Below are 57,671 nucleotides of genomic sequence, written 5' to 3' on the forward strand. Positions count from 1 at the left end.
GGTTCTCCTGCGCGCACGGTGAGCGATGCATTCAGCATCAGCACACCCTGTTCGGCCCATTTGGTGAGCGTGCCATGATTGGGGATCGGCAATCCCAGATCACTGTGCATCTCCTTGAAAATATTCACCAGCGATGGCGGTGGTTTGATGCCCGGCGCTACCGAAAAGCAGAGCCCGTGCGCCTGTCCGGCACCGTGATAGGGATCCTGCCCGAGTATCACTACTTTAACCTTTTCAAATGGCGTAAGGTTGAATGCATTGAAGATCTGCCCACCCGGCGGATAGATGGTTTTGCCTGTCATCTTCTCGGTACGGAGAAAAGTAGCGATCTCCAGAAAATAAGTTTTCGTAAACTCATTTTTGAGCACATCCTTCCAGCTGTCGTCTATCTTAACATCCATTGCGGATTGTTTTTTGATTGAAAATATTGGATCATGCGGCTTTTCAGCCGGCAAGGATTGCATAGATACGCATTTTATCGGAGATGATGCATCAACGTCTCGTGAGCTTCGGCAGATTCACGGGTGTTACCACCACCGGATATTTTTCTACGGTTACGTTGCTGGGATCGAGTCCGAAATTCACTTCTTCCTTCACACTCAGCATACGGAGATTGAAATAACTCTTCATGATGAAATTCTTCCCGAAGGTCATATCATTCTCGAACGAGAGAAAACTATCCATCACCAGAAAACGGAGATCGCCGATTTGACTTTCCTGATAGCTCTGCTCGTATCTTTCAGACACATCTATTTCCTTATTCTTCACCATATCTTCCACCACCTGTTTGAAGTAGTAGTCGATGCGCGGATCGATGCGGAATCCGAGATTGAATTCAACAAAATACACATCGTTGCGGGCCAGTGTGTCTACGTGATAGTTCATCGCATAGGGCTCATCGAGCACATTCACATGCACAAACCAGTAGATATCCGCACGCTTGGGAAAACCGGAGAGTATGGAATCCACCGCTGTCTTCTCGATCTTTCTCGAAGTACCCGATGCCGTGAGGTAAACCAGATTGGTAGCGTATTTCGGAATATGTTCATCCGTACTCAGCTTCTGCAGCAGGGTTACATAATTTTCGATAGGTACCAGTTTCATCAGCGAGCGTTTGATCAGTCTACCCTTATGCCATACGAACATGATGGTAAAGAGCACTGCGCCGATCACCAGTGTTATCCATCCGCCTTCTTTGATCTTTTGCAGATTGGCCAGTAAGAAAGAGGTTTCTATTACGAGGAAGATGGTGGTAAGCAGTGCTACCCAAATGAATGGAACACGTTTGGCATGCAGGTAGAAATTGATCAGCACCGTACTCATGATCATGGTGAGCGTTACACTCAATCCGAATGCCGCTTCCATTTTGGTGGATTCTTTAAAGTACAGCACCATGCCGATGCATCCTGCCATCAGAAACCAGTTGATGAATGGTATGTAGAGTTGCCCCTTGATATTTCCGGGAAACAACACGCGGTGTCTTGGCCATATATCGAGACGGATGGCTTCGTTGATGAGTGTAAAACATCCGCTGATCAGTGCCTGGCTTGCAATGATGGTGGCCATCGTTGCAATGATCAATGCCGGTATGTAAATGCTGTCTGGTACGATATGGAAAAACGGACTCAGCTCTCCGGTGGTTTCGCCCACGTGGTTGAGCAGCCAGGCTGTTTGTCCGGCATACGCGAGTATCAGCATCACTTTGATATAGATCCAGCTCACGCGGATATTGTTTCTGCCGCAGTGTCCCATATCGCTGTACAATGCTTCTGCTCCCGTGGTACAGAGGAAAATGCTGCCGAGCAGCCAGAACCCTCCGGGTACTTCGCGCAGCATAACATAGGCGTAGTAAGGGTTCAGGGCTTTCAGTACAGATGGATACTGCGCCATCGCCATTACACCGAGCACACCGATGAAGGTGAACCACACTGTCATAACCGGACCGAAGATCTTACCGATCTTATCCGTTCCGAACTGCTGAAATGCAAACAATCCAACCAGTATGGCAATGATGATGGGAACCGTATTGATATCGGGATTTACTTTCTGCAATCCTTCCACCGCCGAAGCCACGGAGATAGGAGGGGTGATAATGCCGTCGGCAATCAGAAAGGCGCCGCCTGCCATGGCAGGTATCAGCAGCCACTTGCCCCAGTATCTTCTGATGAGTGCATATAAAGAAAAGATGCCGCCTTCGCCCTTGTTGTCGGCCTGCAGCGTGATGATCACATATTTGAGGGTTGTTTGAAAAGTGAGCGTCCAGAAGATGGCGCTCAGCGCGCCCAGTGCAACGTCTTCAGTAATCACTCTGCCATGAAAAACGGCATTGAGCGTGTACAGTGGCGATGTGCCGATATCTCCGAATACAATACCTGCTGCAATGAGAACGCCGGCAGCTGTTACGCGTTTATGAAACGATGCCGTGGAAGTTGAGTTCATTGAAATTCATCATTAAGTGAATCATTGGTCGTAAATGAGCGACCAAGGTTACAAAATAATGATATAAAACTCAATAATTATTTATTGATCGCTCAGCCTCTTTGTGGTAAACACTATGTGCGCCGGGATGTTTCCTGCAAGGGTACGCCATTTCAGTTTTCCCTGCGGACTGAAGCAAAGCACTTCGCCCGATGTAACATAATTCTTTGCATCCGTTACATAGATCTCACGTGTTTCGGGATTCACCGCAATGCCGTAAGGGATCTTGATACTCTTCTCCGTTCCATCTGTAATGAAATTGCGCGATACCACTTTTTTTGTTCTGGTGTCAACAATGGCATAGCTGATCTCATTTTTCTGTGTTACATGGCTCCATTCTGTGCTGTACACGTATGCCGAATCTCCGCAGATGGTGATATTGCTGGCTGGCAGATCCAAAACATCCGATATCTGATCGTTGGCATCGAGGATGAAAGTATTGGAATGAACGCTTTTGTAATCGCCGCGCGATGTAACGTAGATATTGTTTTTGTTATCCAGCTCCAGCCGGTGCAGATTGATGGCTACCGGTATCTTTTTGGTTTCTTTGAATGTGTTGAGATCGATCACGGAAACCGTGTTGTCGTAATTCGGAAAACGATAACCACCCGAATTGGCCACGTAGAGTTTTTTATCTCTGATCACCATTTCTTCCGGCTGATAACCCACCACACAGGTATCGATCACTTTGAGGTTGGTGGTATCGAATCTTGCCACATAACCCAGGCGGGCATTGGGATCGAGCTGAACCGGACCTGCATAGGAACTCACATAGGCCATCCCTTCGCTGAACGTAATGTACCGGCAGTTGGGAATGGAAATGGTAGCTATATGTTTGGCCGTGTTCACATCCATCACTTCCACCAGATGGCTTACGTTGATCACTGCATAGAGTTTATTGCCGTATATCTGGATATCATTGCCTACATCTCCAAGCTCGCGCGAAACCGTAGGATTTCGGCTGGGGAAGAGATTCAGACGATAGACACCCGTTTCGTAATCGAAATAATCGATGCTCGATTTGTTGCTGCCCATATTGGCTTCGTTCAGCAAAAAGAAACCTTTGATATGGGTATTGGGACCCATACCATCCGTTACACCCTTGGGTTTTTCCTTGAGGATGGGCTCGTCTTTCCGGCAGCCACCCAGCAACAGTAAAAAAGAACAGGCGGCAATGAATGTATATTTCATGATTCTGATTTCGTTTGTTGGTTATAGTGAAATGCTGGCAGTAAGTCTGTAGCTGATGCCGGGCATTGGATAATTCAGCACCACATCGTACTGCTGATTGAAAACATTGTTGAGCTCCGCGCCAAGTCTGATGATTTTCTTCTTCAGCTCCAGTGTTCTGATCACTGCCACATCACTGGTGTACCAGGATCTGACGTAGTTCACATCGTTGTTCTCACCCGGTTCCCAGCGCTCGCCCGTATAGAGGAAACTGTAATTGAAGTTCCATTGCTTGTGTACAAAACTGAGAATGGCCGATCCGCTATGCTCAGGTGCATAGGGGAGAAGATGACCATAATTGATCTCGGTTTTGTCTGTGTAATCGACGGCGCGCTGCCAGGTATAGCTGAGCCTTGCATTGAGGCCGAGCTGTTCGGCCAGCTGCCATCCTGTTTGAACGGACATATCCAGTCCGTGGATCTTTACATAACCATAGTTCATCATCATCCAACGGTACAGATTTCCGTTAGGCATGGCAACAATCTTATTGTTCACTTCATTGTAATAGCCATCAGCCTGCAGTTCGATACTGCGGAATGCGCTGGTAGACTTACGATGCGCAAACGTGAAACCGAGGTTATATTGGGTGGTATATTCAGGCAACAGTTTTGCATTGCCGATGAAAGTATAATACAGATCATTCATCGTTGGCATTCTGAATATGCGCTTGTAGAATGCACGCAGGTGGAAATCCTGCTGTTTCCAGGGCTGATAAGAAAGAATCAGTGATGGCGTGAATTCTTCTTTGTTCTTTGCAGAGCTGAGAGGCAGCTTCGTGTCTTCATTTACAAAAGTACCCAGCATGGATGCCTGAAATTTCAATCTGTTCCATTGTATGGAACTGGCCAGGGCTGCGAGTGTGGTGAGTCTGCGGGGATACACGAAATTAATGAGGTTCGCATCCAGCTTATTGTACAGCAGGTCTGCCGATGCATTCACACTCCACCAGTTTGTTAGCGTAAACAGGTTGGCTGCGGAAAAATAGCCTTCCTGCTGTTTGAATGTATTGCTGACGTACATGGTGGTTACATCTACTCTGGGATCGGATGTATAGTGCATGTAATCGTAAGCATATTTGCCGTTCAGCTGAAGGCTGTAGAATTTGCTGAAGTTTTTGCGAAAGCCGGTCTGAAAGAAAAAGTTGTTATCCAGCTGCCTGTCCTGATGATAGAACTTGCCCGGTTCTTCTCTCACCGAAGCGCCGGGATATCCGCGTTCCGAGTTGTACCAGTACAATTTTGCTTTCCATTCTCCGTCCTTTATTTTTCCGAAGAGTCCGGTTTCGATGCGCACCGAATACAGGTCGCCGTTATATCTTCGTTGTGTGGTATCGTACCCGTCTTTCTTTGCCATCCGGAATTTGTAATTGCCGTCTGTGCGCATGTATTCTGCATTGAAAGAAGTGCTGATCTTGTCACTGAGCTGATGTTCCCAAAGCAACGCAGGGTTGATGGTACCGAATGATCCGCCCCGAATCCTGAACGTATAATTATTTTTGCTGTCTTCTGTGAACTCCGGAATGCGGCTGGTGAGATATACCGAGCTTGCCGATGCGAAGTCTTTCGCCGGTTGAAAGATATTGCTTTTCTGACCGTTGTACAGCGATACCGATACCATATTGTCCAGTGAAAACCTGCCCAGATCTACTGTTCCGTTCTGTGCATTGCCCAGTTCGATGCCGTCGTAGAATACGCCTACATGCTGTGTGCCCAGATTGCGCACGTTCACTGTTTTCAATCCGCCGATACCACCATAATCCTTTACCTGCACGCCTGCAAAATAACGTGTGGCATCTGCCACCGACAACACACTGAGATTTTTCAGCGCAGCACCGGACAGTGTTTGTACCGGAATAATCTCTTTCCTGATTTTTTCAGCAGTCACGATCACTGAATCAAGATTGCGCACTGCACTGGTATCCTGCTGTGCCGACACAGTTGTTGCTGCTGCAAGCAATAGCCATACAGCTGCGGCATATTGAAGAATGGTTTTCATTTGCGCATTTAATTGGTGCGTAGCGGAAGGGAAGAAAATATCAACGAAGAAGTTTAAACATGCAGATGCGCATGTTTTCGTCCTTACACCTTTCACCCGAAAGCTACGACTAATGCAGTTGGCAGGTCTTCTGACTTATTCCGGTTTTTCCTGCCTTCCCATTTCGCGGAGAACGAAAACAGTGGCTTTGTCTGGAAAACTTTGTGTGGAATTTACAGCTACGGGGATAGTCCCGGATTTACACCGGGTTCCCATTTTAATTCTCTTCCTGTTGGGTTGAGAAACCAAATGCGGGGCGAAGGTAGGCAATTATTCAATGCGCTAAGGCCCTCATTACGGCTGGCTTGAATTGCCGGCCTATCGGGAGTTCCAGCGCGCCAAGTTCGATGGTGGTATGATTGAATGCAGTAATGCGATCGATGGCAATGATGTACGAACGATGAATTCTTAGGAACTTTTCGTCGGGCAGTTTCTCTTCCAGCGAAGTGATCCGCTGCCAGGTGATGATCTCCTTCTCCGTTGTTTTTACACGGATATAATCTTTGAGGCTTTCGATATAGAGTATGTCTTTCAGAAACACCTTTACCATCTTTTTCTCTGCTTTCAGATAGATGAACGGCGCGTCTGAGTGAGTAGGTACAAGCAGCGATGGCAGGGCAGCATGTACATCTGATGTTGAATGATATTTGTTCACGGCCGCCAGAAAACGTTCAAACGAAACGGGTTTCAGCAGATAATCCAGTGCATTCAGTTCAAACCCCTCCACTGCATGGTCGCGATGCGCCGTTGTGAAAATCACTTTGGGTTTTGCAGGCAACACTTTCAGCAGATCGAGGCCGTTCAGTTTCGGCATCTGAATATCGAGGAACAACAGATCTGCTTTGTTCTTTTGCAGAAAGGCCATTGCTTCCAGCGCATTCTCACAGCGGCCTGCCAGTTGCAGGGTTTCCACCTGTGCAATGTATCCGCTCAGCACATCGAGCGCAAGCGGTTCATCGTCCACAATCAAACACCTGATCTTACTCATGTTGTGCGATTAAATTATTTTTATTTTCATGTACACCGAATATCGCCCCGGTTCCTTTTTCTTTATCAGTTCGTGCTGATTGCTGTAAAGCAACGATAACCGTTTCTCTACATTCTGCAATCCTATTCCATTTCTGTACTCCTTGTTGGGCACCGGCTGCTCTTCATAACTGTTCTCTACAATCACTGTGAGCCAGTCGGACTTTACTTTTACATCGATGGTTACCCATACATTATCGGTATGATTGCTCACGCCATGTTTGAAAGCATTTTCCACCAACGGAATCAGCAACAGCGGTGCAATGCGGCATTGTGCGGTTTCGCCCGATACATTCAGTGATACATCCAGCCTTTTACTGTACCGGATCTTCTCCAGTTCCAGATAATTGCTGATATGTTCGATCTCTTTAGTGAGTGGCACTGTGGCCTGTTGCGCATCATACAACATATAACTCATCAGCTCCGATAATTTCAGCACTACTTTCGGCGCTGAAGGCGAAGCCTGTAATGTAAGCGCATAGAGATTGTTCAGTGTGTTGAAGAAAAAATGCGGATGCACCTGCGCTTTCAGATAATTCAGTTCTGCATGCAGTTTCTCGCGGGAGAGCGCCTGGTGCTGCTGCTCCTGCGCATACGATCGCTGAAAAATTCTCAACGCAAGGGTGAACAATAAAACCGGACTGAGAAACCACAACATCCCCTTGAAAATATAATACCAGATAAACACCTGTTCGTAGGGTGTGGTGGTTCCTTTCTGAAACAAAGGCTCTGTAAAATATTCAATGAAAACCCTGTTCAGCAGGGAGGATGCAAACAGCAGCAATACCGCTGATACAACATATTGCCAGTATTTTTTTGTTGCGAAGAAACCCGGATAGAGCAGATACAGATTTACATACGCAACCAGCATAGCTGAGGGCAGTCGCTCCAGTTCTCCGATGAAGTAAACGCGCATGCCATCTTCTCCTTCGGCGTGCATGCCTGTGTACGTCAACAGGTAGGCAATCCAGAACAACACGTGTGTGAGCAGACGGTTATTGGCGATATAGAAGTTCTTCATCATCAGAATAGAATAGGTGCACTGCATTAAAAGTAACCAAATATTGCAGCAGGTAAAATGGCTTTCTGCCAACGGCAGGTTTTGTTCCGTTTCCGGCAAATAGCAACCGGTTTTCGGCAGTGGACTATAAAGGGAAGTTATATGCGGAAGAAGGGGAGATGCCTGCCGAAATTCAATACAGGTGCGGACTTTTGTTTGTTGTTTGCAACAAACTTCCTGCATATGCTCCCGCCCATTTCCATAGACCATCCTGAAAAAATAATACATCCCTTATTGGTTTTCATACTGATGCTGCTTTTGCTGTTCGGTGATGTTGCTGCGCAGGATACAGCAATGAATTCCAAAAAGAACACCCTCCAGACGGTGACTGTCACCGGCAGAAAAGCAGCCATCGAAAGAAGACCCGACAGAACCATACTGAATGTGGAAGCATTCCTCAGCAATGCCGGAAGCAACGCGCTCGAACTGCTGGAGCGCGCACCGGGCGTGCTGGTGATCAATGATATCATCAGCATCAAAGGCCGTTCGCAGGCAGCAGTGTATATAGATGACAAACCCCTGTATTTGCAAGGTTCTGCGCTGGCAGATTACCTGAAATCTTTACCAGCTGCATCGATAGCAAGCATAGAAATACTGCCCAACCCACCTGCACAATACGATGCTGCGGGAGCAGGCGGCATTATTGTATTCAGAATGAAACGCAGCAATGCCAGAGGTTTCAGCGGCAATATCGTTTCGGAAAATATCCGGGGAAGAAAAACCCGTTTGATGCAAACAATGAACCTCAGCTGGAGGAGCAACAAATTGTACCTCTACACCAATGCCAGCAATTACGATGGAGCAGGTTTTTCGCAAATAAGATGGCAGCGGGAGTTCATTCCCGGAAAAACAGACTGGCCGATACTTTCCTTCAATCAGAACAGTTACCGGTTAGCTGAAATTCATGAGCCCTATTTAAAACTGGGAATGGAATGGCAGGCAACTCCAAAGAATTTTTTCTCATTCGCTGCAAGCGGCTCTCTTCGCAGGAACAACAATCATACACAAACGGATGCACGGAAAAACTTTATCCGGCCCGAAGAAGACAGCATCATTGCTGCCAGCAGCAGCAACAGGCGAAGGGTCAGCAATTTGCTGGTGCATGCAGGTTTGCGGCATCTCTTCGATACTGCCGGTCATGAGTTGATATTGGATGTGGACTATATCAGGTTCAACACTGCATTCAATGTGTTCAACACGGCAGAGACCAGCAATGCCCGCTACGAAAAAATTTCATGGGATCAGTTGAATGGAGATCTTCCTTCAGACATCCGCATCTGGAGTTTCAGGGCAGACTACAAATATCCGCTTTCAGCAAAGAGCAGTATCGAAGCCGGCGTGAAATCGGCAGGCACCACAGTGGAAACGGCTGCTACTTACGACATAATGCTCAATGCAGATCATCAGCATCTGAACCGTACCGGATTCAATTACCGGGAATGGATACACGCAGCGTATGTAAACAGTAAAACAAGATTCGGGAAATTCAGTGTGCAGGCGGGTTTGCGGGCCGAATACACCAACACTTCACTCAGAAAATACACCAATTTATTTCCTTCTGTATTCCTTGGCTGGAAACCCACTGTGTTATCGAAGCACCAGTTCCAGCTCAGCTGGAGCAACAGGATCAGCAGACCCGATTATGCAGATCTGAATCCTGCTGCTGCTCCCTACGACAGGTTTCAATACAGAATCGGCAATCCATTACTGCAACCCCGGCTGGCAGATAATATCGAGCTGGGATACACTTTCAACAATGCATATTCCCTTTCTGTATTCTACAACCGAAGCCGCAGGGATATGGACGAACTGAGGTATATTAAAAATGATATTTACTACTCTATGCCAGTTAATGCCGGCAAAAAACAGTCAGCAGGATTTACAATCGATGCCACTACTGAATTTTGCAAATGGTACACCAGCATCAGCAATATTTTGTACACGCATTCCAACGGCATTACAATTTTGCCGGATCAAACCCTGCATGTACGCGGAGGAACCTGGAACTTCACTACTACCCATCAGTTCAGATTTTCAAAAGGATGGAGCGGTGAGATCACAGGCAATTATGTTTCTTCCCAACCAGCGTTGCAATACATTCAGCAGCCATCCTGGTACGTTCATGCCGGTATAGGAAAAAAGATATTGCAGGATAAAGGAGCCATCAAACTGAATTTCCGTGATATATTTTATACAAGGGTAGATCAGCAGCAAATGCTGAATTATTCTTACATGCATATAAATGTAAACCGCAGGTGGGACACGAGGAGTGTTACCCTATTATTCAGTTATCGTTTCGGTAAAGAAACAAAAGCAGACAGGCGGAAGGAGCGGAGCGCTCCGGAAGAGCGAAACAGGCTGCCGGGAGAGCAGTGATATTTGTGCAACGATTACTTTTTGGAGATCAGCGAAACTTTATTGCCTTCAGAATCGATGAAGGTGGCGATATAACCTACTATCTTAGATACGAATGTTTTTGGTGTAATAATTACCCCACCTTCTTTTTCAACACGGGCAAGTTCCTGGTCAATATCCTGTTCGCGCGAATTCAGGAACACCAGAATATCACCGGTTTTGTCTTTATCCGACTGGTGAATAAGCGCCCCACCTGAGCCGGTTTGCTCCATAGTTTCAGGGAAACAGGCCATTTCTACATTGCCGGTAGGATATTTAATCTCCTGTCTGGCCAGCTTGATATTGAATACGCTCTCATAAAACCGGATAGCCCTTTCCATAATTTTTACAGGGATCTCAAACAGAAAATTCAGGTTCTCTTTCATGCGCGTGAAACTTTTTATCAACATTGCAAATGCGGTGCCAGGGGCTGCTTTGCCGTATTTGTGCTTTAATCCGACGCATATTAAAAAACTTAATAATTTTGAACTGATACGGGTATATTTCCACTTGTATTTTAAAGTACCTTTAACATGATAGCGATAATTGTATCAACTCTCCCTGTCCTGATACGCAGTTACTTTTAGTTAATTCCCCAACCAAACAAAGCTCTGTTCCTCGGCTCTCGATTAGTGTAATGAGGTGTTATCCTTATTACCGGTATTGCTATTTGTCTAAATCCCTCAGGTCTGATTGAATCTTTTTCTGTGAACTCATTGTTGTTCGCGTGCGACAGCAATTGTGTTTTCGGTTGTTAGTATCTGTTATTACTCATTGTTAACTAAACAACGTACATATGAGAATGCGAACCTTTACAAAACTTGCCATGCTCATTGTTACTGTTCTGTTTGCCGGTTATTTGCCTGCGCAATATAACGGCCCTCAGTTCAATGTGCATGCGGCTCCTGCACCTCCGGCCAAAGGCAATTCACTCCTCACTAAAGAGTTGCCCGAAGGCATTTCGCAGGATTGGTTTTCGTCCACAGTTGAGAACCTCAAAAAGATGGAGTACAACTTCAGGCCCGGCAGCCAGAAGACTGTACAGGTTGTAAACACTGCCAACCGTGTTGGATTCGATGTTCAGCACGATGCCCTCACGGTGAACAATGTGCTTTATTCACCCAAAGATGTTAAGTGGTCTTCTACCTTCGCTATCCAGGGTATCGGCCGCGAAAAATTTGATCTCCTCAAATCCTTGTCTTACACAAAAGAGATCAATGGAAGCGAAATGGTGTACAAGTATGCCAATTTCGATATCCAGTACCTCAATGATGAAAAAGGATTGCGTCAGAATTTTATTGTGAAAAATGCACCTGCAGGCGAAGGCCAGCTGAAAGTGCATATGAGCATCAAAGGCGATCTGCAACCCGAATTGCAATCAGCCAACAAACTGGTGCTTCAGACGAAGAACAGGAAACAGGAAACTAAATTCATTTATGATGGACTGAAAGTATGGGATGCCAATCAGCAATTGCTTGCAGCTCATATGGAACTCGATCAGCATTCAAACGCACTCACCATTGTTGTAGACGACAAGAATGCAGTGTATCCTGTAACCATCGATCCGCTCACCCATACTCCGGACTGGGCTACTTCTGCAGATGGCGTACTGCCTGGTATCCTCACCAGCCTGCAACTGCAGGTTGATGCTGCTTATGGATATGGTGTTGCAGGTCTCGGTGACCTCAACGGCGATGGATTCGATGATATCGCTGTTTATTCTCCTACCTGTATCGATGTTATCGGACCCACTAATTTCGCCAGTGCCGGTGCTGTATTCGTATATCTCGGATCAGCAACAGGCCTGCCATTGGTCCCTTCAAAAGTACTCCGCTCACAAACTCCCATTGCAGGCGCCCTCTTCGGATGGAGCGTTGCAGCTGGTGATGTAACCGGTGATGGCCGTCCCGATGTAATCGTAGGTGCACCACTCGATATGGTGTCTATCGATTTCGGAGGTCCTCTTGGCATCCTTTCAGGAACTGTTGGTGCAGTGCACGTGTTCAACGGGGCAACTATTACCACAGCTCCTAATCCGCTTGCCAGAATTACTTTCAACACAACTACCATCACCAACCTCGGAATCGCCAAGAATCAACTCTTCGGTTTCTCTGTAGGTTATGTGAATGATATCAATGCTGACGGTAAAGGTGAGATCATCACCGGTACACCGGTATATGAAGGTGTAAGCCTTACAACCGGTGCCAAGATCGGTGGTGCATTCATCTACCTCAGTAATCCTGGCAATACCTTCACCAATGTGGTTTCGCTGAAACCGCCAACCGGTACTCAGCTGGGATTGTCAGCTGCCGTACAGGCCATACTGGTTCCGGTTATCGGAAACGTATTATGGACAACGGTAGTTGCACCGCTGGTTAACCCTATTCTGAATGCACAGCAAATCGATGGTGTGCTCTACGGATGGGCTGTTGATGGTACCGGCGACTATAACAACGACGGTATTCCCGATGTGGTTGTAGGCGCTCCCGGTGGCGGCTCTGTAACAGCGCTTCTCGGTGCTGTACTCGGTAGCCTCAGTGGTGCAGTTCAGGGTGCCTTGAGCGGACAGGTACTCGGTGGACAAGCTTATATCTACAAAGGTCTTGGTACCGCTGCTGGCGCCGACCCTGATTATATTGCACGCCTGCAGGCGAGCTCTTCGGGTCTGCTCAGCAATGCAGCCAACTTCTTCGGCTTTAAAGTGCTCGGTGCACGCAATGGTGCCGGTGTAAGAACAGGTGCTGTACTTGTTGGAGCTCCGCTGGGTGGTACATTAACCAATGTGCTTTCACTCGGTCTCAAAGCCGGTAATATCCATGTGTTCAAGAAAAGTGTTGGCGCTATTCCTACACCTGTGGTGTCTGATCAGCGTCTCGAAACTCCAAGAAATACAAGTATCCTTACACTGCTTTCTTCACTCGCCATCAAACCTAGCATCCTCTATGGTACTGCTATGGATAATATGTACGACGTGAACAAAGATGGTATCGGTGACCTCATCGTAGGTGAACCACTCTCTACCGGCGTAGACGTTGCCGCACTGAGTGCAGATGCATTAGGTGGTATGGCACACGTTTATCTCGGTAAAGCAGATGGTACTTACTATCCATATCCTGTATGGAGCGTAGGCGCCAGAAACGATGGTATACTTTCTCTGAATGCCGCATCTATGCTGGGCTTCAGCGTAGCAGGCGCAGGCCATGTACGTGGCGCACTGGCACGTCCGAGAGCACTCGTTGGTGCACCCGGCCGCGCACTCGATTTCTCTTCTCTGTTGAATATTCCCGGTTCGCTTGGCACACTGCTCGGTTTTGCAGCAGGTGGCAATGGCCTGGGTAAAGCATATACATTCGATCTCGGTTCCGTACTCGATCACGATGATGATGGTGTAACAGACTCCGTAGATGTGGATGATGACAATGATGGTATTGCTGACCGTTATGAATTCGGTACCAGCTTCAATGCCTTCTTTACTCCAACCAACGATCCTGCAAAGGATGATGATGGTGATGGCATTCCTAACTACATGGATCCAAACAACCCGCAAGGTGGTGGCCTCAATGCTGCCGGTATCTGCGTTAACTACGATACTGATGGCGACGGCGTTCCAAACAACTTCGATCTCGACAGCGACAACGATGGCGTTGCCGACGTAATTGAAGCAGGTGCAGTGGATGCCGATGGCAACGGACGCATCGATTGTGTCGGTGGATGTGACGCCGATGTAGATGGTCTGCTGAATTCCGTGGATGTTGCTCCGGCTACACCGGCCACTTATGCAGGTGCCGTTTCTAAAATGTCCAACGGAACCGTACCAGGTTCGGTGAACAACCGCATTCTCGATACCGATGGTGACGGTGTTCCGGACTTCATCGATATCGACAGCGACAACGACGCCATCTTCGATATCATCGAGCTCGGCGGCGCTGACTTCGATGGTAATGGCAGGGTAGACTTCGTTGGCGCATTCATCAACAGCGATCCTGATGAAGATGGTTGGATCAACCTCTACGATGCTGATACTGATAACGACGGACTGCTCACAGGCCCAGGCGAAGGAACTGCCAAAGCCCTCGTGATCTCTACCGATGCCAATACCGACGGTATTGCTGATGGTTGGAGTGATGGCCCGGGTACCAATACATTCCAGGTTGATTTCGATAACGATCTCCGCATCAACAGCCGCGATCTCGACAGCGACAACGATGGCATCAACGATGTTCTCGAAGCCGGTGGCGCTGATCCCGACGGAAACGGTCTTATCAATACTGGCACACCAACTGTTGGAGCTTCAGGTTATGTAACCGGATTAACCAATCCGCTGATCATTACCACACCTGATTCTGATGGAGATGGTCGTCCGAATGATAATCCTGATCCAAACATTTCAGATTACCAATCCGGAAATCCTGCTCCGTTCAGCTTCCGTCCTGATCAGGATGGCGATACAAGGCCAAACTTCCTCGATCTCGACAGTGACAACGATGGCATCGACGACCTCACCGAAGGTGGTGTAGACAGAGATGGCAACGGTGTTGGCGATGCTGAAACACAGGATGCCAATAAGGATGGAATGATCGATAACCTTGCAGACGCTGACTTCGACGGTATCGCAGATGCTGTTGATTTCAACGATGCAGCATACGGCGATGGAAAAGCTCCAACCGGAACATCAGATCCAAGAAATACAGATGGTGTTGATCCTAATCCAACATTGCCAGATTCTGACAACGTGCCGGATTACATGGATCTGGATAGCGATAACGACGGCGCATACGATGTCTATGAAGGTGGTAACCCATCTACCGATGCAGTACACGATGGTATTGTAGACTGCGCAGGCGGTAATGCAGCTTGTGATACTGACGAAGATGGTATCAGCACACCTGTAGATGCTGCACCTGCTTCCATCGGCGATGGTTCCGGACCAACACTGCCTGATACAGACGGTGACGGTACGCCAAACTACCGCGACCTCGACAGCGATAACGATGGTATGCTCGACGAAAACGAGTACCTGCTTACAGACATCGACCTCGATAACGACGGCCGTGTTGATGGAGTAGATCTCGATGGAGACGGTCTTATCAACGTACTCAATGTAGATGCGAACACAGTATTCGGTGGTAGTCCACAACTGCTTTCGCCGCTGCCAATTACACTCACTGAGTTCAAAGGAACTGCCAACAACAAAGCTGTATTGCTGAACTGGTCAGCCAGCCTCGAATTGAACGCAGACCGTTATGAACTGCAGAGAAGCAATGATGGCAATACATTCGAGAATATTGCATCAGTGCCTGCGAAGAATTCTTCTGTTGGTAATGATTATGCTTACACAGACTGGACAGCTTCCAGCGGCAATAATTATTACAGACTGAGAATGGTAGATAAAGATGGTACTTACAAATTCTCAAACATAGTGGTGATCAAGTTTACCGGTAACCTCAGTGCCAATATCGAAGTGGCTCCGAATCCGGTTCAGACTCAGTTCATCATCCGCTTTGCAGGACTTGAAAAAGGCATCTATCGCATGCGTCTCTTCAACCAGCTTGGTCAGGAAACATTTGCTCAGGAAATTTACCTCAACAGCAATGTACAGACACAAACGATCGCTCGTCCGTCTGCACTGCCTTCCGGTACATACTGGCTGAGCATTACTGATAAGAACAACAATCGCGTTAAATCAATGAAACTGCAATTCAGATAAAAGAACTGCAGATCAATTAAGATGTACTAAAGAAGCGGCCGCCTGAAAAGGTGGCCGCTTCCTTTTTTATGCGGCAACAACTGCTTTGCATATTTTATTCAAATAGCATTTACTTTGCAGGCTTACAATAAAGCCCATGGCAGCACCTCCCGAACTACAGCATATCGAAAGACCTGGTTACTCCATCGATCTGTTTATTCCCGATGCAGCAGAAGTTCAGCAGACTTACCTGTTGCAGAAAGAAGCAGGAGAGAAGCCTCATTTTCCATACTGGGCTAAACTATGGCCAGCTGCAATTGCAATGAGCGATTACATTCACCAGCATCCCGAAACTGTACAAAACAAAACAGTGCTCGAACTCGCTGCCGGATTAGGCATGCCCGGCCTGCTGGCTGCACGTTATGCGAAATCTGTTTGCTGCAGCGATTACCTGCAACCCGCAGTGGACGTTATGGCTGCATCAGCCGCTCACTCAGGGCTTTCCAATATATCCTGCGCACTGCTCGATTGGAACAATCTTCCCCCAGCTATCGAAACAGATGTACTGCTGATGAGTGATGTTAACTACGACACTGCTGAATTCGATCAGTTGTACAAAGTGTTGCTTTCTTTCCTCACTCGCGGAACAAGCATTCTTCTTACTACACCGCAACGGCTCATGGCCAAACCTTTTATTGAAAGCCTGTTGCCATTCTGCACGCAGCAAACTGAAATGGTAGTGGACTATCAGGAACAGCAAATTGCCATCAGCATTCTTCAATTGCAACAGTTTCGATAGGCATAATTTGAGTATGTTGATCAACGTTATGATACTGATTTCCATTAATGGGAGATTATTCGGTTGTATTTAACTGTGTGCGGTTACAGTTATTCCATTTCTGAATACTATCCATAACCGCAAATAAAAAACCGTGAAAAAATCCTTTTGTTATATCTCATAAATATGTAGGTTAGCATCACATCAGTGAAACACTTGCATTCAATGCAATCCCTGTAAAATGTTTTCAACTGATGCTTTCAAGTCTCCGGTAAGATTCTGATTATTGCATTCCGATTTTTTATTACGACTCTCCATCATAAACCATGTTCAGGTTTTCGAAACGGGATAACATGAACATGCGCCAACTCCTCCGTACTTACTGATTTGTCAGGTTATCTCAATAGCCTGAATGCAGAACACTGCAGCATATTGCGCACGCAATGGGCAGGGAAATGTTTTGCCAAAACATATAATCATTAAAACCTGAATATGATAACACTAAAAAGTGGTAACAGTACTTTTTTGAGTATCTCCATTTGCCTTACCGGATTCAGTGAAATCGAGTTGCTGAGTACCGGCAAGCTGGATACCTATTTCAATGTTATGCTCGATCAAAGCAATCTGGCAGTTGCAGAATCATTTCTTAACGAAGCTGCCGCATTGCTGAAAAAGTACAAAGATGATCCTGATACACTGCAGGATGAAATCAACACCAATCTGATGCCCGATTCGATGTATGGAGGGATCGCCAAAAACATTATCAGAATGTGGTACCTGGGCTGCTGGGGCAATACAGTGATTGCCCCTCAAACCTACACTCAGGGCCTAATCTGGGGCGTTGTGGGAACTCATCCTCCCGGTGCCAAACAACCCGGCTATGCTTCCTGGAGCCAGGCTCCCTTTGAATCCACTATCAAATAACCAGTAAACAATATCGTATATGAAAAGCAAAGTTTACGATGTAGTGATTGTAGGATCCGGCATCGCAGGTTCCGTAATGGCTAAAACACTTTCGCAGGCAGGCAAATCTGTTTTGCTGCTCGAAGCAGGGCTTACTGCCGGACTTAACACCGACAAGAACGGCGTCTATTATAACTACATGGATTACCTGAACACATTTTACAAAGCGGGAGCCAAAACGCCCAACTCTCCGTATCCCAAAATCAAAGATGCACCCAATCCCGATGTACTGGATGTTCAGGCGATCACCGCTACCAATAGTCCCAGTACAACTGGTTACCTGGTTCAGGCAGGCCCGCTGCCTTTTGCCAGCGATTGCCTGCGTGGCCCCGGCGGAACAACGCTTCACTGGCTGGGATCCACTCCAAGAATGCTGCCCAACGATTTTAAAATGAAAACACTCTATGGTCAGGCAGTCGACTGGCCTTTCACATACGACGATCTCAAACCATATTACGAAATGGCCGAATTCGAGATCGGCGTTTCCGGAGATGTGGATGGTCTCGAATGGCCCAATACTCCACCAGACAAACAGGCTGCTAAAACAAAACAGGCCTACGGAAAGGATTATGTTTTTCCGATGCAGAAAATCCCTCAGAGTTTTCTCGATGCACAGGTGATGAAAATTGTTGACGTGGTAAACAAAAAGAAACCTGTTGAGATGGGAGGGAAAACCTATCAGATCGAATTCGCTGTAACACCACAGGGGCGGAATTCCATTCCCAATCCTGCTTATCCGTTTGTAGAAGTTGTTTGGGATAAGAAGCAAAAGAAACTGCTGTTGCAAAAAGATATGTGGTGGAATGTAGAAGAAAATAAACTGGAAGTGCTGAAGGATAAAAGCAAATACGAATACCTGCCGGTTGGTGCAGTATGGGATCCGCATACCGGCCGCCGTTGCGAAGGAAATGCAAGCTGCGTACCTATCTGTCCGGTTCAGGCAAAATACAATGCACTGAAATCGTTGTACAAATCGAACAAGAACAAGATCACCATCAAAACGCAATCTGTTGCATCGCGGGTTCTGTATGAAGATAAAACCGGAAAGGTCACCGGTATCGAATACAAGACCTACGCCATGGGCGATTCTCTCACCTATGAAACCAATATCGCCAAAGGCAAGATCTATGTGCTGGCAGCAAGTGCCATCGAGAATGCAAAGATCCTGCTTGCTTCCAACGCCGCCAATTCGAGCGATCAGTTAGGCAGAAACCTGATGGACCATATGTGCCTGCTCACATGGGGACTGCTTCCGGTGAAAGCTTATCCGTTCAGAGGTCCGGGGTCTACTACCAATATCTCCAGTTTCAGAGACGGACCTTTCAGAAAGGAGCATGCCGCCTGCATTTGCCCGGTAGACAACTGGGGATGGGGATGGCCCACATTCGCTCCCGGTTCCGATCTCGAAAATGCACTTACACAAAATATCTCAGGCAAAGCATTGCGCAACAGACTGGCCGATACGGTGCCTCGTCAGATTTTGCTGCATTACGAGTGCGAACAATTGCCGGAACCTGATAACCGCGTAACCATCGATCCCAATTACAGAGATCAGTTGGGTAATTATCGTCCCGTGATCCATTACGATGCATCGGAGTACATGAAAAAAGCATTTGCCTCTTACAAGCATGTAAACGATCAGTTGTTTGCAGCAGCCAATATTCAGGATTTCACCGGCTATGGAGCAAATGTAAATCCCGACTTCGTTGGCTACAAAGGCAATCCATACAATTTCTGGGGAGCCGGCCATATTGTTGGCACACACCGAATGGGAGCTACAAAAAAAGATTCAGTGGTGAACAAAGACTGCCGCACATGGGATCACGAGAATCTCTATCTCGCGGGTTGCGGCAATATGCCAACATTGGGTACATCCAATCCAACACTCACCACCACAGCACTCACCTTCAAAGCTGCAGAAGCTATTCTTAAACATTTAGAAAAATAATTTATGCCTACAGGAAAACTCGAACAGAACGAAACCGATTCAAAACGTCAGTTGCTGATACCGGATAACTGGGATGCGCCACCTGAACCCGGACAAACTGAAATGGCTGCGTACTACAGTGATTCTCCAGCCATGGAGCCGATCGGCAATGATAATTTTAAAGTGAAGCTGGAAGAATTGAAAGATCAGTTGCAGACTGCACTGGAACTGGAGCACTCTACCATTCCACCTTACCTCTGCGCACTTTATTCCATCAAAGCGGGCACTAATCTGATGGCAGTTGAAATAATCAAAAGTGTGGTGCTCGAAGAAATGCTGCACATGATTATGGTGGCCAACCTGCTGAATTCCGTTGGTGGCAGTCCGCAGATCGGGGAGAAGGAGCTCGATAAGAAGAATAAATTCATTCCCGCTTATCCTACCAGCCTTCCCGGAAATGTAGATCCCACGCTGGTTGTAGGGCTTGAACCCTTTTCGAAGCACAGCATCAAAACATTCTGGAAAATAGAACACCCTTTGGGAGGTTATCAGCTTCCTGTACAAATTGATACCGATGGAATAACCTATCCGAGTATTGGTGCATTCTATGAAGCGCTGGTTCATAACCTAAAAGAACTGGAAGCTGTTGCGCAGAAAAAAGGTAAAACCATCTTCACCGGCAAGAAAGAAAAACAGGTAGGTCCCGAACATTACTATGGTTCCGGTGGCAAATTGTTTACGGTTGAAAATCTTGAGGATGCATTGAATGTGATCAAGGAAATAGTAGGACAGGGAGAAGGAACCCTCGGTTCCATATTCACAGAACCATTCAGGGATGGAAATGAAGACTATCTCATTTTCGGATCCGATGTGGAAGACTTCGCGCATTACTTCCGCTTCAAAGAAGTTTACTACGGACGATTTTATGCCACCACCGACTCTGCCCACAAAAAGAGCAAGAACAAAGGACTTCCTACCGGCGAAGAGTTTGCTGTGGACTGGGATGCAGTGTACAACATGAAGCCCAACATAAAAATGAAAGACGTTGCAAAGGGGCCTCTGTACGATAAGATGGTTGATTTCAACAAAACCTATTCAGCGCTGCTCGATAATATCAATGCAGCCTGCAACGGTAATCCTGCTATTCTTCAGGAAGGCATCATGCTGATGTATCAGCTGAAATACAAAGCAGTTGAATTGATGAACATTCCTATCGGCGACGGATACATGGCAGGGCCAAGCTTCGAGTACATCACCACAAAAAAATAGCTTATGTCGAACAACGGAAAGAATCCGCTGGACCTGCTCAATATTGCAGGCCAGCGGCAACTGGAAAGTATCATCGATCTGGAAGAAAACAAAGCGCCTGGAATAACAGGCGCACAGGAAACAGTACCTACAACAGCCACATTGGGGTTTCTGCAGAATTTACCGGGCACATGGGTAGGTACAGGTTTCAATCTGATTGAACTGCCCAATATGAATCAGATACAGCCCGGGCCTCCGCCACCTGAAAAGTTCAAGGTGATGATGAATGCCACTTCAGAAACATTGGTCATTTCAAAGATCGCGGGAGAGATCATCAACCGGGGAAATGCACAGGGAGATATTGGGTTTATGGGGCTCCACTACCTGCAACAGATAAATGATGTGAATCTGCCACAGGGCCAGAATGGCATCCATCTCGAAACCGGCCTCTGGCTGAATGTTCCAGCCTCTACTTCTCCGAATGTGCAGGCAACCGTTGCCCGTCTCGGATCGATCCCACATGGTGATTCTTTGCTCGCAACGGGTTTGGCCCTCTTCGGCCTGGGAGGGCCTTCAATTCCCGATATAGATTCAACTCCCTTTACAGTTGATCCGAATTATAATTCCCGGGTCAACGATCCGCATCCCACCTATCTTTCCATCCTTCAAAATGCAGTTCCTCCACCAGGCATTCCCAAAGAAGCGATCATGAATCCCAACATCATCCTTAAAAATGCCATCGAGGGTCAAACCATCATTGATACCACTACCATTTTTCTGGATGCCAATTTTATTCTTGGAGTGGGAAATGTATTCGAACCTGCCAGTCAGACCGGCAATATCGTCAACATTCCATTTGTTGACACCAATGCAAATGCCATGAGCTTCACCGCCATCTTCTGGATCGAAACTGTGCAGGGACCCAATAACACCACCTTCCTTCAGTTGCAATATTCACAGCAGGTGATCCTTGATTTCCCTGTGTTCGGTAGTGATGGTAAAACAGTAACAGATCTGAAATGGCCGCATATTTCCGTGGCAACACTCAGGTTACAACCATAAAAACATTGCAGATCACTGCTCCATTAAATCAATATTCTATGTCACCACAAGCACCTATGCTGCTGCATAGCACCTACTTCAATCTGGGTATCAACAATACGCCCGATATTCAGGAAGCCTACATGGCAGAAGCGCTCGAATATCTTTCCACTTCCAAAGGAATGATCTCTTTCTGGATCGGCATCAGAGCCAAAGACATGAACCGCTCCGAAAACGATATCAATTACGATATCGCCATGCATCAGTTGTTCATCAACGAAGCTGCTTTCAATATCTACAACAGCGACGATACACAGCACTCGCAATTTGTTACGGATGTAAACAGATGGGCGCCCAGCACCACCAGAAGAGTGATGGACAGCTATCTCACCAATCTCATCATCGGCGGCAATGGCAGCACTGCACAATCCATCGGCGCAGATGGAAATATGCCACAGAGCATGTATCACAGTCTTTACTTTGCGCTGGTTGATAAATCTCCCGGCAACATTCAGAAGTTTACTGACATCTGCCTGAAGTATCTTTCGCATCATCCCGGCATTCAGCAATTCAGTGTTGGTGGACTCACCGATATCAAACGCGATGTTTCCGTGCGCAACTTCGATGTGAACGTAGATATCATTTACGAAAGCAAACAGGCCTACGACGATTATCTGCAAAGTCAGGATCACCATGATTTCTTTCCTGCAACACAAGGCATGATCAGCAATACCTACATCTTCGATTCCTACCTCAAATACCAGTCGAAAGTCTACTCCTTAACACGATAATCATTTCAAATAAAAATTATTCTTATGCTGTCTAACGCAATCAGAGAACTGGCCAGCCAGTTAAGCGGATATATATTGCAACCAGGTGATCCTGCTTATGAGAAAGCCATCCAGATCGATAATGGAAGAATACAGTTCAGGCCGCGACTGATCATATTTCCGGCAGTGGTGAATGATGTGAAACTTGGACTGAAATTCGCCATCGCACATCATCTTCCGCTCTCCATAAAAGGAGGCGGACACAGTGCCGCCGGATACTGCATGAATATCGATGGGGTAGTGATTGCCATGAAAGACCTCAACAAAATCACCTTCGATAAAAAGAAACAGGCCGTTACTGCCGAGATGGGAGTGATATGGTACGATATCTACAAATTCATGCAGAATACAGGAACAGGTTTGGTGCCAATTGGTGGAGGATGCCCTACAGTAGCGCCGCCCGGATTCATGCTCGGAGGCGGATACAGTTTTGTTTCGCGTTCCTATGGCATGAGCATCGACAACCTCATCAGTCTGAAGATCATCACGCCCGATGGAGAGTTGCGGCATATCGGCCTGCACAGCACCCATAAAGATGATGTAGATCTTTTCTGGGCCTGCCGCGGAGGCGGTGGTGGAAACTTTGGAATTGTGGTGGAAATGGAAATGAAAGTGCAGAAACCACATGCTTCAACCATGCTGGTAGGACAAATACATTATCCGCTCGAAAAAGCAGAAGAAGTGCTGGGAGTTTATAACGAGTGGGTGGAAAAAGTTCCCAACAGCATGGCTGTTTACGGATACATGGGCAATCAGAAAGACCTGGTAGATCAAACTACCAATGTAAAAGTACTGGGCCTCACACCTGTCTTCAATGGTGAATATGCGGAAGGCATCGATTGGCTGAGCGGATTGCTGAAACTGAAACCTATCAGCACAAGCCTTTTCAATATGACGCTGCCCAACTGGGAATTTTATAATGGCAATTTCACCAAAGTTGCAGGCAGGGCTTCTTATATCCGTTCCACTGTTCTTCCCAAAGGAGGCATGAACAACAAAGTAGCCAAAGTAATTATCGATGCCATGAACGACGCGCCATCTCCCGAAAGTTTTGCTGTATGGACACATACCGGAGGCGAAATGGAAAAAGTAGCGCCGGATGCAACCGCATATGTGCATCGTCATTCACGGTTCGTTCCCGAAATAAAAGCAATCTGGGATCTGCAGAAACCTGAGGACACATTGAAGAACGTTCAATGGGCGCACAGCTTCTTTGAAAGTTTTGCCGAAGCAGGCAAAGCAACAGGTGCTTACGTGAACTACATCGATCCGCTGCAACACGACTGGCCGAAAATGTACTACGGAAGCAACTACAAAAGATTGCAGGAGATAAAGAAGAAGGTAGATCCTCATAACTACTTCAACTTTCAGCAGGGGATCGGTTCTGAGTTCAATCCTCCGAAAGGACAGGTAACCGATCTGAGCCCGTTGAACAGAACGCAATACGATCCTCCTAAAAAATAAAACTTCAACCTATGGATGCAAAGACAATCATCGACTGGTTCGGAATGCAGCCGAATACAGCAGAAGGCGGTTACTATGCCCCGGTATACACTTCAAAATTTACCGTCAGCAATAAAGAGCTGCCTGGTTTCAAACCAGTAAAACCAGACCGTCCCATTTGCAGTGCGATCTATTACCTGATCGATGCTGAAAGTTTTTCAGCGATGCATAGAGTTACCGGCAATATGCTTTATCATTTTTACAGTGGCGATCCGGTTCAGGTGCTGTTGCTGTATCCCGAAGGCTCTCCCAATCGCTGGGAAATATTCACTTTCAGCAATGATGTGGCAGCAGGCGGCTGTCCAATGAAAGTGATCCCCGGCGGAACCTGGATGGGATCGAGGATGATAGCAGGAGGAAATTACGCATTGATGGGCGTGTCGATGGATTCTGGTTTCAATCCGGCTGATTACACCATTGCCAAACGGAAAGAACTGATCAAAGAATATCCCGAACAAAAAGACCTGATCACTGCGCTGACGAGAAGCTAAAGGGTTTTCATGATGTGGTGTTTTTGAATAGTGTGTGGCCTGATGAACGGTTTCAATTTTAGCCGTCGTCAGGCCATCATTTTATTGTTCTCACCCAACAGAAAATGAAGCTGTACAATCCGGGAAAGGGAATTGTTTTTCATTATTAGAAGTATCTTGCTGATTCAACAACAAGCTCCCTTTTATGGCTGACATCAAAGACGTGTACAGCAAAGAATTCTATCAGCGATTTGCAAAAATCATATCACCGGTAGTTCCGGGTTTCGATGAAAAACAATTCATGCGGCAGGTTCTTCCCAAAAACTTCGTGAGCATGGAATGGAAAGAAAGGATGATCCACACTGCCGATACCTTGGCAACCTTTCTCCCGGAATCTTTCAGCAAAGCCGCTCCAATGCTGCTGAAAATTCAAAAAGCACTGGTGGATGCAGGGGAGGAGACGCGCAGTTTTCCGTACATATTTCTTCCGGAAATGGTGTCGAGAGCCGGACTTGAGCATTTTGACCTTTCAGTGAAAACCATGGAGTCGCTTACACAACTGATCTCAGCTGAATTTGCAGTAAGACCATTTTTGTTGAAGTATGAGGGAGCAATGATCAAAGAAATGATGGCCTGGTCTACCCATCGCAACGCCGCTGTGCGAAGACTGGCCAGTGAAGGTAGCAGGCCGAGGCTTCCGTGGGGATTGGCCATTCCTTTTCTGAAGAAAGACCCTGCACCTATATTGCCGATTCTCGAAAACCTGAAACAGGATCCCAATGAAATTGTACGCAGAAGTGTGGCCAATAATCTGAATGATATATCCAAAGACAATCCGGCAGTAGTGCTGAAAATAGCTGCACAATGGAAGGGGATCAGCGCGGAAACGGATGCCATCATTAAACATGGCAGCAGAACTTTGCTGAAGCAGGGACATACAGATATTCTTTCGCACTATGGTTTAAGATCTGCACATTTTGAAGTGACCGGTCTGAAAGTAACAACGCCGGTTGTAAAGATGGGCGATCATCTTTCTTTTGTATTCGATATAACTAACAAGGATAATCGAAAACAAACCGTTAGGTTGGAATATGGAATCCATTATCTCAAAGCAAACGGTACCTTATCCCGAAAGGTATTTAAGATCAGTGAGAAGGAAATGGCTGCCAAAGCTGTGTTGCAGGTACAGCGAAAACAATCCTTTAAGCTCATTACCACCCGTGTTTTCTATCCGGGCAAACATGAGTTGAGCATTATTGTAAATGGAGTGGAAATGGCCCGCTCTTCCTTTCTGCTGAAATAAATGCAATTGTATGAAACACTGCTTACCGCGCAGCTTTTGATTCGGATCTTGTTCCGCTGTACAGTTCATATTCCAGCAACCGGCAATCGATGGTGCTGGTATAAAATTCGATGCGTCTGGTAGCTTTCAATCCTATCTTTTTTGCAAGCTCAAGGTTGCCGGTGAATACATAGCCGAAGTAGCCGCCACATTTTTGTTTCATGAAGTCTCCTATGCGCGCATATGTTTTTTCCAGTTCTGCTATTTCTCCTAATCGTTCGCCGTATTCGGGGTTCACATAAAAGATGCCGGGTACATTTTGCGGAACTTCCGTTGCTGCAAAATCACAAACATCGAAGTCGATCAGATTGGCCACACCGGCGGCGATGGCGTTCTTGCGGGCGTTCTCGATAGATCTTGCGTTGTAGTCGGTAGCGATGATGCGAAGCCCCGGAACTTCCGTGATCTGGTCCTCGAGACGTGCGTCTTCCTGCATGTACACCTGTTCGTCATAACCGAGTAAATGCATGAAAGCATAGTTGGTTCTGAAGAGACCGGGTCTGCGGTTGGTGGCAATCATAGCAGCTTCGATGGCAACGGTTCCGGAGCCACACATGGGGTTTACAAAGGGGCTCACTCTGTCCCATCGCGAAGCATAGATGGTAGCAGAGGCCAGTGATTCAAGCATGGGCGCCTGTCCTGGTATTTTACGGTAGCCGTGACGGGCAAGCGAATCGCCGGAAGTATCTACGAAAACTTCTGCATGTTTATCCTTCCAGTAAAGATGGATTACAGCGCCAGTGAGCGCAGATCCGGTAGAGGGGCGTGTTCCTTTTTTGTCGCGGAATCTGTCGATGATGGCATCCTTCACGCGCAGGTTTGCGAACATGCTGTTATTGATGCTGTCGTTGCTTACATTGCTGGTAATGGAAAAGTAGCCACCGTCGGGTATGATGTCTTCCCAGGGAAAATGAACCAGATTATTGTACACGTCGTCGGCATTGGCAGCTTCAAAAGATTGAAGGCTGTACAGCACCTGACTGGCACAACGAAGGTTCAGGTTGAGCCTGATGCATTCGTTCACCGAAGCTTTCAGTTTCACCCCGGTAACGAAGGTTTCAATGGGCTCAAAGCCAAGCTCTTTTACTTCCTGTTCGAGGTAGGCCATGGTACGCTTATGGCATGTAATGGTAACAGTTCCCTGGGTGGTGTAGATATTCATACAGCGCGAAAGTAAAACTTCGGGATGGTTGCAGCAAAAGGGATTGTCCAAATTACCCCATTACAAAGTCTGGTTTGCACCCCTTTCATCGGGTGCCGGCATTGTAGTTTTGTGCAGGATTTCTTCATAACACGGCTTCAACAGCCAATTCAATACAATATCATGATACTACGCAAAACAATCCGGATAACAGCACTGATGGCAGGGATGCTGTTCTTTCTTACAGCAGCGGCGCAAAGCAGACAGAAAACGGCCAGCGTTCATAAAATTGAAGCTTTGCCAAGAGATGTAGAAATTAAGTTAGCGCTGAGTGCACTTCCGCCTTACCTGCGGGACAGTGCAACAGTATACGTTTTGAACCCGGATAGCGGTTTCGAAGTTGCCCGCAAAGGCACCAATGGATTTCACACTTTCGTTTCCAGAAACGGGGATGATGCCATGAGAGGATCCTGGCAGTTGAAAGAATACAGAGATGATATTCTTTATCCGATCTCCTTCGATGAAGCAGGTGCAAAAAACATCATGCCTGTATTTTTCGATATCGCAAAAATGCAGGCCAACGGCACAAATCCGGATGAACTGAAAAAGATCATTCAGGATCGTTACAAAACAAAATATTACAGAGCGCCTGAACGTGCCGGGGTTTCGTATATGTTGTCTCCGATACTCAGAACCTATACCAATCCTGATGCCGATGACAATGTAGTTACAGCAAGTGTTCCGCATGTAATGTACTATGCGCCTAATGTTACCAATGAAGAGTTTGGTGGCGGGAAACCTGCACCGGGAGCTACTTATTCATTTGTAATACTGCCTGGACCGCATGGATACAGCATTCAATTTCTCGGAAAAACAGAAAGTGAAGCAGTAAGAAAAGAAAACAAGGAGTTGCTCGAACAGCTTTGCAAAATCAATAAAGAGTGGTGTTTGCCCGCTGTTGTGGAAGAGCAGACTTCTCACGCACATCATCATTAGAAATATGCTTTAGATTATTCTTGTAAGACTCTCAATGGGAAAAGTAAAACCTGCGCTTAGCGCAGGTTTTACTTTTTTATGAATCAGTATGGAATGCTTCAAAATAGTTATGTGAAGTCTGTACAGGAAAAGTATATGTTGCTTAACAATCGCTTCTTAATGATTCTGACGAAAACGCAAAGCGAGTGATACAGGAACCATATCTTCGATCAGCTCGTCTTTCAGAAACCCCAATACACTGCCTGAATTGTAAGTGATACCCCATTTAATGCGATCAATGGAGAGTGAGGCTGTAGCTGCAATATCTTCTCCATTCCTGATAATCGTGGCCGGAAAATGGATCTCTTGTGTAATATCCCTTAAGGTTAGTTGACCGGAAATTTCATAGGAAGAATCGCTGGTGGTTTTGAATGCTTTAATTAATCGAAATGTACCCTTTGGATATTTCTTCACATCGAAAAAGTCCGTGTCTTTCAGATGCGATACCAGTCCATTATCGCTGCTGGTATCTTTTTTATCGGTGATGGTAATTGTATTCATGTCCAGTTCAAAATACCCTCCTGCAATAATGCCCTGGGCATCAAGAGCCAGGGTGCCTGCCAAAGGTTTGATATATCCCTGATGTCCATTTTTCCCTATAACATTTTTGCCTTTCCAGTTGACAAAACTTTCCGGAATAACAAGAGAATAGCCCGTTACATTTGCTGCAGGAGTGTAAGGGGCCGTCGATGTAGCAGCAATGGAAGTATCAGCGACAGCCGCTGCTGAACTATCCCGGCAGGCGATGGCGCAGGTGAGGCACAAGGATGTGCAGACTAACAATAAGATGATTGACCGCATCAGATGTTGATTTATGAGATGATAAAAACGGAAATAATGAAACCCGGCCGGGCTAATGATACAAACCTAAACCGTCTGTTTGCGGCAGTGGTAAAACCGTAGTAAAATCTTTGTAAACGAATGTAAATTCTGCTCTGAGACAGCGGTGCTTACAGGGAATGCTGTACTTTTAAGTATGAGTTGGAAAGCCTTGCTGGCAATGGGCGCCGCCCTGATAATTATTGTTTCCTGGACCGCCATCCGCGGCAGGGCTACGCTATCGGATACCGACAAGGAAACTGAAAAGCTGGTGATCCGGCAGATCGGTCATCAATTGCTGTTGCAAAGCGGTGATTCCTCCTCGCGCATCCTCCCGGTGGAAGAACGGGCGAATAAAGAGTACCTGATCCGGTTTTCAACACCTTTTACGTTTTATCCCGATACATTGGTGTCAACTGTGCGCAGGATAGTAGCAGAAAATGGACTGCCATCCGGTTATCTCGTGGAAATGGTCCAATGCTCTCCATCATCCGAAGTGATATATGGATTCCAGATATTTAAAGATAGTGCGCGAAATATAGTGCCGTGCCTTGGGCGCAAGCAGGAAAAAGCATGCTACAATTTACTGATCAGGTTTACCGGGACTGAAGCCGCTGGTATAGATCCATTTTCTCGCGGCCTGATGGCAGGCGGCCTGGTGGTTCTTCTGGTGAGTTTATTATTCCGAGCATTGTATTTGAAAAGAAAGTTTGCGGGCAATAAAGCTAATTTGCCGGTGCAGAGCGTCTCCGCCGAAATAACGATGGATAGTGAGTCGCAGGAAAATATTCAACCGGATCTGCCAGAAGAAGAAGTGAAATCAGAAGTCCCGGTAGAATCAGGTATTGCAATTGGTAATCTGCTTTTCTTACGGGAAAGTCAGCAATTGATAGCCGGGTCTTCTATCATTACGCTCACAACAAAAGAAGCCAAACTGTTGCATGTTTTTGCAAAAGCCCAACAGGAGGTGATTGACCGGGATCAGTTGATGAAAGAAGTGTGGGAAGATGAAGGTGTTATTGTGGGGCGAAGTCTGGATATGTTCGTATCGAAATTGCGGAAAAAGTTGCAGGCGGATATGAGGATAAGCATTTTGAATGTACATGGGAAAGGGTATAAGCTGGTGATTGGTCAGATGGTGCAATGACTATTGCAATGATGTGGAAGGACAAAAAACAAAGAATCAATTAAATTTCAGGAATTTAGAAATAAATACCTATATTTGCCGCCCACTACCGGACCGGTAGCTCAGCTGGATAGAGCAGCTGCCTTCTAAGCAGCAGGTCATTGGTTCGAATCCAATCCGGTTCACTCAGCAAATCAAACCCGTGCTAGTCGCGGGTTTTGTATTTTAAGGAATTGCCATCTCTTTGGTCAGCAAATTCAAACCCCATTATTTTTTTTACTTTTCAATCTCAGTACTTTGCTTCAAGAGAATTATTAAGCACAAGACTCCAGATATACTTTTTTTGTTCCTGAAATAGCACCAAGCCTTATGCAAAACGAAGAACTTCACAACTGCCGGGATGTAAATGCACTTCTGAAACAGACTTCTATGAACATTGAAAAGTTCGGACTGCAGGTCATACAGGTAAAAGCGACATCATATTTGCCATCATTTGCATACAGTACGGGCTTATGGCAAAGCTACAAGCACCCGGAGGTAATTTGTTTTGGACTATCGATCGAATTGATGCATCAATTGATTAACGATCTTGCTGATCTTATCAGGCAAGGTGAGGAATTTACCATCGAGAAATCATATTCCAGTATTTTCCAGAGCTCGCAAGCAGCTTTTTTGAGAGTAGCGCCAGAAAATATTGGAGACTATTTTACGCTTTCCATGAGATATTATGGAAATGTGGAATTTCCTGCTATTCAACTTGTTTGGACAGATCGTAATAATAATTTTCCGTGGGAAAATGACTTTGAAGAGGAGTTTTTACACAGGCAACCTTTATTGGACAGGAATAACACCTTCAAGTTCCGGGAAGCCAAAAACTTAGGAATCTTTACAACGAGGCAATGGTTAGATTTGGAGCAGCCGATACTTCGTGTTGTACATGATCATGATGGCGATTGGCAATTCCTAACCGGAGATCAGTTGCCGGAGGATATACGATTGGTTTGTTTAGAGGAAATGGTTCAAAAAGATCAAACTCTAAATGAATTGTTTAGTCTTGATTATGGTGAATCAGCAGAAAGATTATTTGTTGGCGACAAATGGATACGATATAAAGAAGAATCTGCGATGGACGATTAGTCAATTTTGCTCTAATTACTTTCCAAGCCATAAAACGCAGCAATTACAATAGCTTTGCGTAAAAATAGAAGATGGCATTTTCCGCATTGAGTTTGTCTGCTCCATTATTAAAGGCTATAGACGAACAGTCATTTACACAGCCTACGCCTGTGCAGCAGCAGGCCATTCCTGCTATCTTACAGGGTAAGGATATACTCGGCATATCTAAAACCGGCTCCGGCAAAACTGCCGGTTATGTATTGCCAATCCTGGAACTATGTCAGCGCCGGGTAGAAAAGAAAGACAGGCATGTGCGGGTATTGGTATTAGTGCCTACTCGTGAGCTGGCTATTCAGGTAAATGATGTTTGTAAAACTTTCAGCACTTACCTGACGAACAAGATAAAAACAATGGCGGTGTATGGTGGTGTTTCCATCAACCCACAAATGATGGCCCTGCATGGCACTGAAATATTAATTGCAACTCCGGGCCGCTTGCTCGATCTGATAGACCATAATGCTGTGCACTTGTCACAAGTAGATATTCTGGTGATGGATGAAGCCGATAAAATGCTGAACCTGGGTTTTAAAGAGGAGATGGATAAAGTGATTCAGCTGCTTCCGGCTAAACGCCAGAACCTGTTGTTCTCCGCCACTGCCAGTGATGATATTAAAGATATGCAGCGTTACCTGCTGCACCAGCCGCTAACGATTGAAGTGGTAGAGGAAGAGCAAAGCATTGAACTGATTGAACAACTTGCCTATAACGTAACCGAAGCTCGTAAGGGACCGCTCTTACGTTATCTGATCAAGAATGAGGACATGCAGCAGGTGCTGGTGTTTACCTCTGCCGTAAGAACAGCAGATAACCTTACCGGCAAGCTTATCAAAAATAATATACAGGCAGCTTCGTTGCATGGCCATTTGAGCCAAACCGCCCGCCTTGAAACACTGCAACGTTTTAAAGCAGGCAAGCTGCGGGTACTGGTAGCATCTGATCTTGCTTCGCGGGGTATCGATATTCAGCAATTGCCTGTAGTGATTAACTACGAATTGCCGCGTTCTCCAAAAGATTATATTCATCGGATCGGACGTACCGGCAGGGCAGGAGTTTCGGGCAAAGCTATTTCGCTGATATGTCCTGACGATCAGCATCATTTTAACATCATCCAGAAGAAGATGGGGAAGAAAGTAGAAATCCGGGAAAGCGATGATATTAATCTGCAGGGCTTTTGATAAATATGCTTATAAAGTTTCAAAAACTTTCCACCCTTTCATACTGCATTTAAAACCCGCGCCCGTCGCGGGTTTTCCGACTTTTAAAAATAGATGATGATACATCAGGTTGCGTCTTTTGGGAAGAACCTAACTTTTCGACCTGTGCTTCCTATCCTCTGCCCGGAGGAAAGACCTTGTTTCGGTTAAATCTGTATCAGAAATAGGAAGATCCTGTACAATACCAATTCGCTTCTAAGCGTTTTCTTTTTCTAACCCCTTATTCCTATTGCCACATGAGAGTAATTTATACTTTTATTGCCCTGCTACTCACGCAGTTTTCCGTTGGTCAGGTGAATGAACCAATTACAGTTACAAATCAATATCTCAATATTACTGGCGCTCTTGTAGTGGGATCCTGGAAGAGCGAACATCCCAATAAAGCATACCCCGATTACCCCAAAATGTATTATGGTTTTGCAGAAGGTGACGAATTAATTCTTGATTTTTCTACAGAAAATAAAAAAGGCACACAGGCAATTGAAATAACAGAATTCGAATCCAGATCAGTTGTTTATTCCAATAGCGGATTTCAAACACTGAATGGGATCAGAATAAAGGTTCCAAAAACTGCTGTTTACAAATTCGAATTTGCAACAAATCATATTTTCGACCGGCAGGCTAAAGTGATCATTAAGCGGATCCCTGCTTCAGATGTTACTAAGAATTTTAATTGCAATGTTACCTGGAAAACAGTAGTTGATACAACCTTCACTTTTGTAGAGGAACAACGAAAAGTAAGCAGTTCTTATGAAACGGTGACCCTGCAAGCTCCGATTGATCAGTTTGTAAATAGTGGCTCGAATGCCGATTTCAAAGGTGGAAAATCCCGGATCCTGTGTAAGGTGACTTTACCACCCAACACAGTGGAATGGTATTATTCTTTTGCCGCTTCCCGTAACAAGAATGATATAGCAAAAATAAGATCCGGAATGAAGCTGTTCAGTGAAATTGCCGGAATAATTGATCGGACCGGCTTTCTTTCTCTCGGCTTAAATGCACTTACCCAACCTCCCGGAGCAGACTATTGTCATGTTTATTTATTGAAACCACAATATATTCAGGCGTTTTTGGCGAAAGATGATTCAAACTGGATGTATATGGCTGAGGGTACAAAAGAAAATCTGAAGTCAGGATTAGTGAGAGTAAAGAACTGTTGTACCCAAAATGTTTACTATCTGGGATTCAAGAACCCCGATTACACTGTCGGAGTAAGCATCATGTATGAAATTGTTGCTGTTGTTGAAAAACCGGAATATGAAATTGTGCAGGTGAAGAAACCTGTTTCTGTCAATACGAAGAAAATACCCTTTTACGGCAACTAGTTTTTCTTCTTCAAGCATACCTTGTATCTCCCGAAGGCACCACGTAATCTCCCGGACCCGTTCCCGGCTGCACATTCCACCACGCATTCGCCTGGCTCGCATCCGGCGTTCTGATCACATTGGTACCACAATGTATTCCACCGCTCCTCACATGATAATACCATGAATCTACCCAGTGCACATTCACATGCAGCGACTCCAGCATTATCTGCGTATACAACTCAAACAGATCCACCTTGTTTTCCGGAATCTCTAACCTATGCCATCCTGCACGCAGATTGCCATTCGGCATAAACTTCCCGGCATTCGCAGGCGCTCTTCTTATTCTTCTTTTTATTTCGTCCAGGTCTTCGGTTTCAGGAAAGAATCCATCTTTGAACTGCTCCGCCAGATAATCGAGATCAACGTGCACCGGACGATTATACGGACCTGTAATTACATGGCTCAATTCATTGATGGTATCTACCGTCCAGTGAAAGGTTCTATTCAGTCCGCGTTGAATAATGTAACGGCGGTTGAGATACTGATGATATCCTCTGTCCATAACATTCGTCAATACTGCAATTGCATCGGGTATCGACATCCGTGGGCCATTCGGACGTGGGATCAGTATATGATCATTCACGGTTTGAAAGTTCACCAGGTCTGGTGTAAAGGCAATTGTTTGCTCATAATCCGGATTGTATTCATCGAAGAATACCGGTAGTTCAATCATCGGCATTTCTCCAAACTCTCTTTGCAGCCGCTCTTTGGCGGTATCTATTTTTTCCTGTACCAGTCTCGATGAATGGGCACTGAAATACAGCATCTCACGAACACTGATGCGTGCGTCGTAGTAATGATCATCGGGCCATGGAATGGGATAATATCTTCTGGTGCTTACTCCCAAATCACCATAGTAGCGGTTCATCCAGGTGTAGATCGTAGGAGGTGGGGTAGTGAAGCTGCCGGAGGTATGATAAGTCTGCAACCAGTGCTTGCCTCTCAGTAAACGTGTTACAGGATGCGGCCCACGCGCCATCGAATAATCGCCTAAATGATAGGGGGCACCATACAGTTCACTCATTGGATCATTTGCAGATAAGTGAGCTGTATTCAGCAGAAAAATTTCTTCCAGTATGCGTTGCGCAATGGCCGGAGAGGCGAGCGTGGTGGCAAAGAATCCTGTTACACCGGGTGAAGAGATGAAGTTCACCATCTCATCTACGTGGCCTACTTTCAGCCACGCTGTATCGAGTGTGATGATGGGCTGCTCTCCCTGCACCAGCAGAAAATCCGATAACTGCGGATCGAGCAATGAGCGTGCATTTGCTCCGGTGGCATCTCCGATTACAATTTTTCCTAACGGAGCGCCGCCATAGGAAGGTGTTACTTCGATATTGCCGCCATAATTGTGTGAGCTGTGCAATGCATCGAAGCGTTCCTGAATCTGTTCTATGTCGTCTGGCTCCAGTGCCAGTCTGAGATTGGCCGTTCTTACCGCAAGTGCTCCGTCTGATCTGAAGTTGATTTCACGAAGCAGGGCGGGAACGCCGGCAGTAATATCTGTGATGGTGTTTTGTATTCTTTGTCTTCGTACAGCATCCCGTTCGCGGGCTTCTGCTGCGTTCAGTAATCGAAGTACATCGTCCCTGAAATCAGGAAGATTATTGATCACCGATGTAAGATCGAATCTGAAATAAGTAGAGTAGAGGCGACTTGCCTCAGAAGGCGCTGCCTGTTGCCCTACACTCAATAAATAACTATTCACTTCCATCACGCGTTCGAACAGCATGGTCACTTCCACTGTTTGGGTGAAAGGAATATTCACCGTGCCTGCATCAACATCACGAACAGGTAGGGTGCGTGTCCAGAAATCGTTGCAGGTACCCAGACCGGTAGAGGGAAAATGATCCGTAGCAATACAGAATAGACTGTTGGTGCCCGAAAGCCTTGTGTCTGTACGCAGACGTGGCAGATGGAGAATCACTTTCATGGCGCCGGCGGCAGTTTGCGCATATCCCAGCTGAAACTGATCCTGCACCCATGAGTCTCCGTTGTGAACAGCCTCAGGAATGAGGGTAAGTGCCACTCCGCGAACGGTGCGCATCACATCGCGCACATCGGTGAGCGAAGGCGTATTGTCGGAGAGCGAAGCAGTGGCGCCGGCAACTTCGCAGATGTACAATCTTTCTGCCGGCATATGATCGCCCATGAGAATGAGTGGTGAAATGGATACCAGTCCTGTGTCGGATTCAATCAGGTTTCCCTGCACTGCATCGAACACATCGATGCTAATGTTGAATCTGTTGGCAGCAGGAGGAGCCAGCAGCAGGGCCCGTAAGCTGGTGCCTCTGCCGGGCAATGCGGGTGATCCGGTGAACGTAATCACTTCCAGAAATAGATCTACCCTTGTGCCGGTAAAATTGAGAACGAATTTTGTGAACCCTCCGGCTGAAACACCCGTTAATCTCGATCTTCCCGAATCATACACTTTTACATTCACTGCATCCGCATCAGCTAATTTGAATTCAACACGATGCTGCGCAGTAACGGTTCCTGTGTTGGCAATGATGGCAACGGGCAGCAGATCATTATCACCTCCGCTTTTGGTAGGAGGCCTGTAATCCAGTGTGGGAGGGGAACCGCAGGAAACCGTGCCGGGGAGCGCCGTTCCATCAACGTCGATGTTGGGCATTATCAGCGCTCCCGGTACATAGTTTCGCGCCTGGTATTCGGATGTACTCGCATTGAGTACTCCGTTCTGGTCGTAATCTGCATGCAGGCTGTATAAAGGCATATCGGTAAGATCTGCTTTAAGGATTGAGATTTCTGATATCGATATTGTTGCCGGTAAGAATATCCCTGATATTGGGAATCTCTTCCAGATCCTGCACCAGTACCAGTGAAGTTGGTACTGTTACTTCCCATGGTGTTGAATCAGCCGGATAAGGAACACCTTCGTCGAGCTTACCGAGATTTTCTGAAATCTCTTTGATGATGGGCACATACAACTCATCGCCTATCAGTGGCACATCATTTCCATCCCAGATAATTCCTGTCTGGCAGAAATAGGCAATCGCTTTCTCAAAGCCCGGTCTAACAGGTATCTGCACCCGTGCTGCGCCGGCTTTCAGGAATGCTGCGAAATCCAGATCAGGATCTGTAAGATGCAGTGCATTCACCCATTTTGCATGACGGCCCCAGAAATATGGATAGAACACATAGAGGATGTTATGCCATTCGAATGCATTCTCGAAGAATCGGATGTAAGATCCGTTCTTGCAGATCTTGTCCAGATCCATCAAGGGTTCTGTGGAGGATGTGTAGGAATTGATGTTGAGGAAGTTCGTCTGCGTCAGCACCATTATGATGAGCTTCTTCAGCTCTTCCTTCTCGATCCTTCTGTTCTCGATAGGGTTTCTGCCTTCAATGGCGATGCCTTTCTGAATATCTTTCTGTTCGATCTTTGCATCGTAGGTGGCTTTCTGATCGAAGTACGCCTGCATGATGGCATCATACATTTTGTGCTGCCATTTTGCAAAAGCTTCGTCGGTAAGACTGCAGAATACATCCACACTGAGCGCGAAGCTTCTGATTTTCATGTATTCGACTGCTACGGAAATTTCACCACGATACCTTCTTGAGAACGTTTTGTATTCTGCGCCCCAGTATGGTGTTCTGTCGTAGTTGGTGCTGCCTACCATCAGTCTGATGCTGTGGCTTGCGCCTTCTTCGTACACATAGTCGCTGCTTACAGTGGCTGCATAGGCTTCATATCCGTCGGGCAATGCGATGGCGGAGGATCGGCCGATATTCTGGTTGTCGTTCCCATCCTGCTTATCGAAATAAGTTTTTACCGTGAACTGTGATGGCGGCTCAGGCGCATTGGTTACATGGTAAACGCTTACGTAATTCTGGTAGTTGGTACGGGTAAGGTTGCCGGGTTTCAATGGAGCTCCGTAGTATTCAGGTGGCTCAGGTTTGATGAGCTCCGTATCCTGCGGAGGATTCTCGATGGTGGCATAAAGAAAGAATGCAGCCGGTTCGGGCAATACAAATTCATACATCATCCGTTGGCCATAGTTGAAGATCTGTGCGTCGTAGATCTTGTTCAGCCAGCGGTAGATGCCTCTGATATGTCCATTCGATGCGTCGGAGTTGTTGATGCTGTGTTTGTTGATCTCTTCGATCTGTTCCAGCGTGCGCACTCTTCTTTCTTCCCTTACTTTTTCTCTGATCTTCTCTGAAGATTTTTCCGTTACCTCTCTTGAATAGGAAGTGGATTTCTTCTGTGTTTCTTCCACGGATGAAGAGAATCCTGCATTGAGAGTAGCTGTGAAACTGATGCTGGGACCGTAGCTGCCGCTCACCTGCAGGCCTGCATCTACATGCGCCTGCTGCTGCACTACTTTTTCTGCTTCGTTCTGCATTTCGTTGCGCTCCGTGCTTTGCAGGTTCCTTTCTTTTTCTGTTTCTCTTTCTGTTTCGGTAGTAGTGATCTCTTCGCGCAGATTGAGACGGCGATGTTCTCTTTCGCGGGTCTCACCGGCCAGTGCATTTTCTACGTGCGCGAACTCTGCCAGTTCGTATGCTTTGAGTTTCTGACGAACGATCAGCAGATCGCCTACGCCTGCTTTGAAGCTGCATTTTTTGAGAAAGCCCCATGCGGTTCCTTCTCTTCCTCCGGCAGTGAGTACGGCATTCTGGAACTTGGTCTGGTCGATATATCCGCCCCGGAACGGAACCATCTTTGTGTAGTTGATGGTGGAGTCGAGACCGGTTTGCAGGTAATTGATTTCTTTTTCGATAGTTTGCACAGTTCCTTCGATATTCATCTTAGCTGCATCGATATTCATATCCTTCAGAACGAGTTTGGTATCGTTGCTGAGGCCTGTGGCTGCTTTCTCGGAGAGAATGAATTGTGCTGATGATTTGTGCGCTCTGCCTGTTGCATTGCCTTCGATGGTGAATCGTTTGTTTTCTTTCTCATCGGGACATTTTCCACTGAGCATTTCAAGTCTTGTTTCGATGCTGCGCAGGCGGTTATCATCGGCTGTCTGATCATCTTCGGTGGCAGCTCTGTTGTTCTCGTTCAGCACCAGCGCAGATAACTCACGATGCGCTTTCTCGAAACTGGCCAGCCTTGCTCTTTTGGCTTCCTGCTCTTTCTGACGATCATTCACAGGCGGTGTAGTGGACGGTATTGGTGTGGGAGTATCCTGCTGACCAGCTTTTGTTTTCATGAAAGGAAACACAACGGTACTGCGACCGAAATAATCATTGATGATTTCTTCATCAAGGCCGATCTGTTTGTTCTGCACAAATGCGAGCAGTGTGTAGAGTATCTTGATGCTGCTGATCTTTTCCTCTTTCTCTTCCACAGGCGTAGCGCTGAGAATATTGGCCAGCACAGAATCGCGCAGGTTATTGTAAGCTTCGGTGAAATCTTTGTCCCTTGTTGCTTCGGGCAGTTTTTTGCCGACGATGCCTTCTATTGAATCAACAAATTTTCCTTCGCCGAATGTTGCTCTGCCATTGTCTGTTATCCAGTCGAGTATTTTTTCGAGCGGAAATTTAAGCTCTCTGATGCTGGTAACGTAATCTTTCGTTTGCTGAAAACGAATGGCGATTGCTGCAAGCTGTTCTCTGGAAGCCCCCTGTGATGCTGCTTTTGACAGTTCGTTGTAAAAAGGAGTGAGCGTGTCTTTTGCGTATACATGCAGATTCAGTCTGCTTTTGGCCCTTTCTAATTTTGTTGGGCGCACCGATATGAACCGGAAAATATTTTCTGTGGCCATAGATTGGTGTTTATGGTTGAAATAATGGTTGAAGAATACAATGAGTGCTGCGTTTGCAGAACTTAACCTGAAAGGAGGGACAACGGGACTAAAAAAACAGGGGGAAGGAAAATCGACAGCACAAAAGTACATGCTTTCGTATGATGAAAAAATACCACTTAACGGTAGTTTTTTGCTGGCCATACAACCATTTGCAATTGATCTATGTTATTTTGATTTCTGCTGCAACTATTTACATTGCAGCTCTTATACAACTATCAATGAAAAAAACTATCATGGCAATTGTAAGTGCAGTTTCGCTCACGGGCAGCCTGGAAGCACAACAGAAATCAGGCGGGAAAGAGAATACTGTTCAGCTTATCCGCAGTGCAACTTTGAAACTGAATTATGCAGGCAGAACCTTTGTGGTAGATCCCATGTTTTCAGCCAAAGGCGAATTCATGTCATTTGCCGGGGTGGAGAAGAATCCTACGGTAGGGCTTCCGATGCCGGTTGAAGAGATCAAAAAGAATGTAGAGTTCGTGCTTGTTACGCATACACATATCGATCATTTCGACCCTGCGGCATCTGCAGCATTGGATAAATCATCGCAGTTGTACATTCAGCCGACAGATGTGGCATTCTTCGAAAAGGAGAAATTCACCAAAGCAAAGCCGGTGAACGATAGCATTGTTGATGGGAATATCACTATTCACAGAACTTCCGGCCAGCATGGTAAAGGTGCAGTGGGAGCGCGGATGGGAAATGTATCGGGTTTTGTGTTGAAGTCGCCCGGACATCCTACCATCTACATTGTGGGCGACTGCATTTTTACAGATGAGATACTGGGTAATATCAAACATTATGATCCGGATTATATCATCGTAAATTCAGGAGGTGCATTTATCACCAACTTTCAGGTAGATGGACCGATAATTATGGATGAGTCTCAGGTGGTACAGACAGCAGCATCTTCTGCAAAAGCAAAAGTGATTGCGGTGCATATGGAGGCGTTGGATCATTGTCCGGTTACAAGAGTTTCGCTTCGCAACAAAGCGAATTTTCTGCAAATCAGGGAAGATAAGTTGCTTATCCCAAAGGACGGAGAAGTGATCAGATTGTAGAATAAAAGTGCTGCCAAAAATATTTAATGAAAGCTAAGAGGCTTGAGTATGGCAATGCCAGATAACTCAAGCCTTTTAGCATTCTGAATAGTGAGAAGGCAGTCACCATTTAAAGCCAAAATCCTTTTTCCTGATTTTGACTCTTCTGCCATCGGGATGATACCAAACAAAGCCTTCGATATTGGCTTCTGCAAAGTATTTTTTCAGATCTTCGAAATTGCGGGGAGGGTTCTCTATCACTTCATTTCCATGTGGAATCAGAAAGTGTTTTTCAAAACCATCCTTATTGCCATTGATGCGTGGCACTACCAGTTCAAAAGTTCCGAAGGCAACAAACTTGTCACCAATACTGTTTGCGTAGCCTTCCCGAAACCATTTATCTTCCGGGCCTTCACCTACTTTCAGCCAGCCGGGCCAGTGACCTGTAATTGGGTCTGGGTCTTGTGCAGGCACAAATTCTTCAGGCGGTGTTTTGCCATGCTTTGCGTCGAAGCGTTTGTAAAAAATACCGTCTTCGATTTTGCAACAGGTGCCATCCCATTTTCGTGTAGCGAAACCTTCTCCGTTGATTACCCATTTTGCGCCTGGTACAACTTCGTCCCTTACCAGTTTGTCGCCATCATAATTACGCTTGAAAAGCGAAATGATCTTCTTCATAAAAAAAATTTGTTGATAATGGCATATGCCATTGTTGATGCTACCGGACTTGAACCGGTAACCTTGTGCGTATAAGGCACCTGCTCTGACCAATTGAGCTAAGCATCATTTTCTGATCAGTAGGGAAAACGCTGGAATTGAGTGCAGATAAGCATTACAGGAAAGAACAAACCCTCGTGCTTATTTGCTCCGAGGGTTTGTTCCTTGTATCAAGCTATTTGGTTCATAGCAACAATAACCGACCTCCCGAAAGCTGTTTGCTTCCTATCTGGTATATGTTTGCTATGAGTTGAAGTCGTTTCATTGTGATGGCAAAATTAGAATCTTTTTTGTGTAATCAAAATTTCCGGCAATAATTTTCTTTGAAAGAACTGCTCCAAAAAAACAAAACAGCCAAGCCTGTTTTTAACTAAATTCGGCATCTAAACCGATTTAGCTATGAGATTGATCCGGCTCCTTGTGGTTCTGATGCTGCTTTCCTCTGCACTAAATTCCACAGCACAACCAGTAACAACATCGAATAATGATCGCGTGCAATGGTTTACCGATGCACGTTTCGGCATGTTCATTCACTGGGGGCTTTACAGCGCAGCTGAAGGCATCTGGCATGGCGAACGTCTTCGCAACGGCAACAACTATGCAGAATGGATCCGCTACCGAAACCGCATTTCGCGCGAAGAATATGGCGCACTTGCCAAACGGTTCGACTGGAGTAAGATCAATCCCGAAGAATGGGTGCTGGCTGCAAAGAAAGCCGGTATGAAATATATAGTGATCACTGCCAAACACCACGATGGTGTTGCCATCTGGAACTCCAAAGTAAGCGACTACAATCTCAGCAAGCTCTGCAATACCAACAGAGATGTGATCAAAGAATTGTCTGTTGCCTGCCGCAAGCATGGTATCAAACTCGCATTTTATTACTCTCACTGGCTCGATTGGGAACATCCTTTCGGTTGGGATCATAATCAGGAAATTACAGGCAGGGTCACCGATGAGCAATACAATCAATACTGGCAGCAAAAAGTATTGCCGCAACTGAGGGAGCTGCTCACCAACTACGGCGATATCGCTATGCTCTGGTTCGATATGTGGGTAGATCACAAAACCACTATCGTGAAGAAAGAGCAATTGCAGCAGGTGATTCAACTGATCCATGAGCTGCAACCCAAATGCCTTATCAATTCCAGACTGGGATTGAGTATCGACAATCCCGGCATCGATTTCGAAACTATGGGCGACAATGAATTCGGTGCCATCTACCAGAAACATCCCTGGGAAACGGCCGGCACCATTGCACATAGTTGGGGATACAATGCGCTGGAAAACCAATGGAAATCTACCAGTCAGCTGTTGCAATCCCTCATCGATAATGTAAGCTTAAACGGAAATTTTACGCTGAATATCGGACCACGTGCCGACGGTTCTATTCCATATGAAGGTATCAGAAGGCTCGAAGACATTGGTGTGTGGCTCGCTAAAAGCGGAGAATCGATTTACAAAAGCATTGGCGTATCGCTCAGACCTTCGCAGCATGATTGGGGGCGCATCACTACTCATAATACCGGCACCGGCAATCAGAAAATTTACCTGCAGGTATACAACTGGCCGCTCGACCATATACTTCGTGTAACCGGCATCACCACTGCACCGCAGCGGGTTGAACTGATCCGGAAATCCGGAAGGCAATCGTTGCCGTTCACACTGAATGGCCCCTTGCTGCATATCAGGTTGCCGCAGGAAGCTGGTGATCCGTTTGTGTCCACTATCGAACTGAGCTACGATGCTGCTCCGGCAATCGAAGCAAAAGTTATTGCAGAATCCAGCTTCGGTGGATTTGCATTAACAGGTGAAAACATCACCGGCGATCCATCAGAATTTGAATTGGTGAAGTATGATGGATTACGCCCTGCCCATATGGTGATGAATAAGCCCGGTACAATCAGCTGGAGATTTTATGCGCCAGAAGCAGGAAAATATTCAATCGATGTATCGTATCATAATGGGGCCAAAGAAAAAATATTGTGCTCAGTTGAAATGGATGGAAAACAGATCCAGCAAGCACTTTCACCCACAAGCAGGGTAGTGGTGGAACCCAACGGACAATACACGGATGAATTCGTGAATGTAACCATGGGTGCCATCGAAGTAAGCAAAGCAGGATATTATCAGGTCACTGCGAAGTTTGATCCACGAACAGGAGATAAGTTTCTGTTCAACAGAATCTGGCTGAATAAACTGCCTTAAAAAAAACAGCCTCCCGGAAAGGAGGCTGTTATCATCATATCTAAAATACATGAGAACTATTTCAGTATCTGTCCATCATCGTTGATGTACACACTCTTCATAATCAGAATTGTTCCATCCTTGTTGGCTTCTTTAGCCGGGAAACCTACTCTGAATTCTCTGGGCATCGGATCCTGGAAGTTAGGATAAGCAGCTTTCGCCTGTGCCAGCCAGTCTTTGATCCCATTGCTGGTGAACCACAGATTGCCGTCTACATAAGCATGGAATACGTTGTCGGCATCGATAGAAAAACTCAATGCTTTCAGTTGTCCATCTGCAGATTGCAATGCCGGGTATCTTCCTTTTACAGGATCAGCCAGTGCACCCGGATCGGGGAATACCGCATTTTTAACACTGAATTTGCTCACGTTGGTTGAAGGAATATAAGTCTCGAAACGCAACTGGAAGTTATCAGTTGTGCCGGGATTTACACCTGGCCAGAACTCCCATCTGATCTCACGAATATAAGGAACGGTGGTCGCAGCTGGTGCACTGAACAGCAGGTTGATGGTAAATGCCTGATTGTTTCTGATATAAGTTTTCCATCCCAGTACTGTTTTGATGGAGAACGGAATTTTAAGCGGTGCGAGATTGAGGTTCCTGTTGATACGTGGAGCGCTGGTGCTCGTTGCTTCCAGCTCCAGCCTTGAATCTGCAGGATTGGGCAAAGAGATCAGTGCCTGACCGGTATCATGTATATTGGTGAAACTCCAGCCTGTACCGCTCTTGGTATACGGACTCTGAAAATCGTCGAAGAAGTAACGTGTTACTTTCATCACAGTAGACTTCGATGAGTTGCTGCCTGTATTTTTCGCTTTGGCAGTTACCGTATATTCTCCTGGTTTGGTGGGAGCGATCCATAAATTTTCGAAGAGGTTCTGCGTGCGCCATCCGTCAAAAGTTCCGCCGGTGGCCGACCATTCGTAAGAAATGCCTTCCTTTTCTCCATTGGTAGAAGCCCATACAGGAACTTTTTCTCCGTAATAGAATTCTTCTCCGGGTTTGTTCAGGCTCACAATGTCAACATCCAGTTTTTTCTTGCAGCTGAGTGCTACCAGTGCAAGGGATGCTACAGCAGTATTTATAAAAAGATTTCTCATAAAGCAAATTGATTAGAATTAATTATTCCTGATAGCCTCTCTGGTGGGTTGAAGAAACCAGCGGTTCACAACATGCACAATGCCATTGGTGGCATGCAGATCCGGTGTACGTGGTGCAATATTATCCCATTTCACTGGCAGCCCCCCATATTCTACCGGAGGTCCTGGATTTGTGTATGCGTTGATCCGAAGGTTTGCTTCACGCACGTTTTCGAGGAATAAGAAAATCTTTGCAGAGTCGTTTTCTTTGGATGTTTCAAATGTCTCCACCCATCTGCCTGTTGAGTTCAGTGTTTTGTAGGTTTGTTCTCCTTTAAGTACATGATACCGCAGCAGGGATGCTACGGAATCTGTTGTGTATTGCGACCAGTCAGTGCCTTTCTGTTTTACTTTGGGGCCGCCGGGGTTGAGGGGATCATCTCCCCACACTCTGTTGAGCGTCCACCATGATGCCGCATCATCCAGATTCGTCAGTGCATTGTTGTGCATCAACAGAAAAGTATTGCCCTGGGTGCTGTACATTGCCTTTACGTCTTTGTGTTTCGGATCCTTGTCTACATATTCGATGGCAGCCAGCATGCCGGAAAACATATCCTTGCGTGAATTCATGAAATCCATCACGCTCATATTGAGTTCTGTTTCGTAGAACGATTTTTTATAGTTGTACCCATCCTGCAGCTTGCTGCAACCGGTAGCGAATATGATCGCTGCCAGTATTAGAGGGATAAAAAGCCGGAGATTCTTCATCATAAAAATAATTTGATGTGTTCAGCAATCATTATTCGTCATAAGGCAGGTTCTGATCTTTCAGCAGCTCTGGGTTTGCATCGAATGCATCCGAGTTGATGGGATAGAGAATTCTGTTGATGTTGATGCCTGTGAAAGGAATACCGCCAATTCTTTTGATAATGAGCGGGTTCATGATGGTGCGCATATAAAGGTATCCGGCATCTGAGTAATCGTAGATCTTACCGATGCGGCACATATCGAACCATCTTTTTCCTTCTCCCAGAAACTCAACCTGACGCTCTTTGAGAATGGTGATTTCAATCTGATCTTTCAGCTGTGCAGGATCATAGTCTGCAAGTGTTGCAGGAATGGTGTAACCAACTCTCGCTCTCACCTGGTTTACGATGTCCAGCGCTTCCTGATGTCTGTCCAGTTTGTTGAGTGCTTCCGCTTTCAGCAGCTGCACATCAGCATAACGATAGATGGGGATTTTTGCAGAACACTCACCCGCGCCTTCGAATGTGAATTTGCCGCCTGGCTTATCAGCCCATGGATAGAACTTGCCCATTTGCGGTCCGCCTTCGTCATACAACTCAGGGAGGTTGTAGGTAACAGTATCCCACTGAGCCCAGAAGCGTCCGTCGATGCGTTTGCCGCTTACAGGATCTGTATGGTCTCTCAGTGCAGAGAAGATAGATGTTGAAATCGCATATTGATTGGTGTTGGAGCTGGAACCCAGCTTGCCGCAGATGCCTACGCCTTCACCGCGTTCGATGCTCGACCAGTACAAATTGAAGATGGTTTCTTTGGATCTGGAAGGATCGATGAACATATCTTTCCATTCTGTAGCATTAGCCACCCAGGTACAACCGCTTGCTGCAATGCAGTCGTTGGCTGCTTTCAGTGCCTCCGGATATTCCTGAAACCACATATGCACATCAGTTTTCAAGGCCAGCACTGCTGATTTCTGCATGTAGTATTTCTGTCCTGTTGCTGATCCGATATTGGCCAGCGCAAGATCGATATCATCCAGTATGCGTTGCTTAACTGCTGCAATATCCGAACGTTTGAAGTTCTTCGGTTGATCGATGGATTCTACCGGTACTGTATGCAGTGGCATTCTGCCCCAGACACGCATACCATAGAAGTACATCAGCGCTCTCAGTCCATAACACTGGCCGAGGTAGTTCTTGTATTTGGTTACACCGCCTTTGAAGTTTGTTTTGATCAGATCGGGATAATACTTGATACCATAATTGCAAAGCGATATGGTACTGTAAAGATCCGTCCAGCGGGTGATGCCGTTGATGTCGTTATCATTTGCGGAGAGTGTATTGCTCACCATGGTGAGCTGTGCATTGCCGGTACCGGCTGCCCGCACATTGTCTGAGCGAACTTCGCCCCAGTCGAACCAGTTGTTGCGGAGTGTGCTTTGCAGCTGATGATACACACCAGCCATCCAGGTGGTGGCATCTGCACTGTCTTTCCAGAAATCACCGGGTACGATGGTGGAGATAGGTTCTTCATCGAGGAACTTGTCACATCCTACACCCATGGCGAATGTGCCGGCGATGAGAATTGCAATCGTGAATTTTATGATGCTTCGTTTCATGGTCTGTAATAATTAGAATGATACATTTAATCCCATACCTACTTCTCTTCTGCGCGGGTATCTTCCTGCGTCGTTGCCTGGTGTGGTTACACTGCGTTGAGACACTTCAGGGTCGAAGCCTGTGTAGTCTGTCCAGGTAAGCAGGTTGGTTCCATAGATATACACGTTCACCAGTTTCATGGCTGCTTTGGCGCTGATGCGCTGAGGCAGCTGATAGGCCAGTCGAACTGCCTGAAGACGAACGAAGTTGCCGTTCTCCAGCCACTGACTTCCGCCGCGGCGCATATTGTCTGCATCTTTGTTGCCACCTCTGTACGAGTCGGTGATCTGTCCGGGATACTTCCACATATTCTCGATGAAGTATGCATCAGGGGTAGTGTTGCTGTTGGAGAACGAAGCAAGGTTTCTTCTGTTCTCGTTGTAGATCATACCTCCGAAGTTGCCATAAAGGTTGAACGACAATTGAAATCCTTTGTAGTTGAAATTGTTGATCAGACTGAGGCTCCAGCGTGGTTGTCCATGGCCGAGGAACTGCCTGTCTTCATTACCGATGTTCTCGTTGTACACGCCTTTTGCATCGGGCAGGTTCTCCCAGATCACATCGCCGCCTTTCAGAGTTACACCTGATGCTTTCAGCTGTTTTACATCGCCGGTATATTTAGATCCGTCGGGGAGGGTATAGCCTTCCACAATGGGTCTGTTGTCTTTGCCGAGCAAAACATTTCCCTGCGCGTCTTTTCTGAGTTGCAGATTCAGTCTGGTGCTGTAATCCGATGTATAGGCATTCGATTCGTCGTACTCATAAATGCCCTGGAATTTATAACCGTAAAAATTGCCTGCTTCTTTTCCCTGATTTACTGTCCAGATATCATCAATATAATCAAGTGGCAGTTTGGTGATCTTGTTTCTTACCTGAGAATAGTTGGCGGTTACCTGCCAGCTGAATTTTGCTGTTCGGATAGGGAAGCCCGATACCATCAGTTCGATACCCTTGTTTTCGAGACCGCCTGCATTCACACGAACCCTGTCCGGGAATCCGCTTTCGAGTGAGAGCGGGAGCTCATACAAAAGGTCGGTGGTTTTCTTGATGTAGTAATCTCCGGCGAAAGTGATTCGTCCGTTGAGGAAAGTAAGATCGATTCCGAAGTTGGTCTGAGCGGTAGATTCCCATTTGATATTTTCGTTACCCATCTTCTGATTGGTACGAACACCGCTGGTTCCCATGTACACATACGGACCAAACACAAATTGCTGGTAACGGTCGTACTCGCCGATCTCCTGATTACCGGTGATACCCCAGGTTACCCTCAGTTTACCATCAGTAAGGAAGCCATCGAATTTTCTCATGAACTTCTCATCGCTGAAGCGCCAGCCTGCAGATACTGATGGGAAATAACCCCAGCGGTTGGTTCTGCTGAATACAGACGATCCATCACGACGGATAGTACCATTGATAAGATATCTTCCCTGATAATCGTAGCCCAGTTTTCCGAAGAAGCCGAGCAGTGAAGAGGATTTTGCTCTGCCGTAGAGGTCAGAAAGGTTATAACGACCGGCAGCATTGAGCGTTTGTACCAGCTCAGTTACGAAGAACGAACCGGAGAGATTCGTTTCATCCGTTCTGTTCTTTTCGGCATTCATACCAATCAGAGCAGTAATTCTGTGCTTTGTTGCAATTGTTCTGTCGTAGCTGGCATAGGCGTTACCCTGCAATCTCCATGGAATGGACATGGATTCATATCCCGTATTTACAGGTGGGTTGCCACTGTTGAGCAGTTTGGAACTGAAAAATGAAGTTTTTCTGAACTCCAGGTCTGCAGAGGCATCTACGTGCAATACCAGATTATCCAAAAGTTTGTATTCGAAACCCTGGTAGAAAATGCCTTTATAATTCTTTTGAACATTCGAGCGGAGATAGGCTTCAGCAATCGGGTTTCTTCTTCCTCCATTGAAGTATAACAATTCTCCGTTGGGAAGATAGAGCGCCATGCCCGGAGGGCGTTGCAGTGATTGCCTGATTACGTTGCCTTCATCGATCAGACTGCGGTTCTGAAAAGTGAAGTTGATACGTGAAAGCATGCTGAAACGCTTGTTAGGTCTGTATTCAACATTGCTTCTGAGAGACATTCGTTTGTTGAAACTGTTAATGATGATACCAGTTTCGTCGAGGTACTGAACACTGTTGAAATAGTTGAGTACCTGCGTACCGCCTCTGAGACCGAGATCCACCTGAGTACGTGCCGCTGTTTGTGTGATCAGATCCTGATAATCGTTATCGGAGTTTCTGTTGAAGGAGGTGGAGTCGTCGTTCTTGGGATCGAGTCCGAGATTGCCTCTGCGATCGAACATCTGTCTTTGCAGACGGTTAGCCTGACTGATTCTGTTGCTCAATCTGCTGTAACTTCTCAGGATATCGATGTTCACCTGTGGTTTTCCTTCTGTACCGCGTTTGGTGGTGATGATGATTACACCGTTGGCCGAACGTGATCCATAGATGGCCGCAGATGCCGCATCTTTCAGTATTTCTATAGATTGTATGTCTTTAGGGTTGATAACACTGATGTTCTTCATCGGTGCACCATCTACAATGTACAGTGGTTTGATACCGGCATCTGAGAGCGTGCTCAACCCGCGGATAGCGATATCGGATTCTTCACCGGGAGATCCTGATTCATTCATTACCCGCACACCCGGCGCCATGCCCTGAATGGCATCGAAGATATTCACCGGTTGACGGTTTTCGATCTCTTTGGCGCCGATGGAACTGATAGCGCCTGTTACATCGCGCTTGGCTACTTTCTGTCCGTAGCCCACTACAATCACTTCATTGAGATCGTTGAGTTTTTGTTTGAGTGAGATCCGCAGATCGCTCGATGCACCTACAGCCTGTGAAAATGGTTCGTATCCTACACGGGAATAAACCAGTACTGTTTTGGCTGATGGCACACTGATGCTGAATTTTCCACTGGAATCCGTGGTGGTTCCATTGGATGTACCCTGAATGGTAACGCTTACTCCGCCGAGAAAGTTTCCTTTTTCATCGGTGATCTGTCCCTTTACCGGGATTAGATTCTGAGCAAAAAGTGGGGGAGAAAAGTACACCAGAAATAAACTGAGAAGAATCATTCGCCAACGAAATCCCGTTGACAGCAAGGCAGTCGAGTTACATTTCATATGCAATAATTGGTCTTTCCGGTATGCCGGAACAAGCACAGGCATACACAGATAAGCAGTTAGTTAAATGAGCAATTAAACCTGCGCCATCCTCTGGCGTCTAAACGGATTTTGCTCCGGCCTAAATATACGTGCGGAAAATACCACAGGTCAACAGGGAGATTGTACAAGTAGTAAACTATTTTGTCATGTTACCGGTATAGAAGCTATCCGGAACCGGTATTCTTGCTTTTGGTCAAAGATTTGATAGCAGAACCCGTTTCGGAAAGGGGGAGATGGCTGCCAAAATCCCGGCTCTGGCGCTTCCCCTCAATTGACGTAATTTTGCATCAAATTACCCGATTTGAGCGCTACTGTTTTTTTGCTGACACCTCCTTTTACTCAACTTAATACGCCGTACCCGGCCACTGCCTACCTGAAGGGATTTCTCAATACAAAGAATATCTCCTCCTTCCAGGCCGATCTGGGTATCGAAGTAACGCTTGCCCTGTTCAGCCGTTCCGGCCTGCAGGATCTGTTCGATCATATTGGTCGGCACCTTCCGGAGAATCCTTCCGAAAACATTTCGAGGATCATTGCTTTGCAGGATGAATACATCACCACTATAGATGATGTGATCGGTTTTCTTCAGGGACATAATCCCACCATGGCGCACCGGATCTGCAAACGCGACTTCCTTCCCGAAGCCAGCCGCTTTGCACAACTCGAAGACCTCGACTGGGCCTTCGGTTCCATGGGCACGCAGGATAAGGCAAAACACCTCAGCACCATGTATCTCGAAGACCTGAGCGATCTCATCCGCGAATGTGTGGACGAACATTTCGGATTCAGCCGTTATGCCGAAAGGCTGGGCCGCTCCGCCAACAGCTTCGACGAACTCTATGCAGAACTGCAGAAAGAATATACCTATATCGATCACCTGCTGATCCGGCTGCTGCAACAGCATATGGATAATGTGCAACCGAAACTGGTGGCCATCTCGGTTCCATTTCCCGGCAATCTCTATACCTCACTTCGTTGCGGGCAATGGATCAGAAAGAACTATGCAGACGTGAAAGTGGCCATGGGCGGAGGTTTTGCGAATACAGAACTTCGTTCGCTCAGCGATGCCCGCGTGTTTGAGTTCTACGATTTCATTACGCTCGATGATGGTGAAGCGCCGATCGAGAACCTCATTCATCATATCGAAGGCACCAAATCGAAGGAAGAACTGAAGCGAACTTTTACATTGGTGGATGGAGCAGTAACCTACTTCAACAATAAATCCTGCTCCGATTACAAACAGGCGCAGGTAGGAACGCCCGACTACAGCGATTTTCTGCTCGAAGGATACATCAATGCCATCGAAGTGGTGAATCCCATGCACCGCATGTGGAGTGATGGAAGATGGAACAAACTCACCATGGCACATGGCTGTTACTGGGGCAAATGCACGTTCTGTGATATCTCGCTCGATTATATCAGACTGTACGAACCGGTTGCTGCATCATTGCTCTGCGACAGAATGGAGCAACTGATAGCGCAAACCGGACAAAACGGATTTCACTTTGTGGACGAAGCAGCTCCGCCTGCGCTGATGCGCGCGCTGGCGCTGGAGATCATCAAACGCAAGCTGGTGGTGAGCTGGTGGACGAATATCCGCTTCGAGAAAAGTTTCACCCGCGATCTCTGCCTGCTGCTGAAAAGATCGGGCTGCATTGCGGTGAGCGGTGGGTTGGAAGTAGCGAGCGACCGCCTGCTCGAACTGATCCAGAAAGGAATCACCGTGGCGCAGGTAGCACAGGTGAACAAGAATTTTACAGAGGCCGGCATAATGGTGCACGCGTATCTGATGTATGGATTTCCTACACAGACTGCACAGGAGACAATCGATTCGCTCGAAATGATCAGACAGATGTTTGCCGCAGGCATTCTGCAATCTGCCTTCTGGCATTTGTTTACTATGACGGCGCATAGTCCGGTTGGACTCGAACCTGCAAAATTCAATGTGAAGAAAGAAACAGAAGCAATTGGCAGTTTTGCCAACAACGATATAGTGCACGTAGATGAATCCGGTGCAGAGCACGAAGCATTCAGTTACGGACTGAAAAAATCATTGCTGAATTACATGCACGGCATCGGGCTCGAAGAGCCGCTGCAGAAGTGGTTCGATTTTAAAGTGCCCAAAACGAAGATCGCGCCAGATCATATCACACAGGTGCTCACGCATGATCTGTACAGCAGTTCCAAACCAACTTCCAAGATCGTATGGCTTGGCCGCAGCCCGGTGGTAGAACATTTCACCAAATCGAAAAAGGGTAGCCAGTGGGAGATGACTTCTCTGGTATTTCAGGATAAGAAAGGAACGCATAGCATCAGTGTGAATAAAGAACAGGGCGATTGGCTGGCAGAGATGCTGGGCAAATTATCTGTGTCGAATGCAAAGACCTATACGCTGCAGGAAGTGATGGATAGCTACCATGCGAGCGGGTTTGAAGACTTTGAATTGTTCTGGGACAACAAACCGGTGAATACCTTGCACAAGGTGGGATTATTGAAATTGTAACAATCGAACTAACCATATGCGAAGCCCGCAGGATCAATTCCTGCGGGCTTTTTTAATGTATTCAATGCGGCTGTGGTTCTCACAAAAAGCAGGGGAGAAGCTAATAATCCATGCACCTGATAAGTTGATTGACGCACGTCAAAAAAAACTTTTGGATACCAAATGGAATCCTATATTTGTACTAGAACAGACCAGACTAGAACTGTAAATACCAAACAACAATGTCCCTTCTATGGGCCAAACCAAAACGATTGCAATGAAAGCAACTCCTCCGCGCGCCTGCGACAGCAGCTGACTGCCGCATTTTCCAATTTTTCTTTACTACGCATTTGTCTTAAACCCTGATAAGCTATAACCAAAAAACAAATTATGAGATATTGTTTTTACGGGAGCCGAACCCTTGCTGGTTCAGTCTCCAGGCGATTGCTCTCAACTGTATTTCTGCTGCAGTTGTTGCTGTGTGTGGGGGCTCCTGTGCTGGCGCAGAACAACATTCAGATTCGCGGTACCATCACCAATCAGAAAGGAGAGCCTGTAGGCGGGGCTTCCATCACTGAGAAAGGAACCAGCAATGGTACTGTAACCCTCGAAGATGGAAAATTCTCCATCAACGTGGCTGGTACTAAATCCATCCTCCTCATTTCTTTCACTGGCTATGCTGGTCAGGAACTGATGGTTGGAAACAACACTACGCTCAACATCACCCTGCAACCCGATGGTAAATCACTCAACGAAGTGATCGTTGTAGGATATGGTGCACAAAAGAAAGCCACACTCACCGGTTCTGTTGCTACCGTGAAAGGATCAGACATCTCCAAAAGCAGTTCTGTAAACGTTTCCAACGCTATCGCAGGTCGCATTCCCGGTGTAATTGCCAACAATCGTTCAGGCCGCCCCGGCGACGACGGTTCTTCTATCTACATCAGAGGTTTCAACTCTTTCAGCGGTGGTACAAGTCCACTTATTCTGGTAGATGGAATTCCCGACAGAAGCATCAGCCGTTTAAATCCCAACGATATTGAAAGTATTACTGTTCTGAAAGATGCATCTGCAGCCATCTACGGTGTGCGTGCTGCTAACGGAGTTATCCTCGTTACTACAAAAAGAGGTAAGTCCGGTGCACCCAGCATTCAGTACGAAGGCACTTACGGCATTCAGCAACTTACAAGAATTCCCACCACCACCAACTCATGGGAGTACATGACCTGGTACAACGAAGTGAAGCCTGGCACTTACGCACAGACTGAGATCGACAAGTACAAAGCAGGCAATGTTCCCAATTACACAAGCACCGACTGGCTGCGCGAAGTATTCCGCACCAGTGCTCCGCAAACTTCTCATGCGCTGTCTGTAAGCGGTGGCAATGAAAATGTGAAATACTATTTCTCTGGTCAGTACACAGAGCAGAGCAGCAACTTCAAGAACAGCATCGAAAAATACAAGCAGTTCAACTTCCGCTCGAATATCGATGCAAGGATCTCGAAGAACCTGAAAGTGAACCTCGATATCGCGGGTCGTCAGGAAGACCGCACGTATCCTTACTGGAGCGTAGGAAGCATTCTGCACGAAACAAGATCGATGTATCCATACATCCCCACCTATTGGGCCAATGGTTCACCCAGCGCGGGTTTGGCCGGAGGCAGAAACCCTATTCTCATGACCAGCGGTGAACCTGGATACGACAGAATCAAGAACTACGTGATCAACCCGCTCGCCGGATTCGAACTGAAGCTTCCTTTCATCACACAAGGGCTTGCGATCAGCGGATATGCTTCCTTTGACGTGAACCTTCGTCACGAAAAGATCTTCAGCAAACAATACGACGCCTGGGATTTCAATAAAACCACCGGCACGTACACCAATATGCGTACCTCTACCGGCATCGCCAGCATTACGCAGGATGAAAGCATGATCAATGCAAACACGCAGTTCCTCAAACTGTCGTACGACAGACAGTTCGGTCGCCATACCATCGGCGCTTTTGTTGGATATGAAGCCACTTCTTCCAACAACTGGGGAACTTATGCATACAGAAAGAATCTGCTGAGCGATCAGATCGATCAGATCTTCACCGGATCTACCGAAGGCCAGCTCGCAACCGGTTCTGCTTCGCAGGATGGCCGCGCCAGCTATCTCGGAAGAATCCAGTACGATTACGATTCCAAATATCTCGCCGAAGTAACCATGCGTTACAATGGATCTTTCAACTTCCCATCCAACAACCGCTGGGGCCTGTTCCCTGCCGTTATCCTCGGATGGAGAATCTCCGAAGAGAAATTCTTCAAAGACAACGTGAAGTTTATCGATCAGCTGAAACTCAGAGCCAGCTGGGGTTTGATGGGTAGTGACGCCGTTGCGCAATACCTCTTCCTTACTCGCTATCAGATGGCTACCAGCAGTGCTTACTTCCCTTATTTCGGAGACAATTTCCAACAGGCTCCTTCATTGGTGCTGAGCAGCACTCCCAATGAACTCATCACATGGGAAAAACAGGATACCAGAAATATCGGTTTCGATGCCACTTTGCTGAATGGCAAACTGAACATCACCGCTGATTATTTCCGCTATCTCAGACACGATATCCTCGCAAAAAGAAATGCCAGCATTCCCATCTACACCGGCATGAGCTTGCCCAATGAAAATATCGGAAGAACACTGAACAGAGGTTTCGATTTCTCTGTCAACTACAGCAACAACTTCGGTGAATTCATGTACAATATCGGCGTGAACGGAACCTATGCAAAGAGCAAGATCCTGTTCAGTGACGAAGCTACCACAGTTCCCGAATGGCAGAAATCTGAAGGTCATCCGATCGACTCATGGATGCTTTACCAAACTGCCGGCATCTATCGCAGCCAGGCTGAGATCGATAAATCCACCCACCTTCCCGGTGCAAAAGTGGGCGATATCATCATCATCGACCGCGACGGAAACAAAGAGATCAATGCCAATGATATGGTCAGAAGTTTCGAGTCTGCTACACCGAAAGTGGTGTACGGCATCATCCTCGGTGGTTCATGGAGAGGATTCAGTGTGAACATGGTTTGGGCCGGACAAGCGATGGCCAAACAAACTGTGAACCCGCAAGCACAGAGTGCAGCGATGGCTCCTGCAAAATGGCAGTACGACAACCGCTACACTCCGGAGAATCCGAACTCTCTCTATCCACGTGCATACAGCACCAGCAGCCCCAACAGCGGTTACTACAACAGTTCAGATTTCTGGCTGAGAAGTGCTGCATTCCTGCGTCTGAAAACATTGGAAATTTCTTACAACGTTCCAACAAAACTGTACAGCAAATACGGGGTTAATTCACTCCGCGTGTTCGCAAGCGGATATAACCTCATCTCCTTCGATAAAATGAAGAAGTATGATGTTGACCCTGAAACAAACAACACTACCGGCGTAAACTATCCTCAGACAAGGATCTTCCGTTTCGGTATCAATGTAGGATTGTAATCATTCCCGTAATTCAAAAATCAAATTATGAAGTCCAACATATTTCTGGCACTCGGGATCTTCTTCGGCAGCGCAACTGTGGTGAGCTGTTCAAAGGTCCTTGACAAAGCGCCGCTGGATTCCTATACTGATGAATCTGTATGGAAAGATCTCAAGCTGGCTGAGGCTTATGGCAATAATATCTACAACGTACTGCCCACCATGACCTGGGATTGGGGCAACTCCATCAACAGAAGTTTCATGCTGTCTGCCGCCTGCGACGAAAGCTTCAACAAATTCGATTATGGCGAATGCAGAAGCGTGTTCAACGCCGGACTGCTTTCTCCCGACAACGCAGGCGATTTCGATATCTGGGCAAGATGTTATCATCATATTCAAAATGCGAATGTGTTTCTGTCGAGAATCGACAATGTTCCCGGCGACGACGCATTCCGCAAACGCATCAAAGGTGAAGTAACTTTCCTGCGCGCGTACGCTTACTTCATGCTCGTGAATGATTATGGTGGAGTACCACTCATCAAAGAACCATTCAAACTCAGTTCAGATTTCAAAGTTGCAAGAAGCAGCTACGAAGATTGTGTGAAGTTCATCACTGCTGAACTCGATGCAGCCGCTTCGATGCTTCCTCCCACCAATGCTCCCAAAGGCCGCATCACCGGCGCTTTGGCCATGGCCATCAAATCGAGAATGTTGCTCTATGCAGCAAGCGACTGGTGGAACGACGGTAAAACACCCACTGAAAGAACACCCAAATGGCAGGCCGCTTCTGACGCTGCCAAAGCTGTGATCGATTTGAATGCATTCTCTCTGTTCACCGGTAAATTCGAAACCATTTTCACAAGCTTCAACAATGAGCTGATTGGTGTTCGCCTTTCAAGCAAACAATACCTGAATGCTTTCGATGGGGTGGAAGAAATGTGCATGCCCAACGGATACCGCGGATGGTCTGCTTACGCACCTACGCAGGATCTCGTGGATGCATTCGGAACCGCCGACGGAAAATACATCACCGATGCCACATCGGGATACAATCCACAGAACCCTTACGTGAACCGCGATCCGCGTTTCTATGCCAGTATCATTTTCGATGGCAGACCAACAGGCAACCCGGCTTACTATCCTGACAGAACTACCAATCAGGCGCAGTTCTACGAAGGTGGCTACGATTCTGATCAGGGATATGATACCTGGAACAACAGCCTCACACGCTACACTTTCAGAAAATACATGGATACCACTTACAACTACAGAGTGGATAAACAAACCAATAAATTCTGGATCCTCAGCCGTCTCGGTGAGATCTATCTCAACTATGCCGAAGCGCAATTCCATCTCGGTCACGAAGATGTTGCCAGAGAATATCTCAACAAGATCAGAAGC

The 57,671-nt window shown here is 46.5% G+C and carries 37 protein-coding genes, 2 tRNA genes and 1 riboswitch (2 of these 40 only partly in view); of the genes, 22 read left to right on the forward strand and 17 right to left on the reverse strand.

What is annotated here, in order from left to right:
* From ung to HHL16_RS23195, 6 genes are all read right to left on the reverse strand, one after another.
* On the reverse strand, positions 1–401 hold the 5' portion of the coding sequence (gene ung, locus HHL16_RS23170; RefSeq protein WP_169427712.1) for a uracil-DNA glycosylase. 274 nt of this gene lie to the left of the window's left edge; only the first 401 of its 675 coding nucleotides appear in the window; the start codon lies at positions 399–401; its stop codon lies beyond the left edge, outside the window.
* 91 nt (positions 402–492) lie between these two features.
* On the reverse strand, positions 493–2,439 hold the full coding sequence (locus tag HHL16_RS23175) for a KUP/HAK/KT family potassium transporter (protein WP_169427713.1): 1,947 nt from the start codon (positions 2,437–2,439) through the stop codon (positions 493–495).
* A gap of 81 nt (positions 2,440–2,520) precedes the next feature.
* The gene (locus HHL16_RS23180; protein ID WP_169427714.1) at positions 2,521–3,669 is read right to left on the reverse strand and encodes a YncE family protein; all 1,149 of its coding nucleotides are present in this window, start codon (positions 3,667–3,669) and stop codon (positions 2,521–2,523) included.
* A 21-nt stretch (positions 3,670–3,690) separates the two neighbouring features.
* Entirely contained in the window at positions 3,691–5,703 is a 2,013-nt protein-coding gene (locus HHL16_RS23185; RefSeq protein WP_169427715.1) for a TonB-dependent receptor, read from the reverse strand.
* A gap of 102 nt (positions 5,704–5,805) precedes the next feature.
* A riboswitch (cobalamin riboswitch) is annotated at positions 5,806–6,007 on the reverse strand.
* A gap of 9 nt (positions 6,008–6,016) precedes the next feature.
* Positions 6,017–6,730, reverse strand: a complete 714-nt coding sequence (locus tag HHL16_RS23190) for a LytTR family DNA-binding domain-containing protein (RefSeq protein ID WP_169427716.1) — start codon at positions 6,728–6,730, stop codon at positions 6,017–6,019.
* Between the two features lie 9 nt (positions 6,731–6,739).
* A complete protein-coding gene (locus tag HHL16_RS23195) occupies positions 6,740–7,792 on the reverse strand; it encodes a histidine kinase (protein WP_169427717.1) in 1,053 nt (350 codons plus the stop codon).
* Positions 7,793–8,011: 219 nt separating this feature from the next.
* Between HHL16_RS23195 and HHL16_RS23200 the strand changes: the two genes are divergently transcribed.
* Positions 8,012–10,204: an outer membrane beta-barrel protein gene (locus tag HHL16_RS23200; RefSeq protein WP_169427718.1), complete on the forward strand. Its 2,193-nt coding sequence runs from the start codon at positions 8,012–8,014 to the stop codon at positions 10,202–10,204.
* Positions 10,205–10,218: 14 nt separating this feature from the next.
* On the opposite strand, the gene HHL16_RS23205 is transcribed toward HHL16_RS23200, so the two are convergent.
* Positions 10,219–10,608: a VOC family protein gene (locus HHL16_RS23205; protein WP_169427719.1), complete on the reverse strand. Its 390-nt coding sequence runs from the start codon at positions 10,606–10,608 to the stop codon at positions 10,219–10,221.
* Positions 10,609–11,018: 410 nt separating this feature from the next.
* On the opposite strand from HHL16_RS23205, the gene HHL16_RS23210 reads away from it, so the two are divergent.
* The 10 genes from HHL16_RS23210 (at position 11,019) to HHL16_RS23255 (ending at position 25,971) form a co-directional block, all read left to right on the forward strand.
* On the forward strand, positions 11,019–15,929 hold the full coding sequence (locus HHL16_RS23210; protein WP_169427720.1) for an FG-GAP-like repeat-containing protein: 4,911 nt from the start codon (positions 11,019–11,021) through the stop codon (positions 15,927–15,929).
* Between the two features lie 136 nt (positions 15,930–16,065).
* Positions 16,066–16,707 (forward strand): methyltransferase domain-containing protein, encoded by a 642-nt coding sequence (locus tag HHL16_RS23215; RefSeq protein ID WP_169427721.1) that lies wholly within the window; start codon positions 16,066–16,068, stop codon positions 16,705–16,707.
* Between the two features lie 471 nt (positions 16,708–17,178).
* Positions 17,179–17,610: a hypothetical protein gene (locus tag HHL16_RS23220; RefSeq protein WP_169427722.1), complete on the forward strand. Its 432-nt coding sequence runs from the start codon at positions 17,179–17,181 to the stop codon at positions 17,608–17,610.
* A gap of 19 nt (positions 17,611–17,629) precedes the next feature.
* Complete coding sequence (locus HHL16_RS23225) at positions 17,630–19,597, forward strand: GMC family oxidoreductase (protein WP_169427723.1); 1,968 nt, start codon at positions 17,630–17,632, stop codon at positions 19,595–19,597.
* 3 nt (positions 19,598–19,600) lie between these two features.
* Entirely contained in the window at positions 19,601–20,845 is a 1,245-nt protein-coding gene (locus HHL16_RS23230; protein WP_169427724.1) for a ferritin-like protein, read from the forward strand.
* A 3-nt stretch (positions 20,846–20,848) separates the two neighbouring features.
* Positions 20,849–21,886, forward strand: coding sequence for a heme-binding protein (locus HHL16_RS23235; protein WP_169427725.1), 1,038 nt, complete (start codon positions 20,849–20,851; stop codon positions 21,884–21,886).
* Between the two features lie 38 nt (positions 21,887–21,924).
* The gene (locus tag HHL16_RS23240) at positions 21,925–22,656 is read left to right on the forward strand and encodes a hypothetical protein (protein WP_169427726.1); all 732 of its coding nucleotides are present in this window, start codon (positions 21,925–21,927) and stop codon (positions 22,654–22,656) included.
* 24 nt (positions 22,657–22,680) lie between these two features.
* Positions 22,681–24,159 carry an FAD-binding oxidoreductase gene (locus tag HHL16_RS23245; protein WP_169427727.1) on the forward strand — a complete coding sequence of 493 codons (1,479 nt, stop codon included), beginning with the start codon at positions 22,681–22,683 and terminating at the stop codon, positions 24,157–24,159.
* Positions 24,160–24,170: 11 nt separating this feature from the next.
* The gene (locus HHL16_RS23250; RefSeq protein ID WP_169427728.1) at positions 24,171–24,689 is read left to right on the forward strand and encodes a cupin domain-containing protein; all 519 of its coding nucleotides are present in this window, start codon (positions 24,171–24,173) and stop codon (positions 24,687–24,689) included.
* 184 nt (positions 24,690–24,873) lie between these two features.
* Positions 24,874–25,971 carry a DNA alkylation repair protein gene (locus tag HHL16_RS23255; RefSeq protein WP_169427729.1) on the forward strand — a complete coding sequence of 366 codons (1,098 nt, stop codon included), beginning with the start codon at positions 24,874–24,876 and terminating at the stop codon, positions 25,969–25,971.
* A gap of 22 nt (positions 25,972–25,993) precedes the next feature.
* Here the strand turns inward: HHL16_RS23255 and HHL16_RS23260 are convergent, their stop codons facing one another.
* A complete protein-coding gene (locus HHL16_RS23260; protein WP_169427730.1) occupies positions 25,994–27,172 on the reverse strand; it encodes a class I SAM-dependent RNA methyltransferase in 1,179 nt (392 codons plus the stop codon).
* A 162-nt stretch (positions 27,173–27,334) separates the two neighbouring features.
* On the opposite strand from HHL16_RS23260, the gene HHL16_RS23265 reads away from it, so the two are divergent.
* Positions 27,335–28,147 (forward strand): hypothetical protein, encoded by an 813-nt coding sequence (locus HHL16_RS23265; protein ID WP_169427731.1) that lies wholly within the window; start codon positions 27,335–27,337, stop codon positions 28,145–28,147.
* A 156-nt stretch (positions 28,148–28,303) separates the two neighbouring features.
* Here the strand turns inward: HHL16_RS23265 and HHL16_RS23270 are convergent, their stop codons facing one another.
* Positions 28,304–28,987: a YceI family protein gene (locus HHL16_RS23270; RefSeq protein WP_169427732.1), complete on the reverse strand. Its 684-nt coding sequence runs from the start codon at positions 28,985–28,987 to the stop codon at positions 28,304–28,306.
* A gap of 175 nt (positions 28,988–29,162) precedes the next feature.
* On the opposite strand from HHL16_RS23270, the gene HHL16_RS23275 reads away from it, so the two are divergent.
* The 5 genes from HHL16_RS23275 to HHL16_RS23295 all read left to right on the forward strand — a co-directional run bounded on the left by HHL16_RS23275 (position 29,163) and on the right by HHL16_RS23295 (position 33,846).
* Positions 29,163–30,152: a helix-turn-helix domain-containing protein gene (locus tag HHL16_RS23275; RefSeq protein ID WP_206022545.1), complete on the forward strand. Its 990-nt coding sequence runs from the start codon at positions 29,163–29,165 to the stop codon at positions 30,150–30,152.
* Between the two features lie 90 nt (positions 30,153–30,242).
* Positions 30,243–30,316 (forward strand) — tRNA-Arg (locus tag HHL16_RS23280).
* A 184-nt stretch (positions 30,317–30,500) separates the two neighbouring features.
* Positions 30,501–31,268, forward strand: a complete 768-nt coding sequence (locus HHL16_RS23285) for a DUF4262 domain-containing protein (RefSeq protein ID WP_169427733.1) — start codon at positions 30,501–30,503, stop codon at positions 31,266–31,268.
* A gap of 71 nt (positions 31,269–31,339) precedes the next feature.
* On the forward strand, positions 31,340–32,482 hold the full coding sequence (locus tag HHL16_RS23290; RefSeq protein WP_169427734.1) for a DEAD/DEAH box helicase: 1,143 nt from the start codon (positions 31,340–31,342) through the stop codon (positions 32,480–32,482).
* A 275-nt stretch (positions 32,483–32,757) separates the two neighbouring features.
* The gene (locus HHL16_RS23295; RefSeq protein ID WP_169427735.1) at positions 32,758–33,846 is read left to right on the forward strand and encodes a hypothetical protein; all 1,089 of its coding nucleotides are present in this window, start codon (positions 32,758–32,760) and stop codon (positions 33,844–33,846) included.
* A gap of 10 nt (positions 33,847–33,856) precedes the next feature.
* Here HHL16_RS23295 and HHL16_RS23300 read toward each other — a convergent pair whose 3' ends face one another.
* Both HHL16_RS23300 and HHL16_RS23305 read right to left on the reverse strand, forming a co-directional pair.
* Complete coding sequence (locus tag HHL16_RS23300; RefSeq protein ID WP_169427736.1) at positions 33,857–36,625, reverse strand: protein-arginine deiminase family protein; 2,769 nt, start codon at positions 36,623–36,625, stop codon at positions 33,857–33,859.
* Between the two features lie 16 nt (positions 36,626–36,641).
* Positions 36,642–39,626, reverse strand: coding sequence for a hypothetical protein (locus HHL16_RS23305; protein WP_169427737.1), 2,985 nt, complete (start codon positions 39,624–39,626; stop codon positions 36,642–36,644).
* Between the two features lie 260 nt (positions 39,627–39,886).
* Here HHL16_RS23305 and HHL16_RS23310 point away from each other — a divergent pair, with 260 nt between their 5' ends.
* Positions 39,887–40,729 carry an MBL fold metallo-hydrolase gene (locus HHL16_RS23310; RefSeq protein ID WP_169427738.1) on the forward strand — a complete coding sequence of 281 codons (843 nt, stop codon included), beginning with the start codon at positions 39,887–39,889 and terminating at the stop codon, positions 40,727–40,729.
* 102 nt (positions 40,730–40,831) lie between these two features.
* Here the strand turns inward: HHL16_RS23310 and HHL16_RS23315 are convergent, their stop codons facing one another.
* On the reverse strand, positions 40,832–41,386 hold the full coding sequence (locus HHL16_RS23315; protein ID WP_169427739.1) for a DUF5565 family protein: 555 nt from the start codon (positions 41,384–41,386) through the stop codon (positions 40,832–40,834).
* Positions 41,387–41,420: 34 nt separating this feature from the next.
* Positions 41,421–41,494: transfer RNA gene (locus HHL16_RS23320), tRNA-Ile, on the reverse strand.
* Positions 41,495–41,824: 330 nt separating this feature from the next.
* On the opposite strand from HHL16_RS23320, the gene HHL16_RS23325 reads away from it, so the two are divergent.
* The gene (locus HHL16_RS23325) at positions 41,825–43,633 is read left to right on the forward strand and encodes an alpha-L-fucosidase (protein WP_169427740.1); all 1,809 of its coding nucleotides are present in this window, start codon (positions 41,825–41,827) and stop codon (positions 43,631–43,633) included.
* 56 nt (positions 43,634–43,689) lie between these two features.
* Here HHL16_RS23325 and HHL16_RS23330 read toward each other — a convergent pair whose 3' ends face one another.
* The 4 genes from HHL16_RS23330 to HHL16_RS23345 are packed head-to-tail and all read right to left on the reverse strand — an operon-like array spanning position 43,690 to position 50,239.
* Positions 43,690–44,772, reverse strand: coding sequence for a PKD domain-containing protein (locus tag HHL16_RS23330; RefSeq protein ID WP_169427741.1), 1,083 nt, complete (start codon positions 44,770–44,772; stop codon positions 43,690–43,692).
* A gap of 18 nt (positions 44,773–44,790) precedes the next feature.
* Complete coding sequence (locus HHL16_RS23335) at positions 44,791–45,522, reverse strand: fasciclin domain-containing protein (protein ID WP_169427742.1); 732 nt, start codon at positions 45,520–45,522, stop codon at positions 44,791–44,793.
* Positions 45,523–45,550: 28 nt separating this feature from the next.
* Complete coding sequence (locus HHL16_RS23340; RefSeq protein WP_169427743.1) at positions 45,551–47,113, reverse strand: RagB/SusD family nutrient uptake outer membrane protein; 1,563 nt, start codon at positions 47,111–47,113, stop codon at positions 45,551–45,553.
* Between the two features lie 12 nt (positions 47,114–47,125).
* Positions 47,126–50,239 (reverse strand): TonB-dependent receptor, encoded by a 3,114-nt coding sequence (locus HHL16_RS23345; RefSeq protein ID WP_206022548.1) that lies wholly within the window; start codon positions 50,237–50,239, stop codon positions 47,126–47,128.
* A 391-nt stretch (positions 50,240–50,630) separates the two neighbouring features.
* On the opposite strand from HHL16_RS23345, the gene HHL16_RS23350 reads away from it, so the two are divergent.
* The 3 genes from HHL16_RS23350 to HHL16_RS23360 form a co-directional block, all read left to right on the forward strand.
* On the forward strand, positions 50,631–52,832 hold the full coding sequence (locus HHL16_RS23350; RefSeq protein WP_169427745.1) for a radical SAM protein: 2,202 nt from the start codon (positions 50,631–50,633) through the stop codon (positions 52,830–52,832).
* Between the two features lie 369 nt (positions 52,833–53,201).
* On the forward strand, positions 53,202–56,291 hold the full coding sequence (locus HHL16_RS23355) for a TonB-dependent receptor (RefSeq protein ID WP_169427746.1): 3,090 nt from the start codon (positions 53,202–53,204) through the stop codon (positions 56,289–56,291).
* Positions 56,292–56,318: 27 nt separating this feature from the next.
* On the forward strand, positions 56,319–57,671 hold the 5' portion of the coding sequence (locus tag HHL16_RS23360) for a RagB/SusD family nutrient uptake outer membrane protein (protein ID WP_169427747.1). It continues 315 nt past the right edge of the window; only the first 1,353 of its 1,668 coding nucleotides appear in the window; the start codon lies at positions 56,319–56,321; its stop codon lies beyond the right edge, outside the window.

Source organism: Pseudoflavitalea sp. G-6-1-2 (assembly GCF_012927185.1).
Classification (GTDB): Bacteria; Bacteroidota; Bacteroidia; order Chitinophagales; family Chitinophagaceae; genus Pseudobacter.

Coding starts and splice junctions, on each gene's coding strand:
- HHL16_RS23290 (WP_169427734.1), top strand. CDS start 31,340: ATGGCATTTTCCGCATTGAGTTTGTCTGCTCCATTATTAAAGGCTATA.
- HHL16_RS23355 (WP_169427746.1), top strand. CDS start 53,202: ATGAGATATTGTTTTTACGGGAGCCGAACCCTTGCTGGTTCAGTCTCC.
- HHL16_RS23235 (WP_169427725.1), top strand. CDS start 20,849: ATGTCGAACAACGGAAAGAATCCGCTGGACCTGCTCAATATTGCAGGC.
- HHL16_RS23330 (WP_169427741.1), bottom strand. CDS start 44,772: ATGAGAAATCTTTTTATAAATACTGCTGTAGCATCCCTTGCACTGGTA.
- HHL16_RS23250 (WP_169427728.1), top strand. CDS start 24,171: ATGGATGCAAAGACAATCATCGACTGGTTCGGAATGCAGCCGAATACA.
- HHL16_RS23260 (WP_169427730.1), bottom strand. CDS start 27,172: ATGAATATCTACACCACCCAGGGAACTGTTACCATTACATGCCATAAG.
- HHL16_RS23335 (WP_169427742.1), bottom strand. CDS start 45,522: ATGATGAAGAATCTCCGGCTTTTTATCCCTCTAATACTGGCAGCGATC.
- HHL16_RS23270 (WP_169427732.1), bottom strand. CDS start 28,987: ATGCGGTCAATCATCTTATTGTTAGTCTGCACATCCTTGTGCCTCACC.
- HHL16_RS23345 (WP_206022548.1), bottom strand. CDS start 50,239: ATGATTCTTCTCAGTTTATTTCTGGTGTACTTTTCTCCCCCACTTTTT.
- HHL16_RS23185 (WP_169427715.1), bottom strand. CDS start 5,703: ATGAAAACCATTCTTCAATATGCCGCAGCTGTATGGCTATTGCTTGCA.
- HHL16_RS23240 (WP_169427726.1), top strand. CDS start 21,925: ATGTCACCACAAGCACCTATGCTGCTGCATAGCACCTACTTCAATCTG.
- HHL16_RS23285 (WP_169427733.1), top strand. CDS start 30,501: ATGCAAAACGAAGAACTTCACAACTGCCGGGATGTAAATGCACTTCTG.
- HHL16_RS23180 (WP_169427714.1), bottom strand. CDS start 3,669: ATGAAATATACATTCATTGCCGCCTGTTCTTTTTTACTGTTGCTGGGT.
- HHL16_RS23195 (WP_169427717.1), bottom strand. CDS start 7,792: ATGATGAAGAACTTCTATATCGCCAATAACCGTCTGCTCACACACGTG.
- HHL16_RS23325 (WP_169427740.1), top strand. CDS start 41,825: ATGAGATTGATCCGGCTCCTTGTGGTTCTGATGCTGCTTTCCTCTGCA.
- HHL16_RS23300 (WP_169427736.1), bottom strand. CDS start 36,625: ATGCCTTTATACAGCCTGCATGCAGATTACGACCAGAACGGAGTACTC.
- HHL16_RS23265 (WP_169427731.1), top strand. CDS start 27,335: ATGATACTACGCAAAACAATCCGGATAACAGCACTGATGGCAGGGATG.
- HHL16_RS23190 (WP_169427716.1), bottom strand. CDS start 6,730: ATGAGTAAGATCAGGTGTTTGATTGTGGACGATGAACCGCTTGCGCTC.
- HHL16_RS23175 (WP_169427713.1), bottom strand. CDS start 2,439: ATGAACTCAACTTCCACGGCATCGTTTCATAAACGCGTAACAGCTGCC.
- HHL16_RS23275 (WP_206022545.1), top strand. CDS start 29,163: ATGAGTTGGAAAGCCTTGCTGGCAATGGGCGCCGCCCTGATAATTATT.
- HHL16_RS23215 (WP_169427721.1), top strand. CDS start 16,066: ATGGCAGCACCTCCCGAACTACAGCATATCGAAAGACCTGGTTACTCC.
- HHL16_RS23340 (WP_169427743.1), bottom strand. CDS start 47,113: ATGAAACGAAGCATCATAAAATTCACGATTGCAATTCTCATCGCCGGC.
- HHL16_RS23230 (WP_169427724.1), top strand. CDS start 19,601: ATGCCTACAGGAAAACTCGAACAGAACGAAACCGATTCAAAACGTCAG.
- HHL16_RS23310 (WP_169427738.1), top strand. CDS start 39,887: ATGAAAAAAACTATCATGGCAATTGTAAGTGCAGTTTCGCTCACGGGC.
- HHL16_RS23225 (WP_169427723.1), top strand. CDS start 17,630: ATGAAAAGCAAAGTTTACGATGTAGTGATTGTAGGATCCGGCATCGCA.
- HHL16_RS23255 (WP_169427729.1), top strand. CDS start 24,874: ATGGCTGACATCAAAGACGTGTACAGCAAAGAATTCTATCAGCGATTT.
- HHL16_RS23305 (WP_169427737.1), bottom strand. CDS start 39,626: ATGGCCACAGAAAATATTTTCCGGTTCATATCGGTGCGCCCAACAAAA.
- HHL16_RS23245 (WP_169427727.1), top strand. CDS start 22,681: ATGCTGTCTAACGCAATCAGAGAACTGGCCAGCCAGTTAAGCGGATAT.
- HHL16_RS23210 (WP_169427720.1), top strand. CDS start 11,019: ATGAGAATGCGAACCTTTACAAAACTTGCCATGCTCATTGTTACTGTT.
- HHL16_RS23200 (WP_169427718.1), top strand. CDS start 8,012: ATGCTCCCGCCCATTTCCATAGACCATCCTGAAAAAATAATACATCCC.
- HHL16_RS23295 (WP_169427735.1), top strand. CDS start 32,758: ATGAGAGTAATTTATACTTTTATTGCCCTGCTACTCACGCAGTTTTCC.
- HHL16_RS23220 (WP_169427722.1), top strand. CDS start 17,179: ATGATAACACTAAAAAGTGGTAACAGTACTTTTTTGAGTATCTCCATT.
- HHL16_RS23205 (WP_169427719.1), bottom strand. CDS start 10,608: ATGAAAGAGAACCTGAATTTTCTGTTTGAGATCCCTGTAAAAATTATG.
- HHL16_RS23315 (WP_169427739.1), bottom strand. CDS start 41,386: ATGAAGAAGATCATTTCGCTTTTCAAGCGTAATTATGATGGCGACAAA.